The sequence below is a fragment of the Nocardia sp. NPDC003269 genome, assembly GCF_042888005.1.
Lineage (GTDB): Bacteria > Actinomycetota > Actinomycetes > Mycobacteriales > Mycobacteriaceae > Nocardia.
Map to the genome: position 1 here is coordinate 57,672 of NZ_JBIAPA010000007.1, position 56,620 is coordinate 114,291.

The 56,620-nt window shown below is 69.3% G+C and carries 55 protein-coding genes and 2 tRNA genes; 30 read left to right on the top strand and 27 right to left on the bottom strand.

Annotated elements, in window-relative coordinates; all coding sequences use genetic code 11:
• Positions 1-37: 37 nt before the first annotated feature.
• From ACFYWJ_RS33950 to pdhA, 6 genes are all read right to left on the bottom strand, one after another.
• On the bottom strand, positions 38-841 hold the full coding sequence (locus tag ACFYWJ_RS33950; protein ID WP_355283452.1) for an SDR family oxidoreductase: 804 nt from the start codon (positions 839-841) through the stop codon (positions 38-40).
• 23 nt (positions 842-864) lie between these two features.
• The gene (locus ACFYWJ_RS33955) at positions 865-1,431 is read right to left on the bottom strand and encodes an antibiotic biosynthesis monooxygenase (protein ID WP_355283455.1); all 567 of its coding nucleotides are present in this window, start codon (positions 1,429-1,431) and stop codon (positions 865-867) included.
• Between the two features lie 84 nt (positions 1,432-1,515).
• Complete coding sequence (locus ACFYWJ_RS33960) at positions 1,516-2,880, bottom strand: nucleobase:cation symporter-2 family protein (protein WP_355283457.1); 1,365 nt, start codon at positions 2,878-2,880, stop codon at positions 1,516-1,518.
• A 76-nt stretch (positions 2,881-2,956) separates the two neighbouring features.
• Complete coding sequence (locus tag ACFYWJ_RS33965; protein ID WP_355283460.1) at positions 2,957-4,288, bottom strand: dihydrolipoamide acetyltransferase family protein; 1,332 nt, start codon at positions 4,286-4,288, stop codon at positions 2,957-2,959.
• Between the two features lie 15 nt (positions 4,289-4,303).
• Positions 4,304-5,278 carry an alpha-ketoacid dehydrogenase subunit beta gene (locus ACFYWJ_RS33970; RefSeq protein WP_355283463.1) on the bottom strand — a complete coding sequence of 325 codons (975 nt, stop codon included), beginning with the start codon at positions 5,276-5,278 and terminating at the stop codon, positions 4,304-4,306.
• Positions 5,275-6,357 carry a pyruvate dehydrogenase (acetyl-transferring) E1 component subunit alpha gene (gene pdhA / locus ACFYWJ_RS33975; RefSeq protein WP_355283466.1) on the bottom strand — a complete coding sequence of 361 codons (1,083 nt, stop codon included), beginning with the start codon at positions 6,355-6,357 and terminating at the stop codon, positions 5,275-5,277. Before pdhA ends, ACFYWJ_RS33970 begins: the two co-directional genes overlap by 4 nt.
• Before the next feature lie 170 nt (positions 6,358-6,527).
• Between pdhA and ACFYWJ_RS33980 the strand changes: the two genes are divergently transcribed.
• Entirely contained in the window at positions 6,528-7,022 is a 495-nt protein-coding gene (locus ACFYWJ_RS33980; protein ID WP_355283469.1) for an Lrp/AsnC family transcriptional regulator, read from the top strand.
• A 35-nt stretch (positions 7,023-7,057) separates the two neighbouring features.
• Here ACFYWJ_RS33980 and ACFYWJ_RS33985 read toward each other — a convergent pair whose 3' ends face one another.
• The 3 genes from ACFYWJ_RS33985 to ACFYWJ_RS33995 form a co-directional block, all read right to left on the bottom strand.
• Positions 7,058-7,369 (bottom strand): helix-turn-helix transcriptional regulator, encoded by a 312-nt coding sequence (locus tag ACFYWJ_RS33985; protein ID WP_355283472.1) that lies wholly within the window; start codon positions 7,367-7,369, stop codon positions 7,058-7,060.
• The gene (locus ACFYWJ_RS33990; protein WP_355283475.1) at positions 7,369-7,710 is read right to left on the bottom strand and encodes a type II toxin-antitoxin system RelE/ParE family toxin; all 342 of its coding nucleotides are present in this window, start codon (positions 7,708-7,710) and stop codon (positions 7,369-7,371) included. The genes ACFYWJ_RS33985 and ACFYWJ_RS33990 overlap by 1 nt, the downstream gene beginning before the upstream one ends.
• Before the next feature lie 68 nt (positions 7,711-7,778).
• Entirely contained in the window at positions 7,779-8,984 is a 1,206-nt protein-coding gene (locus ACFYWJ_RS33995; protein ID WP_355283478.1) for a benzoate/H(+) symporter BenE family transporter, read from the bottom strand.
• 330 nt (positions 8,985-9,314) lie between these two features.
• On the opposite strand from ACFYWJ_RS33995, the gene ACFYWJ_RS34000 reads away from it, so the two are divergent.
• Positions 9,315-10,133 carry a sulfurtransferase gene (locus tag ACFYWJ_RS34000; RefSeq protein WP_387160362.1) on the top strand — a complete coding sequence of 273 codons (819 nt, stop codon included), beginning with the start codon at positions 9,315-9,317 and terminating at the stop codon, positions 10,131-10,133.
• Positions 10,134-10,239: 106 nt separating this feature from the next.
• Here ACFYWJ_RS34000 and ACFYWJ_RS34005 read toward each other — a convergent pair whose 3' ends face one another.
• The 5 genes from ACFYWJ_RS34005 to ACFYWJ_RS34025 all read right to left on the bottom strand — a co-directional run bounded on the left by ACFYWJ_RS34005 (position 10,240) and on the right by ACFYWJ_RS34025 (position 12,582).
• On the bottom strand, positions 10,240-10,926 hold the full coding sequence (locus tag ACFYWJ_RS34005) for an HNH endonuclease family protein (protein ID WP_355283481.1): 687 nt from the start codon (positions 10,924-10,926) through the stop codon (positions 10,240-10,242).
• A gap of 287 nt (positions 10,927-11,213) precedes the next feature.
• Complete coding sequence (locus ACFYWJ_RS34010) at positions 11,214-11,384, bottom strand: hypothetical protein (protein WP_355283484.1); 171 nt, start codon at positions 11,382-11,384, stop codon at positions 11,214-11,216.
• A 12-nt stretch (positions 11,385-11,396) separates the two neighbouring features.
• Complete coding sequence (locus ACFYWJ_RS34015) at positions 11,397-11,579, bottom strand: hypothetical protein (RefSeq protein WP_355283485.1); 183 nt, start codon at positions 11,577-11,579, stop codon at positions 11,397-11,399.
• Positions 11,580-11,587: 8 nt separating this feature from the next.
• Complete coding sequence (locus ACFYWJ_RS34020; RefSeq protein WP_355283488.1) at positions 11,588-11,923, bottom strand: hypothetical protein; 336 nt, start codon at positions 11,921-11,923, stop codon at positions 11,588-11,590.
• A 296-nt stretch (positions 11,924-12,219) separates the two neighbouring features.
• A complete protein-coding gene (locus ACFYWJ_RS34025) occupies positions 12,220-12,582 on the bottom strand; it encodes a hypothetical protein (RefSeq protein WP_355283490.1) in 363 nt (120 codons plus the stop codon).
• Positions 12,583-12,783: 201 nt separating this feature from the next.
• Between ACFYWJ_RS34025 and ACFYWJ_RS34030 the strand changes: the two genes are divergently transcribed.
• A complete protein-coding gene (locus ACFYWJ_RS34030; RefSeq protein ID WP_355283492.1) occupies positions 12,784-15,597 on the top strand; it encodes a DEAD/DEAH box helicase in 2,814 nt (937 codons plus the stop codon).
• Positions 15,597-16,346, top strand: coding sequence for an SWIM zinc finger family protein (locus tag ACFYWJ_RS34035; protein ID WP_355283495.1), 750 nt, complete (start codon positions 15,597-15,599; stop codon positions 16,344-16,346). Before ACFYWJ_RS34030 ends, ACFYWJ_RS34035 begins: the two co-directional genes overlap by 1 nt.
• 1 nt (position 16,347) lies before the next feature.
• Here the strand turns inward: ACFYWJ_RS34035 and ACFYWJ_RS34040 are convergent, their stop codons facing one another.
• The 3 genes from ACFYWJ_RS34040 to icmF all read right to left on the bottom strand — a co-directional run bounded on the left by ACFYWJ_RS34040 (position 16,348) and on the right by icmF (position 21,179).
• A complete protein-coding gene (locus ACFYWJ_RS34040) occupies positions 16,348-16,755 on the bottom strand; it encodes a DUF3224 domain-containing protein (protein ID WP_355283498.1) in 408 nt (135 codons plus the stop codon).
• Positions 16,756-16,789: 34 nt separating this feature from the next.
• A complete protein-coding gene (locus tag ACFYWJ_RS34045) occupies positions 16,790-17,878 on the bottom strand; it encodes an amidohydrolase family protein (protein WP_355283501.1) in 1,089 nt (362 codons plus the stop codon).
• Between the two features lie 79 nt (positions 17,879-17,957).
• Positions 17,958-21,179: a fused isobutyryl-CoA mutase/GTPase IcmF gene (gene icmF / locus ACFYWJ_RS34050; protein WP_355283504.1), complete on the bottom strand. Its 3,222-nt coding sequence runs from the start codon at positions 21,177-21,179 to the stop codon at positions 17,958-17,960.
• Between the two features lie 135 nt (positions 21,180-21,314).
• Between icmF and ACFYWJ_RS34055 the strand changes: the two genes are divergently transcribed.
• Positions 21,315-22,271, top strand: coding sequence for a DUF2157 domain-containing protein (locus tag ACFYWJ_RS34055; RefSeq protein ID WP_355283507.1), 957 nt, complete (start codon positions 21,315-21,317; stop codon positions 22,269-22,271).
• Here ACFYWJ_RS34055 and ACFYWJ_RS34060 read toward each other — a convergent pair whose 3' ends face one another.
• Positions 22,272-22,823: a hypothetical protein gene (locus ACFYWJ_RS34060; protein WP_355283509.1), complete on the bottom strand. Its 552-nt coding sequence runs from the start codon at positions 22,821-22,823 to the stop codon at positions 22,272-22,274.
• A gap of 140 nt (positions 22,824-22,963) precedes the next feature.
• On the opposite strand from ACFYWJ_RS34060, the gene ACFYWJ_RS34065 reads away from it, so the two are divergent.
• The gene (locus ACFYWJ_RS34065; RefSeq protein WP_355283512.1) at positions 22,964-23,758 is read left to right on the top strand and encodes an enoyl-CoA hydratase; all 795 of its coding nucleotides are present in this window, start codon (positions 22,964-22,966) and stop codon (positions 23,756-23,758) included.
• Here ACFYWJ_RS34065 and ACFYWJ_RS34070 read toward each other — a convergent pair.
• Together ACFYWJ_RS34070 and ACFYWJ_RS34075 are read right to left on the bottom strand one after the other, a co-directional pair.
• Positions 23,755-24,819, bottom strand: coding sequence for a hypothetical protein (locus tag ACFYWJ_RS34070; protein WP_365011093.1), 1,065 nt, complete (start codon positions 24,817-24,819; stop codon positions 23,755-23,757). The two genes, ACFYWJ_RS34065 and ACFYWJ_RS34070, sit on opposite strands and share 4 nt — an antisense overlap.
• A 25-nt stretch (positions 24,820-24,844) precedes the next feature.
• Positions 24,845-25,432 (bottom strand): MarR family transcriptional regulator, encoded by a 588-nt coding sequence (locus tag ACFYWJ_RS34075; RefSeq protein WP_355284606.1) that lies wholly within the window; start codon positions 25,430-25,432, stop codon positions 24,845-24,847.
• A 117-nt stretch (positions 25,433-25,549) separates the two neighbouring features.
• Here ACFYWJ_RS34075 and ACFYWJ_RS34080 point away from each other — a divergent pair.
• Positions 25,550-25,621: transfer RNA gene (locus ACFYWJ_RS34080), tRNA-Cys, on the top strand.
• 39 nt (positions 25,622-25,660) lie between these two features.
• Here ACFYWJ_RS34080 and ACFYWJ_RS34085 read toward each other — a convergent pair.
• From ACFYWJ_RS34085 to ACFYWJ_RS34115, 7 genes are all read right to left on the bottom strand, one after another.
• Positions 25,661-26,719, bottom strand: coding sequence for an ABC transporter ATP-binding protein (locus ACFYWJ_RS34085; RefSeq protein WP_355284609.1), 1,059 nt, complete (start codon positions 26,717-26,719; stop codon positions 25,661-25,663).
• A 58-nt stretch (positions 26,720-26,777) separates the two neighbouring features.
• Positions 26,778-28,334 (bottom strand): ABC transporter permease, encoded by a 1,557-nt coding sequence (locus ACFYWJ_RS34090; protein ID WP_387160353.1) that lies wholly within the window; start codon positions 28,332-28,334, stop codon positions 26,778-26,780.
• On the bottom strand, positions 28,335-29,357 hold the full coding sequence (locus ACFYWJ_RS34095) for an iron ABC transporter substrate-binding protein (protein WP_355284612.1): 1,023 nt from the start codon (positions 29,355-29,357) through the stop codon (positions 28,335-28,337).
• Between the two features lie 92 nt (positions 29,358-29,449).
• Positions 29,450-30,064, bottom strand: a complete 615-nt coding sequence (locus tag ACFYWJ_RS34100) for a hypothetical protein (protein ID WP_355284615.1) — start codon at positions 30,062-30,064, stop codon at positions 29,450-29,452.
• Positions 30,065-30,174: 110 nt separating this feature from the next.
• Positions 30,175-30,247: transfer RNA gene (locus tag ACFYWJ_RS34105), tRNA-Arg, on the bottom strand.
• A 112-nt stretch (positions 30,248-30,359) separates the two neighbouring features.
• Positions 30,360-31,097 carry a DUF305 domain-containing protein gene (locus ACFYWJ_RS34110; RefSeq protein WP_355284618.1) on the bottom strand — a complete coding sequence of 246 codons (738 nt, stop codon included), beginning with the start codon at positions 31,095-31,097 and terminating at the stop codon, positions 30,360-30,362.
• Entirely contained in the window at positions 31,097-31,996 is a 900-nt protein-coding gene (locus tag ACFYWJ_RS34115) for a DUF3105 domain-containing protein (protein WP_355284621.1), read from the bottom strand. Before ACFYWJ_RS34115 ends, ACFYWJ_RS34110 begins: the two co-directional genes overlap by 1 nt.
• Positions 31,997-32,085: 89 nt before the next feature.
• Here ACFYWJ_RS34115 and argS point away from each other — a divergent pair, with 89 nt between their 5' ends.
• The 23 genes from argS (at position 32,086) to murA (ending at position 56,231) form a co-directional block, all read left to right on the top strand.
• Complete coding sequence (gene argS / locus ACFYWJ_RS34120) at positions 32,086-33,747, top strand: arginine--tRNA ligase (RefSeq protein ID WP_355284624.1); 1,662 nt, start codon at positions 32,086-32,088, stop codon at positions 33,745-33,747.
• Between the two features lie 115 nt (positions 33,748-33,862).
• Positions 33,863-35,284 carry a diaminopimelate decarboxylase gene (gene lysA / locus ACFYWJ_RS34125; RefSeq protein ID WP_355284627.1) on the top strand — a complete coding sequence of 474 codons (1,422 nt, stop codon included), beginning with the start codon at positions 33,863-33,865 and terminating at the stop codon, positions 35,282-35,284.
• Positions 35,281-36,636 carry a homoserine dehydrogenase gene (locus ACFYWJ_RS34130; protein WP_355284630.1) on the top strand — a complete coding sequence of 452 codons (1,356 nt, stop codon included), beginning with the start codon at positions 35,281-35,283 and terminating at the stop codon, positions 36,634-36,636. Before lysA ends, ACFYWJ_RS34130 begins: the two co-directional genes overlap by 4 nt.
• Positions 36,633-37,727, top strand: coding sequence for a threonine synthase (gene thrC / locus ACFYWJ_RS34135; RefSeq protein ID WP_355284633.1), 1,095 nt, complete (start codon positions 36,633-36,635; stop codon positions 37,725-37,727). Before ACFYWJ_RS34130 ends, thrC begins: the two co-directional genes overlap by 4 nt.
• A gap of 25 nt (positions 37,728-37,752) precedes the next feature.
• A complete protein-coding gene (thrB, locus tag ACFYWJ_RS34140; RefSeq protein ID WP_355284680.1) occupies positions 37,753-38,679 on the top strand; it encodes a homoserine kinase in 927 nt (308 codons plus the stop codon).
• 340 nt (positions 38,680-39,019) lie between these two features.
• Entirely contained in the window at positions 39,020-41,071 is a 2,052-nt protein-coding gene (gene rho / locus ACFYWJ_RS34145; RefSeq protein WP_355284636.1) for a transcription termination factor Rho, read from the top strand.
• A gap of 215 nt (positions 41,072-41,286) precedes the next feature.
• Positions 41,287-41,517 carry a 50S ribosomal protein L31 gene (rpmE, locus tag ACFYWJ_RS34150; protein WP_022567395.1) on the top strand — a complete coding sequence of 77 codons (231 nt, stop codon included), beginning with the start codon at positions 41,287-41,289 and terminating at the stop codon, positions 41,515-41,517.
• 97 nt (positions 41,518-41,614) lie between these two features.
• A complete protein-coding gene (gene prfA / locus ACFYWJ_RS34155) occupies positions 41,615-42,685 on the top strand; it encodes a peptide chain release factor 1 (protein ID WP_355284640.1) in 1,071 nt (356 codons plus the stop codon).
• 61 nt (positions 42,686-42,746) lie between these two features.
• Positions 42,747-43,643: a peptide chain release factor N(5)-glutamine methyltransferase gene (prmC, locus tag ACFYWJ_RS34160; protein ID WP_355284643.1), complete on the top strand. Its 897-nt coding sequence runs from the start codon at positions 42,747-42,749 to the stop codon at positions 43,641-43,643.
• 303 nt (positions 43,644-43,946) lie between these two features.
• Positions 43,947-44,612 carry an L-threonylcarbamoyladenylate synthase gene (locus tag ACFYWJ_RS34165; protein ID WP_355284646.1) on the top strand — a complete coding sequence of 222 codons (666 nt, stop codon included), beginning with the start codon at positions 43,947-43,949 and terminating at the stop codon, positions 44,610-44,612.
• Positions 44,613-44,625: 13 nt separating this feature from the next.
• The gene (locus ACFYWJ_RS34170) at positions 44,626-45,756 is read left to right on the top strand and encodes an MraY family glycosyltransferase (RefSeq protein WP_355284649.1); all 1,131 of its coding nucleotides are present in this window, start codon (positions 44,626-44,628) and stop codon (positions 45,754-45,756) included.
• Between the two features lie 27 nt (positions 45,757-45,783).
• Positions 45,784-46,242 (top strand): hypothetical protein, encoded by a 459-nt coding sequence (locus tag ACFYWJ_RS34175; protein ID WP_355284651.1) that lies wholly within the window; start codon positions 45,784-45,786, stop codon positions 46,240-46,242.
• A gap of 287 nt (positions 46,243-46,529) precedes the next feature.
• Positions 46,530-47,384 carry a F0F1 ATP synthase subunit A gene (gene atpB, locus ACFYWJ_RS34180; RefSeq protein WP_255588549.1) on the top strand — a complete coding sequence of 285 codons (855 nt, stop codon included), beginning with the start codon at positions 46,530-46,532 and terminating at the stop codon, positions 47,382-47,384.
• Between the two features lie 78 nt (positions 47,385-47,462).
• Positions 47,463-47,711: an ATP synthase F0 subunit C gene (locus tag ACFYWJ_RS34185; protein WP_019045404.1), complete on the top strand. Its 249-nt coding sequence runs from the start codon at positions 47,463-47,465 to the stop codon at positions 47,709-47,711.
• A 5-nt stretch (positions 47,712-47,716) separates the two neighbouring features.
• Complete coding sequence (locus tag ACFYWJ_RS34190; protein ID WP_355284656.1) at positions 47,717-48,274, top strand: F0F1 ATP synthase subunit B; 558 nt, start codon at positions 47,717-47,719, stop codon at positions 48,272-48,274.
• Positions 48,275-48,293: 19 nt separating this feature from the next.
• Positions 48,294-49,106 (top strand): F0F1 ATP synthase subunit delta, encoded by an 813-nt coding sequence (locus tag ACFYWJ_RS34195; protein WP_355284659.1) that lies wholly within the window; start codon positions 48,294-48,296, stop codon positions 49,104-49,106.
• A gap of 56 nt (positions 49,107-49,162) precedes the next feature.
• Entirely contained in the window at positions 49,163-50,803 is a 1,641-nt protein-coding gene (gene atpA / locus ACFYWJ_RS34200) for a F0F1 ATP synthase subunit alpha (RefSeq protein ID WP_110041744.1), read from the top strand.
• Positions 50,804-50,864: 61 nt separating this feature from the next.
• Positions 50,865-51,836 carry a F0F1 ATP synthase subunit gamma gene (locus ACFYWJ_RS34205; RefSeq protein ID WP_355284662.1) on the top strand — a complete coding sequence of 324 codons (972 nt, stop codon included), beginning with the start codon at positions 50,865-50,867 and terminating at the stop codon, positions 51,834-51,836.
• A 24-nt stretch (positions 51,837-51,860) separates the two neighbouring features.
• Positions 51,861-53,309: a F0F1 ATP synthase subunit beta gene (gene atpD / locus ACFYWJ_RS34210; RefSeq protein ID WP_355284665.1), complete on the top strand. Its 1,449-nt coding sequence runs from the start codon at positions 51,861-51,863 to the stop codon at positions 53,307-53,309.
• Positions 53,310-53,315: 6 nt separating this feature from the next.
• The gene (locus ACFYWJ_RS34215) at positions 53,316-53,693 is read left to right on the top strand and encodes a F0F1 ATP synthase subunit epsilon (RefSeq protein ID WP_218721182.1); all 378 of its coding nucleotides are present in this window, start codon (positions 53,316-53,318) and stop codon (positions 53,691-53,693) included.
• 174 nt (positions 53,694-53,867) lie between these two features.
• The gene (locus ACFYWJ_RS34220; protein ID WP_355284668.1) at positions 53,868-54,296 is read left to right on the top strand and encodes a DUF2550 domain-containing protein; all 429 of its coding nucleotides are present in this window, start codon (positions 53,868-53,870) and stop codon (positions 54,294-54,296) included.
• Positions 54,293-54,871, top strand: a complete 579-nt coding sequence (locus tag ACFYWJ_RS34225; RefSeq protein WP_355284671.1) for a cob(I)yrinic acid a,c-diamide adenosyltransferase — start codon at positions 54,293-54,295, stop codon at positions 54,869-54,871. Before ACFYWJ_RS34220 ends, ACFYWJ_RS34225 begins: the two co-directional genes overlap by 4 nt.
• 79 nt (positions 54,872-54,950) lie before the next feature.
• A complete protein-coding gene (gene murA / locus ACFYWJ_RS34230) occupies positions 54,951-56,231 on the top strand; it encodes a UDP-N-acetylglucosamine 1-carboxyvinyltransferase (RefSeq protein ID WP_355284674.1) in 1,281 nt (426 codons plus the stop codon).
• Positions 56,232-56,620: the final 389 nt, after the last annotated feature.

The following is a 56,620-nucleotide window of genomic DNA, read 5'->3' on the forward strand; positions in this document are numbered from 1 at the left end:
GCTACCTCGGGTGAATTGTTCCGACCGATCTCCGAACTCACCCGCGCAGCATCGCCTGGAACCGGCGCATGCCGGAAATCCATCGGTCGTAGTCGGAGCCCTTGTTGCGGTACATCTGCAGGACCTCCTGGTGCGGCAGGATCAGGAAGTGCTCGGCGGCCATCGCCTCGACGACGGTCTCGGCGACCTCCTCGGTCGAGAGCACCGCGCCCGCCGTCGTCACGGCCTTGATCGCCAGCGCGGCCGCCTCCGGCGCGTCGGGGATCAGGTCGCCGCTGAGCAGCCGGGTGTCCACGCCCATCGGGCACAGGCAGCTCACCCGGACACCCTGGTCGCCGTAGGTGACCGAGAGCCATTCCGCGAAGCCGACGGCCGCGTGCTTGGTCACCGAGTAGGGCGCCGAGCCGATCTGGGTGAGCAGCCCGGCCGCCGACGCCGTGGTGACGAAGTACCCGCCGCCGCGTTCGACCCAGCCGGGGACCAGCAGCCGCGCGGCGCGCACATGCGCCAGCACGTTCACCTCCAGCGCTGCGGCCCACTGCTCCTCGGTGCTCTCCAGGCCGGGTCCGCCGCCGATGCCCGCGTTCGCGAAGTAGAGATCGACCGGGCCGAATTCGCGTTCCGCGGTCGCGATGAGCTCGGCGATCACCTGCTCGTCGGCCACGTCACCGCCGACCGCGACCGCGTTCGCGCCCAGCTCACCCGCGACCTTCGCCGCGGCATCCGCGTCGATGTCGGCGACGACGACCCGCGCGCCACCCGCGACGAGCCGATGCGCGAGCGCGGCGCCGATGCCACCGCCCGCGCCGGTGACGATGCCGACCTTGCCTGTGATCTCCATGTCCGCACCCTAACGGGCGCTCGTCACCGTCCGGCGGGAAATTCCGCCACCACGGTGTACAGCGCGGGATGGGCGACGGCGTAGCCGGGCGCGGTCGACAACCGCTGCTGGAACTCGGGGTTCGCGCCCGCGGCGTGCCAGGCCTGCTCGCCGTCCCAGTGCGCGATATTGATCAGCGGGAAGCGGACATCGGGGTCGATGGCCCGGTGCAGGCGGTTGTCCCGGAATCCGGGCGCGCGCGACATCAGCCCGGCGCGGGTGTGCCAGTGCCCGATGAACTCGTCGATCCGGGCCACGGGCAGGTCGAAGGCGTTGACGAAGACGATGCCCGGATCGGTCGCCCGCGTCTCGGCGGTGTACTGGGCGGCCACCCCGTAGCTGCCGGTCGCGGCCGTGACCGGCGCCGTGAACAGGGGCGTGGTGTTGTCCACGCCGACGACGCCGACCGAGACGAGCTGATACGCGGTCCCCTTCGCGATCGCCCGCAGCAGCACGGCCGTGGCGACGCCCGGCACCAGATCGGGCCGCCACGCGGGGCGCAGGGCATCGGCTCGCGCGGCCGAGGTCTCGACGATGCTGATCTCGATCATGGTGCCCACCTGACGAATTCGGCCCGGTCCCGACGCGGTGCCGCTGCGTCGAGAATAGGCCGAGTCGTGGTGTCGCGCCCGGTGTCAGCCGGTGACCGCGGCAGGCTGCGGCGGCACCGGTGCGGCCGGGGCGATCGCGGCGCGGGCCATGGTGCCGAGGCGGGTGTGATTGAAGATCAGGTTCAGCAGGAACGCGGCACCCGCGCCCAGCGTGACCCCGCTGTCGAGCAGGATCTGCGCCGAGGTCGGGAACTTGGTGAACATGCCGCTGGTCAGCTCGGGCAGCAGGCCGATGCCGATCGCGGTGGCCGCGATGGTCGCGTTCACCCGGTCGAGCAGGTCGGCCTGGCGCAGCGTATTGACCCCGACCACCGCGACCGTCGCGAACAGCACCAGCCCGACCCCACCGACCACCGGCTTCGGGATCGCCGCGACGACCTCGCCGATCCGTGGCACCAGCCCGAGCACCACCAGGATCGCGCCACTCACCGCGGTCACGTAGCGGCTGTAGATCCGCGTCGCCGCCACCGCGCCGACGTTCTGGTTGAAGATCGTGTCGACGAACGCGGTGAAGACGCCGCCGAGCACGCCGGAGAGGCCGTCGCCGACCAGGCCGCGGGCCAGATCGCCCTTGCCGATCGGCTTGCCGGTGATCTCGCTGATCGCGAGCATGCTGGCGGTGGACTCGGCGAACACCACGGCCATCACGATGCTCATCGCCACCACGGCGGTCACCGGGAACTGTGGCGCGCCGAAGTGGAACGGCTGCGGGATGCCGATCCAGTCGGCGGTGCCGATGCCCTTCGTCGTCACCAGGCCCATCGGGATGGCGATCGCGATCCCGGCGACCAGCGCGATCAGCACGCCGAGCTGCGACCACACCCCGCGCCCGAGGCAGACGAAGCCGACCGCGATCAGCACGACGACCGCGGCCAGCCCGATGTTCGACGGCGCGGCGAAACTCGGCGACTTCGGGTCGGTGCCGATGATCAGGCCCCCGGCGACCCCGATCAGCGACACCCCGACCACCGTCAGCACGGTCCCGGTGACCAGCGGCGGGAAGAACCGAACCACCCGGGCGAACGGCCAGGCCAGCGCGATGCCGACGACACCGCCGATCAGCATCGACCCGTACACGGCGTCGAGTCCGTACTCCTTGGCGATGAGGATCATCGGGTTCAGGCCGACGAAGGTCGCGCCGCACACGATCGGCAGGCGCGCGCCTGCCAGCTTGCCGACACCGAGGCTCTGCACCAGCGTGATGATCCCGGCGACCAGCAGGTCGGCGCTGATCAGCAGTCCGATGGTCGACCGGTCGAGGCCCGCCGCCGCGCCGAACACCAGCGGCACGGTGATACATCCCGTGTACATGATCAAGACGTGCTGGATGCCGAACACCAGCTGCCGCGCGAACGGCAGCCGGGTGTCGACGGGATGTAACTCGCTCATGCCCCCGTTTGTAGCCCGCCATTTTTACCGCCGATCGGCGTCGTGTTTCGGCGGTGTGACGGGTCGGGTATATCGCTCAGACGCGGCTGAGCAGCGTCAACGGGTCCTCGAGGAAGCCCGCGGTGGTCGCGAGGAAGCGGGCGCCGAGCTCGCCGTCGACCATCCGGTGATCGAAGCTCAGGCCAAGCGTGGTGACCCAGCGCACGGCCAGTTCGTCGCGGAACACCCACGGCCGCTTGCGGATCGAACCGAGGCACAGGATCGCGGCCTCGCCCGGATTCACCAGCGGCACGCCGCTGTCGACACCGAACACCCCGACATTGGTGATGGTGAAGGTGCCGCCGCGCAGATCGGCGGGCGTGGCGTTGCCCGACCTGGCGGTCTCGGCCGACCAGCCGATCTCCCGGCACAGCTCGCGCAGGCTCAGCGACTGCGCCTCCTTGAGATTGGGCACCAGCAGGCCGCGCTCGGCCGCCACCGCGATGCCCAGGTTCACGTAGTGCTTGGTGACGATCTCCTGGTTCTGCTCGTCCCAGGCGGCATTGATCCCCGGGTACTCCGCGATCGCCGCCAGCACCGCCTTGGCCACCAGGGCCAGCGGGGTGAGGGTGAGGCCCTCGAAGGATTTGGTCGTGCGCAGGTGGTCGAGCAGTTCCATCGAGGCGGTGCAGTCGACGGTGACGAAGGTGCTGGCCTGCGGGATGGTGCGGGAACTGGCCTGCATCGCGGCGGCGGTGCGCTTGCGGACGCCGGTGATCGGGGTGCGCTCCTCGCGCGCGGTCGGCGCGATCAGCCCGCCGTCGGCGTCACCGGCGTGCCCGTCGAGCGGTGCGGGCGTTGCCGCGCCGACGCGCGCGGGGGTGCGCGGCGCCGTCACCGGAACGGCCGAGCGCACGTCCTCCACGGTGACCGCGCCCTCCGGCCCCGAGCCGGCGACGAACCACAGATCGATGCCGAGTTCCTTGGCCAGCTTGCGGGCCGCCGGCGTGGCCGCCGCGCGATGGGTACTCGGCGTGCTCGCCGCCATCGCCGCCGCCGGGGTGGCGGCGCGTCTGCGCGAGGTGGCTTCGGCCTCGGGGCCGTAGCCGACCAGGACGTCGTTGCGGGTGACCTGCTCCGCCGTCGGCGGCGCGGCGACCTCGAGGTCGTTGCGCACCCGGATCAGCGGCGCGCCGACCGGCACGGTGTCGCCCGGCTGCGCCAGCAGCTCCACCACCACCCCGGAGAACGGCGACGGCAGCGCGACGACCGCCTTGGCCGTCTCCACCTCCGCGATGGTCTGGTTCAGTTCCACCGTGTCGCCGACGGCGACGGCCCACGACACCAGGTCACCGTCGGCGAGACCCTCGCCCAGGTCGGGGAGGCGGAATTCGAGAACATGACCGTCGTCGGCGGCTTGTTCGGGCACTCCAGGCACCTTTCATCACGCGGCTAGACAGCGATCGACCGCCGCCAGAATGCGGTCGGGGTCGGGCAGGTGGTGCTTTTCGAGCTTAGCCGGGGGGTAGGGGATGTCGTAGCCTCCGACGCGCAGCACCGGCGCCTCGAGGTGATAGAAGCAGCGCTCGGTGATCCTGGCCGCGATCTCGGCGCCGAGCCCGGCGAAGACCGGCGCCTCGTGCACGATGACGAGCCTGCCGGTCTTGTCGACCGATTCGGCGATCGTGTCGACGTCGATCGGGGAGAGGCTGCGCAGATCGATCACCTCCAGTGAATGTCCTTCCTCGGCCGCGATCCTGGCCGCCGTCAGCGCGGTGGCGACGGTGCCGCCGTAGGCGACGACGGTCGCGTCCGCGCCCCGCGTGCACACCCTGGCCCGGTGCAGCGGCAGATCCGGTTCGCCGTCGAAATCTACGTCGGATTTGTCCCAATAGCGACGCTTCGGTTCGAAGAACACCACCGGATCGTCCAGCGCGATGGCCTGGCGGATCATCGAATACGCGTCGGCCGGGGTGCTCGGCGAGACCACCCGCAGACCCGCCGTGTGCGCGAAATACACCTCCGGCGATTCCGAATGATGCTCCACCGCGCCGATGCCGCCGCCGAAGGGAATGCGAATCGTCAACGGCGCCTTCACCTTGCCGCCGGTGCGGTAGTGGATCTTGGCGACCTGGGAGACGATCTGGTCGAAGGCGGGATAGACGAAGCCGTCGAACTGGATCTCCACCACCGGCCGGTAGCCGCGCAGCGCCATGCCGAAAGCCGTTCCGACGATGCCGGATTCGGCCAGCGGGGTATCGATGACGCGGTTGTCGCCGAAGTCCTTCTGCAAGGTGTCGGTCACCCGGAACACGCCGCCGAGCCTGCCGATGTCCTCGCCGAGCAGCACCACCTTGGCGTCGTCCTCCATGGCGCGGCGCAGGCCGGTGTTCAGGGCGGCGGCGAAGGTGGTGATCATGACTGCGCTCCTTCGGCGAGGTAGGCCGAGAACTGCTGTGCCTCTTCGGTGATCAGGGGGTGCTCGGTCGCGTAGACGTTGTCGAACATGCCCGCCGGGTCGGGGTCGGGCATCGCCAGCGTCGCGGTGCGCACGCGGCGGGCGACGTCGTCGGCGGTGTCGGCGACCCGGCGCTCGAACTCCGGGTCGAGCAGGCCCTCGCGGTCGAGCAGCAGGCGGATGCGCTCGATCGGGTCGCGGTGTTCCCAGTACTCGGTGTCGGCGGCGGTGCGGTAGCGCGACGGGTCGTCGGCGGTGGTGTGCGGGCCCATCCGGTAGGTCATCGCCTCGATGAAGGTCGGGCCGCCACCGGTGCGGGCCCGCTCCACCGCCTGGCGGGTGACGGCCAGCACGGCCAGCACGTCGTTGCCGTCGACCTGCACGCCCGGGATGCCGTAGCCGTCGGCCCGGCGCACCAGCGGCACATGGCTCTGCACCGCGACCGGTTCGCTGATCGCCCACTGGTTGTTCTGGCAGAAGAAGACCACCGGCGCGCTCCAGGTGGCGGCGAAGCCGAGCGCCTCGGCGATGTCGCCCTGGCTGGTCGCGCCGTCGCCGAAATAGGTGATGGTGGCGATGTCGGCGCCGTCGAGATGGGCGGCGTAGGCGTAGCCGGTGGCGTGCAGGCCCTGCGAGCCGACGACGATGTTGGCGTTGGTCATGTTGACCGCGTCGGGGTCCCAGCAGTGGTGGGCGGTGCCGCGCCACAGGGTGGTCAGCTGCTCGGGCGGGACGCCGCGGACGTAGGCCACCGCGGTCTCGCGGTAGGAGCAGAACACGTAGTCGTCGGGGTGCAGGGCGTGTGCCGAGCCCACCTGGGCGGCCTCCTGGCCGAGCAGCGGCGGCCACAGGCCGAGCTGTCCCTGCCGTTGCAGGGCGGTGGCCTCGACGTCGATCCGGCGGGTCACGACCAGGTCCTGATAGAGCTGTCGCAACCGCTCGGCATCGATGTCGGCGACCAGTGCGGCGTGTTCGCGATCGAACACCCGTCTGCCGTCCGGCTGTACCAACTGGACCGGGTAGGTCTGTTTCTCCGACATCGAGATCGCCTCCTCACCATCGCGCCTTGTGGGCCGATGCAAGTACGACAATCGCTGAGTGCGATGTGTATCACTCAGCATCCACGATAAAGCCGACTGCGCAAGCGACCGACACGGCAGTGCGCAGAATGCACGGTCTGGACCCGTCGCGCGCTGTCATACTGCGTTGTATGACCAGTCGCGAACCCGACGCTGTGACTCTCGACGCCACCGACGCCCGGCTGCTGCGCGAGCTGGTCGCCAATCCCCGGGCCACCGGCGTCGAACTGGCCGCCCGCCTCGGCCTGTCGCGCAACACCGTCCAGGCGCGGCTGGCCCGCTGGGACAGCGGCGGCGTCCTCGGCAGCTTCGAACGCCGCGTCGAACCCCGTGCCCTCGGCTACCCGCTGGCGGCCTTCGTCGCGGTCGTCGTCGACCAGCACCAGCTCGACGCCGTCGTCGACGAATTGGCCGACGTCCCCGAGGTCACCGAGGTCTGCGGCATGACCGGCTCCACCGACCTCACCGTCCGCATCGTCGCCCGCGACGCCGACGACCTCTACCGCATCGCGGGCCAGATCCTCAAGATCCCCGGCGTCGAACGCACCAACATGGCCCTCGTCATGCGCGAACTCGTCGGCCCCCGCACCATCCCCCTCCTCGACCGCCTCGCCGGCCCGATCTGATCCTGAACGCCGTCGGTACGATCGCCCGACGGCGGTCAGGCGATCGTGTAGGCCTCGTCGCCGAATCGCGCGACGACCTGGATTTCGCCACCGAGGGCCTCGACATACTTGCGAATCGTCTCGATCCGCGACCGCTCGATCTCGCCGTGCTCGATCTTCGACACGGTGCGTTGCCCGATTCCGATCTTGTTGCCCAGCTCGGTCTGGTTGAGCTGCTGCGCTTCTCGAAGTTCGGCGAGCCGGTAGGCCCGCTCGACGGAACGCATCTTCTTCCGCGTGGCGGCGACGCGCGCCTGGTCGTATCCGCCGCGCGGATGGCGCGAGTCGCTGGTGTCGAATAGCTCCATCAGCCCAGTCTTCCTATGTGCTCGTCGAATATGCGGTCGGCGATCGGGATGTTGTCTCGATACCACTGCTGCCACTGGTTCGTCTTGTCACCGGCGATCAAGAGAATTGCCGATCGTTTCGGGTCGAACGCGAAAATGATCCTGGCGTTCGAGCCGGGGATGCGTAGCTCCTTCATATTCGAATGCCTCGATGTACGCAGGGAGTCCACCCATGGGCGTCCGAGTGCGGGTCCTCTTGCCTCCAGTTCCTGACGCGCTGCTTCGTAGTGGTCGAACATGACATCGTCCAAGCTGTCGACCCAGTTCAGGACCTGCTTGGTGAGGTAGATGCGCCAACCCACTGCGTCGAGAATACCCCCTCTGGGGTCTAGATGCTAGAGGTGGTATTGGCGCGGTTCGGTCGAGTCGGCTAGGCGTTTCGGGGGAGGAAGCGGCGGATGAGGAGGCCGGCGAGGAGGGCCCAGAAGGCGCCGCCGATGCCGAAGAGGGTGGTGCCGGAGGCGGCTACCAGGAAGGTGACCAGGCCGGGCATGCGGTGGTCGGGGTCGGACAGGGCGCCGGTGAGGGCGGCGGCGAGGGTGGCCAGCAGGGCCAGGCCCGCGACGGTTTCCAGGGTGCCCGCCGGGGCCGCGGCGATCAGGGTGACCAGGGCGGCCGAGGCGAGGCCGAGGATCAGGTAGGACCCGCCCGCGGTGGCGGCGGCGATCCAGCGGCGTTTCGGGTCGGGGCTCGCGCTGGGGGCGGCCGACAGGGCGGCGCTGATGGCGGCGAGGTTGATCGCGTGGCCGCCCGCCGCGGCGCCGGCGATGGTGCCGATCCCGGTGACGAGCATCGACGCGCGCCACGGCACCTGGTAGTCGAACGAGCGCATCACCGCGACACCGGGAATGTTCTGCGAGGCCATCGTGACGATGTAGAGCGGCACCGCGATGCCGACGATCGCCTGCCAATGCCAGTGCGGCGCCGTCCATTCCAGCGTCGGCACCATGGCGGCGAGGTCGAGGTGACGGTCGCGGACCGCGATGTCGATCCCGGTCCCGACCGCCGCGGTGACGAAGGCGACCAGCACCGCCCACTTCGGCGCGTACCGCTGCAGCACCAGCCACACCAGGATGACCGGGACCACCACCGCGGGGGAGGTGCGCAACGCCTGCACCGGCGCCAGGCACAGCGGGACGAGCACGCCGGCGAGCATGGCCTGCGCGATCGGCACCGGGATCGCCGCCACCAGCGACCCGAGCCGCTGCCACAACCCGGTGATGACGACGAGCACGCCGGTCACCGCGAACGCCGCCACCGCGCCGGGCCAGCCGCCCGCCACCAGCCCGGTGCTCGCCAGCAGCGCCGCACCCGGTGTCGACCAGGCCAGCGTGACCGGGATCCGGTACCGGAAACTGAGCAGCAGGATGCCGATGCCCTGCGTGAAACACAGGATCATCAGCCCGGATGCCGCCTGCGCCGGACTCGCCCCGACCGCCCGCAAGCCACTGAGCACCACCGCGAACGAACTGGTGAACCCGACCAGCGCGGTGATCGCGCCCGCGCCGAGCGGCTGCGCGATCCCCGCCCTCGGTTCGCTGAGCTCGTCCGGCGTGGTGGTGGTGACCTGCGACATTGTGCCGATATTGCCTGTCCGCGCCGCGGCTGTCGCCTGCCAGTACCGGGAAAGTGGCCTGATCGGCAGGTCGGCCCCGTCGGTCCAGTTCGCGATCCCGTGGTCGGCAGATGTGGCCGACGGACCTGGCCGTCGCCGCCGGTGGCTCGCCGAACCGGCTGGGCGCGCCGACGGCCTCGTCGACCGACTGGCGAGAAGACAGGCGCCGACGCGAGACCGAATCGGCGCCGAGCCGAGGTCGCGGGCAGGTTCGGCAACGGTGCACCGCCCGCACTGCGTAGGGTGGCGACTGCGGGGGCTTCAGCGGGTACGACGTGGTGAGGAGTGGCAGTGGGCGCGGTATTGATCTCCCCGGAAGAACTCCGGGAAGAACTGGCGGACAAGAAGATTCACCTGCTCGATGTGCGGTGGGCGCTCGGTGATCCGAACGGCCCGCAGCACTATCTCGACGGGCACATCCCGGGCGCGGTCTTCGTCGACCTGGAGACCGAGCTCGCCGCCGCGCCCGCACCCGCGCGCGGCCGCCATCCGCTCCCCGATCCGGGCACCTTCGAGAAGTGCGCGCGCAGTTGGGGACTGGGCGAGGGCGAACCGGTGGTGGTCTACGACGCGACCGGCGGGATGGCCGCGGCCAGGGCCTGGTGGCTGTTGCGCTGGGCCGGCGTCGCGGACGTCCGCATCCTGGACGGCGGCCTGCCCGCCTGGACCGCCGCGGACGGCGCGCTCGCCACCGGCGCGGAGCCGGACCCCGAGACCGGTGACCTGGTGGTCCGCCCCGGTGGCCTGCCGGTGATCGACGCCGACGCCGCGGCGGGCTGGTCCGGCGTGCTCCTGGACGCCCGCGCGGGCGAACGCTATCGCGGCGAGGTGGAGCCGGTCGACCCGCAGGCCGGGCACATCCCCGGCGCGGTGAGTGCCCCGACCGTCGAGAACCTGGACGCCACCGGACGTTTCCATACCGTCGACGCCCTGCGCGCCCGCTTCGCCGCCTTCGGCGAGGGCCCGGTCGCGGTGTACTGCGGCTCCGGCGTCACCGCTGCCCACCAGATCGCGGCCCTCGCCGTCGCGGGCATCCCGGCCACGCTGTACCCGGGCTCCTGGTCGCAGTGGTCCAACGACCCGAAGCGGCCGGTCGCCACGGGCGCGTGAGCTGGCGCTGACCCGGCGCGGCGATCGAACCGGGCGTCGCGGTCGGGTTCGGTGACGGCGTGCCGACACAGCGGACGCCGACTCGTCCGGCGCCGACCACTCGGTCCTAAGGGCACCCACGGGCGATGCCGTGGAGGGCGGCGTTGTCGGCGGCGGTGATCGGGAGGTCGTAGTCGACGGCGACGGTGAGGTACTTGGCGGCGTAGAAGCAGTGGTTGGCGCGGGCCGGGGGCAGCCAGTCGGCGGGGGTGTCGTCACCCTTGGACTGGTTGGTGGCGGCGCCGGTGGCCAGCAGGTTCACCGACAGATCGTTGGCGAAGCGCAGACGCAGGGCGGGCGGCCAGGCGGCGGCGCCCATGTCCCAGGCGGCGGCCAAGGGGTAGACGTGGTCGATCTGGACCCGCCCGCCGTCGGACTTGCGGAAGGTGATGTCGGTGCCGGTATAGGGATCGCTGAGGACGCCCTCGACGACGACACAGCGACCACGCAGCACCACCTCGCGCAACTGAGCGGCGAGGACGTTGTTACGCGTATCGCAGCCGTCGTGGCCGCCGGGAGCCTCGGTGTCGTCGGACCAGGCCGCGCCGAAAACACACGCCTGACCCGCCTTGCAGCCACGTTCGTAGCCACCGGGCCGCGGGCGGGCCGCGATCACCCGCACCTGATCGAGCAGCGCCGTCACCTCGGCACGCGTAGGACTGCCGGGTGCCGGGGTGACCGGTTCATCCGGGGTGAGAACACCACAGCCCGCGACCGCGAGCACCATCACCAGCAGCCACGCCCGAGTCCGCATACCTGCAGGTTGTAGTCGGAGGTACCGACAACAAACCCGCGCGGGGTCTGGTCCGGGCGGTGCCGCCCATCGGCTCGTACTGTAACGGCGTTCTCCTGAGGCGATGTCGTAGTTGTAGTGTGGTGTTGAAATATATTGTGGCCGAGTCGGATTCGTCGGTTACCGGGATTGGTTCTGCCGATCCAGAAGCTGCAAACCACACTGTCCGGCGACCATCAGAAGGACACCAGCGCCCTCAGCACGGGTCTGGGGACCGCGGCCACTCCGACCCGGCTACTCCGGTCAGGTCAGTCGGGCGCGAATCCGTTGATCTCGAAAGAGATCACGACAGCGGCGACCGCGGCAGCGCCGAGGACGAACGTCACCGTGGATGCCAGTGCGAAGACCCGGGCGCGCCGCCACCAGGACAATGCCAGTCCGGCGGGAATCGCAACGAGTACCGGTGCCAGCCACGTCACCCGATACCACGGCTAAATCGGTTCCGTGTCGCCTCGGTATTTCTTGGGAGTCGCCGTGAGCTCGGGGACGTCGAAGACGTTCTGCAGCAGCGCGACCAGGGGGAAATAGGAGATCACCGCCAGCATGCCGCCGGCGATGACGCCGAAGGTTGCCGGGACCAGCGCATCATTCGTCCCGCTGTTCTTGTCAGTCATATCCCCACCTATTTCGAACCCGACCAGGAATGCACCGCGCCGGAACCGTAGACCAGGAACGACTTGGCAAGGCCGAGTTCCTCGCTCGGCGCCATGGTGTTCACGGCGGCCTGGGCCATGTTGCCGTAGTCGGCGTCGGTAGGGAAATTGTAGATATCGCAGATAGGGGACTGCTGCTTCAGCTCGATCTGGTGTGATCCGGCCGCACCTGGCTGGGCGACCACCACGGTGGTCGAGGCGAGGCTGTACCGGCCGAGCGATTGGACATGATCGTTCGAGATTCCGGCGACGATGACCCAGTCGGTGGACAGGATGACCTTGACGGGATTCTGGGTCTTGTCCACTTCGGTGATCGCCCGGCTCGACTACCGGGAAATTTGGATGAATAGAAGTGTCGTGACTCTTGATCGGCGGCGCTTGTCCATTCTCGCCTCCTTGAATTTCCCCGTACATTACATTCCCCCACTCGCAGGTATTCGATATTCCTGCGCGGTCCGATGTTGGTCGGGCAACTCGGACTCTTGCGGGCCGTCACCCCGGCACGCGTCGGACTGCCGGGTGCCGGGGTGACCGGTTCATCCGGGGTGAGAACGCCACAGCCCGCGACCGCGAGCACCAGCAGCCAGGCCCCGCGCGGGGTCTAGAGCCAGGCGCGGGCGAGGATGTCGTCGGCGGCCACTTCGCTGGAATTCGGTGGGAACCGCGTCGCCGCGATCGAGGACACGTGCGTGCCGTCGTGGCCGACCAGCCAGGACCCGCCACGGTCCTCGCATTCGGCGATCTTTGCGAACACGGTCAACAGGAAGGTGATCGACTCGCGCGGATCGACCGTGTGCGCCAGACGCTGGGATTCGCCGGGTCTGGACAGGTCGAGCCACACACCGGATTGGCCGTCCAGGCGCATGCCGACGATCTTTCCGGTGTCGATGAAAGTGAATTTGCGCCGTTCCCACGGGGTTGTCGGGGTATAGCTCTGCTCGAGAACCTGGAGCAGAATCGTCATCACTGCCCTCCACACGCATTACAGGGGGTTCATCGGCCGAGCCGGAGCGAGCCCGGTTCGCCTGGGTCGTTATGCAGTTGTCGCCGGTGGATGGTCCGGCCCGTGACCAGGGGATATCCAAGTATGTTCCGGGATCGGCGAGAAATCCAGGGGGAGGAGGCGCCGCGCCGGTTGTCGGTGCCGACTGCTTGGATGGAGCCCATGCTGCACGGTCTGTGGTCCCCCGGGTCGGGCCTGCTGCTGTGGCACGACGGGGAGCCGGTGGCGGTCGGTTCGGTGCTGGGCGACATCCTCGAACGCGCCAGGTTCCGGCATCGCGCCGAGGTGCTCGTCGTCGATGCCGCGGGGCAGTCCGGAACCGCCGAGGTGCGCGCGCACGCGCTCGCGCCGCCGACGGCGGCCGTCGTGCTGCGCAGCAGGCTCGGGCGCGAGCACATCGCCGGCGATCTGCGCTTCCTCGGGCATGTCGCCCGCGGTGTCGAGCGGTGGGTGCGGGCGGGCCGGGTGGTGCCGCAGGTCGAGCGGGCCGACGGCCAGTGGTGGGTGCGCTGGCGGCTGGTCGGCGGGCAGCGGCAGCGGGCGTGGCTGGCCGAGCTGGCCGCCGCGATGCCCGCCGCGTTGCGCGTGGCCGGGTCGCCGTCGGCGGTGCTGGAGGACCTGGTCACCGAGCTCACCGACCCGATCGCGCGCGAATACCTCGCGCACCGCACGCTCACGCACCCGCTACTGCAGGCCCTGGTCGGCGACACCCCGCTCGAGACGGGCTCGTACCGGCTGGCGGAGACGCTGGACCAGTGGCGGGCGGGCTACGCCGCCGACGAACCGGAACTGGTGCTGCGCCTGTGCGAACCCGACGGCGAGTTCGGCGCCGTCGACGAATCGGTGGCGCTGTGGCGGTTGCAGGTCTGCCTGCGCCCGGTCGACGACGCGCCCAAACCCGTTGTCCTCGATGATGATCCGGTTCTCGTCCGGACCGCGGCGGAGAAACTCGGCCACGCCCGCAAGGCGTATCCACGCCTGCGCGACCTACCCACCGACCCGCGCGGGCTCGACCTGCTGCTGCCCACCGCCGTCGTCGCAGACCTGGTCGCGCACGGCGCGCACGCCCTGCAGGAGGCCGGTATCCGGCTGCTGCTGCCGCGCGCCTGGAATATCGCCGAACCGAGCATGCGGCTGCGGGTGAGCAGTCCGGCCGCCGCCGAGACCACGGTCGGCCTGAGTGGATTGCTGTCCTACCGTTGGGAACTGGCGCTCGGTGACCTGGTGCTGACCAAGGCCGAGATGGAACGGCTGATCCGCAGCAAGTCCGATCTCGTGCAGCTGCGCGGGGAATGGGTGCAGGCCGACCACCGGGTGCTCGCCGCGGCCGCCCGCTACGTCGCGCTGCACGCCGACGACACGCCGATCACGCTGGCCGACATGATCGGCGAACTCGCCGCCGAACGCGTCGACGATGTGCCGGTCACCGAGGTCACCGCCGTCGGCTGGGCGGCCGAATTGTTCGCCAGGGAGGGCGAACCCGAGCCGGTGCCGGTGCCGGTGGGCCTGAAAGCCGAGCTGCGGCCCTATCAGGAACGCGGCCTGAGCTGGCTGGCCACGATGAGCAGGCTCAGCTGCGGTGCGATCCTGGCCGACGACATGGGCCTGGGCAAGACGGTGCAGGTCCTGGCGTTGCTCGCCCACGAACGCGAGACGAACACGGTCGACGCCGGTCCCGCTGCAGTCGGCCCCACCCTGCTGGTCTGCCCGATGTCGGTGGTCGGCAACTGGCAGCGCGAGGCCCAGCGATTCACCCCCGACCTGCGGGTGCTCGTCCACCACGGACCGGGCAGGCGCACCGGCACGGCCTTCGCCGCGGCGGTGGCCGACGCGGACCTGGTGGTGACGACCTACGCCCTGCTGGCCCGCGACGCGACCCTGCTCAGCGAGCAGCGGTGGGAGCGGATCGTGCTCGACGAGGCCCAGCACATCAAGAACGCCGCCACCCGCCAGTCGCGCGCGGCGCGCGCACTGCCGGCGCGACACCGGCTGGCGCTCACCGGAACGCCCGTGGAGAACCGCCTCGAGGAACTGCGCGCGCTGTTCGACTTCGCCATGCCGAAACTGCTCGGCAGCCCGCAGTCGTTCCGGGCCAAGTTCGCCGTGCCGATCGAACGCGAACGCGATCAGCAGGCCGTCGACCGGTTGCGCCTGATCACCGACCCGTTCGTGCTGCGCAGGCTCAAGACCGATCCGGCTGTCATCAGCGATCTGCCGGAAAAGCTGGAGATGACGGTGCGGGCCAACCTCACCGTCGAGCAGGCCGCGCTCTACCAGGCCGTCGTCGACGACATGCTGGCCAAACTGAAGGACGCGAAGGGCATGGCGCGCAAAGGCGCGGTGCTCGGCGCGCTGACCCGGCTCAAGCAGGTCTGCAATCACCCAGCGCACTTCCTCGGTGACGGCTCGCCGATCCTGCGCCGTGGCAGCCACCGCTCCGGCAAGCTCGCCCTGGTCGAGGACGTGCTCGACGCCGTCGTCGCCGACGGCGAGAAGGCCCTGCTGTTCACCCAGTTCCGCGAGTTCGGCGACCTGGTGCTGCCGTTCCTCACCGAGCGCTTCGGCACCCCCATCCCGTTCCTGCACGGCGGGGTGTCCAAGAAGGGCCGCGACGAGATGGTGACCGGGTTCCAGACCGAGCACGGCCCGCCGCTGATGCTGCTCTCGCTCAAGGCGGGCGGCACCGGGCTCAACCTCACCGCCGCCAATCACGTGATCCACCTGGACCGCTGGTGGAATCCGGCGGTGGAGAACCAGGCCACCGACCGGGCGTTCCGGATCGGCCAGCAGCGCGCGGTGCAGGTCCGCAAACTGGTCTGCGTCGACACCATCGAGGAGCGGATCGACGAGATGATCAGCGGGAAGAAGCAATTGGCCGAGCTCGCCGTCGGCGCCGGCGAGAACTGGATCACCGAACTGAGCACCGACGAACTGCGCGAACTGTTCACCCTCGGCGCCGAGGCGGTGGGCGACTAGTGGCCGATTTCAGTCAGTTCGGGCCGCGCAGGCCGGTCACCGGTGGTGCCGCGGCGCGCGGCGGGTTCGGCCGGACCTGGTGGGGCCGCTCCCTGCTGGACGCGGTGGAGCAGGTGGCCGACGCGGGCAGGCTCTCGCGCGGGCGCACCTACGCCAGGGTCGGCCAGGTGGTGAACTACCGGATCGAACGCGGTGCCGTCACCGCCGAGGTGCAGGGCAGCCAGCCGAGCCCGTTCACCTCGGTCCTGGCGATGCGGCCGCTGCGCGCGGAGGAGATCGACCTGCTGCTCGCCGAGATCAGGGCGGCGCCCGGCATGCTCGCCGAGATCGCCTCCGGCGCACTGCCGCCCGCGCTCGGCCCGCACCTGCTGCCCACCACGGCGTCCGAGCTCGACTTCTCCTGTAGCTGCCCGGACATGGGCTGGCCGTGCAAGCACGTCGCCGCGGTCTGCTACCTGCTCGCCGAGCGCCTCGACGAGCAACCCGGCGAAATCCTCACCCTGCGCGGCCTCGACCTCGACACCCTCATCGGCGGCGTCGAGAAGTCCGCCCGCACCGACGAATCCGACGACCCCTACGGCGACGACCTGCACCTCCCCGAACTACCCCGCATCGAATTCCACGCCGTCATCGAGGATCTCGACCCGATCCCGCTGCGCCGCGCCCTGCGCATGTCCACCGAGGACGAACAGACCGCGGCGACCGGCCTGCGCGAACTGCGTTCGCTGTACCAGGAATTCGACAGCTGAGTCAGGGCAGCTCGTAGTCGAACCAGATGTGGTGGCCGCCGGTGGCGTCGACGTAGAGGTCGCCGGTGCCGGTGATGCCGGTGAGGTCGCCGGAGCCGCTGGCGGGGACGATGTGGAAGAACTCGTCGGTGCGATCGGTGCCGCCGGTGGTGGCGGAGTGGACGAAGTTGAACGCGCCGGACCTGCCTGCCAGAGCACCCTCGAAGGACTCCATGGCGATGTAGGTGCCCGCGCCGGTGGACATGTCGAACGCCGCGGTGAACAGCGTCGCCGAGGTGCCGGTGATCTCGCCTGCGTAGACCTTCGTCATCAGGGTGACGCCGACCGGCAGCCCGGTGTCGATGGGCGGCTGCGGCCGCAGGTCGGTGGGGTCGAACGCGGTGACTTCGAACGTGCCGGTTGCCTTCATGCGGCGATGCTAAACCGGGCCACCGACACGGCCGTCACTCCGTTGCCGCCGTGTCGATGCGGTAGATCCGGACCGCATTGCCGCCGAACACCTTCCGCAGGTCCTCGGCGCCCACCCCGGCCTCGGTGAGTACGCCCGCGACGGTCTCGACCGCGCCGGTGAGGCTGGTGATCGGCTTGTCGACGGGGAAGTTCGAGCCCCAGATCAGCCGGTTGGCGCCGAACACCGTCAGCGCGTGGGTGAGCATCGGGCGAATCCGGTCGATCAGGGTGGGCACCGGCGTCGGGACGCCGCGCGGGGGCACCGGGTGACCGAGGACGGGCATCATCAGGCCACTGATCTTGGTCACCACATTGGGCTGGGCGGCCAGGTCGGTGAGGTCGTCGTGCCAGCGGTCGAACAGCGCGGCGCGCTGGGCGGCGGTGTGCCCGGTGTCCTTGCCGACCGGGCCGAAGATGCCCGCGGGCGTCCCCAGGTGATCGAGCACGATCGTGACCTCGGGGAATCGCTCGGCCAGCGCGGTCACCTCGGCCAGCTGCCCCGAGTACACCCAGGCATCGAAGGACAGGCCGCGCTCGGCGAGCAGACCGAAGCCGTTCAGGAAGCCGGGGGAGGTCAGGTGACCGTCGGTCGGCGCGAACGACTTCACGCCGGGATCGGGGTGGTGGGCGACCATGGACCTGATCCCGCGCAGCAGCGGCGAGGCCGACTGGTGCGCGTCGAGCACCGCGCCGAAGTCCGCGGCGGCGGGATCGGCCGCCCCGATGATCGCGGTCAGGGCCGGGGTGTCGACGCCGAACGGCAGGCTCGCCACCCAGCGGGTCTCGTCGGGCTTCCAGCCGGTCCATTCCACTTCGCAGTGCCCGATGCCGCGGACCGCTGTTTTCCCCAGGTCGTCGCGATAGTCGGCGGGCAGATACGGGCCGGTATAGGCGGTGGGATCGCCGACGAATTCGCGGTCGCGCCGCGGCGCCAGCTTCGCCGCGATATCGATCGGCAGCGGCAGGTAGCGCAGCAGGGTGGCGAGCTTGCTGAATTCGCGCGGCGTCGCTCTCGGGTCCCATTGATGGATGTGCGCATCGATGATGTCGAGGTCGGTCAGGTCCATTGCTGTACGTCCCATCGCCGCCGCTGGCTGTGCTGGCGGCAATTGTCACACGCGCGCGCCGGGTGTGTACGGATTCGTGCTCGCGGCGATCGCTTCAGACGGTCCGTCGATACTGACCACCGACAGCGAAGAAAGCATCGGTGACTTGCTGTAGGGTGCACACCCGCGCGGCGTCCATCAGTACCTCGAAGATATTGCCGTCGGTATGGGCGACCTCGGCCAACCTGGCCAGCGCGCGATGGGATCGTTCGGCGTTCTCGTCGACGAATGTATGCAGCCGGTCCAGCTGGGAACGGCGCTCCTGCTCGGTGCCGCGGGCCAGTTCCAGCGGCCCGTGCGCGGCCTCGTCGTCGTGCCCACGGAAGGTGTTCACCCCCACGATCGGCAGGGACCCGTCGTGTTTGCGCTGTTCGTAGCGCATCGACTCGTCCTGGATGCGACCGCGCTGGTACCCGGTCTCCATCGCGCCGAGCACCCCGCCGCGTTCGCTGATCCGCTCGAATTCCAGCAGCACCGCCTCCTCGACCAGATCGGTGAGCTCGTCGACGACGAAACTGCCCTGGAGCGGATTCTCGTTGACCGCCAGCCCCCATTCCTTGGCGATGATGAGCTGGATGGCCAGCGCGCGCCGCACCGAATCCTCGGTGGGGGTGGTCACCGCCTCGTCGAAGGCATTGGTGTGCAGGCTGTTGCAATTGTCGTAGACCGCGATCAGCGCCTGCAGCGTGGTCCGGATGTCGTTGAACTGCATTTCCTGCGCGTGCAGCGAACGCCCCGAGGTCTGCACGTGATACTTCAGTTTCTGCGCGCGTTCGCCCGCGCCGTACCGGTCGCGCATCGCGACCGCCCAGATCCGCCGGGCGACCCGGCCGATCACGGTGTATTCGGGGTCCATGCCGTTGGAGAAGAAGAACGACAGATTCGGCGCGAAGTCGTCGATCGCCAGCCCGCGCGCGAGGTAGGTCTCCACATAGGTGAAGCCGTTGGCCAGCGTGAAGGCGAGCTGGCTGATCGGGTTCGCTCCGGCCTCGGCGATGTGATATCCGGAGATCGACACCGAATAGAAATTGCGCACATCGTTGCGCACGAACCATTCCTGCACGTCGGTCATCATCCGCAGACTGAACTCGGTGGAGAACAGGCAGGTGTTCTGCCCCTGGTCCTCTTTGAGGATGTCGGCCTGCACGGTGCCGCGCACGGTCGCGAGCGTGCGCGCCCTGACCTCGGCCGCCTCGTCCGGGGTCGGCGCGCGCCCCTCGGCCTCGGTGAACCGGTCCAGTGCCTGGTCGATCGCGGTGTTGAGGAAGAACGCGAGGATGGTCGGGGCCGGTCCGTTGATGGTCATCGACACCGAGGTGGTCGGTGCGCACAGGTCGAAACCGTCGAACAGTGTGCGCATGTCCTCGATGGTGGCCACGGAGACACCCGAGGTGCCGACCTTGCCGTAGATGTCGGGACGCTCGGCCGGATCGTGGCCGTAGAGGGTGACCGAGTCGAACGCGGTGGACAGCCTGGTCGCCTCGGCGTGCGCGCTGAGCACCTTGAACCGGCGGTTGGTCCGCGCCGGATCGCCCTCCCCGGCGAACATCCTGGCCGGGTCCTCGTTGTCCCGCTTGAACGGGAAGACCCCGGCGGTGAACGGGAATCGGCCCGGCAGGTTCTCCGCGCGCAGGAAGCGCAGCAGTTCGCCGTCGTCGGTGTAGCGCGGCAGGGCGACGCGGGGAATGCTGGAGCCGGACAGGGATTCCCGCCGCAGCGGGGTGCGGATCTCGCGATCGCGGACCCGCACGATCTGCTCCGCACCCGCGTAACTCGCGGTGACGGTGGGCCATTCGGCGAGCAGCGCGGTCGACGCGGGGGAGAGTGCATCGCGCGCGGCGGTCAGCAGGTCGGCGACGGCGGCGTCGCCGGGCAGTTCCTCGTGCACCAGCCGCAGCCGCTGAACACGCTGGGCCGCCGCGACTTCCGCGGCGGTGTCGGCGTGGTAGGAGCGCACGGTCTCGGCGATCTCGGCCAGGTAGCGGACCCGGGACGGGGGCACCAGCTGGGCGAACCGGGTCGAGGCCTTGGTGTCTACGCGGGGGAGCGCGCCCTGTTCGAGCGGTAGCCCGCGCGCGCCGAGGAGTCCGGTCAGGTGCTGGTAGAGGGCGGTGACGCCGTCGTCGTCGAAGGTGGCCGCGCTGGTGCCGTAGACCGGCATGTCGGCCGGCTGCGCGCCGAATTCGCCACGGTTGCGGATCAATTGGCGCGCGACATCGCGGACCGCGTCCGCCGCGCCACGGCGCTCGTACTTGTTGACCGCGACCACGTCGGCGTAGTCGAGCATGTCGATCTTCTCGAGCTGGGAGGCCGCGCCGAACTCCGGCGTCATCACGTACAGCGCCACGTCGACGTGGTCGACGATGCCCGCGTCGCCCTGGCCGATGCCGGGGGTCTCCAGGATCACCAGGTCGTGGCCCGCGGCGCGGCAGGCCGCGATCATGGTGTCGATGTCGTCGGGCAGTTCGTGATTGCCCCGGGTGGCCAGCGAACGGAAGTACAAGTGGTCGCCGTCGAGCGCGTTCATCCGGATGCGGTCGCCGAGCAGCGCGCCGCCCGCCCGGCGCCGGGTCGGGTCCACCGCGAGGACCGCGATGCGCAGCTTGTCCTGCTGGTCGGTGCGCAGCCTGCGCACCAATTCGTCGGTGAGCGAGGACTTTCCGGAGCCGCCGGTGCCGGTGATGCCGAGCACCGGCACCCGGCGCTTGTCGGCCGCGGCCAGGATCGCGGTCCGGTCCGCGGCGGGCAGCGCGCCCTGCTGGAGGCAGGTGATGGTGCGCGCCAGGGCGTTCCGGTCGCCGGTGTAGAGGGCGTCGAGGTCGGGCGGGGTGGCGGCCAGGTCGACGTCGCACTCCCGGACGAGTTCGTTGATCATGCCGGGCAGGCCGAGGCGCTGGCCGTCCTCGGGAGAGAAGATCCGCACCCCGGCGCGCGCCAGCCGCTCGATCTCCTCGGCGACGATCACGCCGCCGCCACCGCCGAAGATCCGCACGCCGCCAGCGCCCGCTTCGCGCAGCGCCGTGGCCAGGTACTCGAAGAATTCGATGTGCCCGCCCTGATACGAGCTGACCGCGACGCCCTGCACGTCCTCCTCGAGCACCGCGTCGACGATCTCGCGCACCGACCGGTTGTGGCCGAGATGGATCACCTCGGCGCCCTGGGCCTGCAGGATGCGCCGCATGATGTTGATCGCGGCGTCGTGCCCGTCGAACAGGGCCGCCGAGGTCACGAATCGCACGGGATGGACCGGCACATGCAGGGCGCTGGACTCGCTCATGACTGCCTCCGCAGCAGATAGTACGACCAATACTAGGACGTCCAACTAATTGTAGTATGAACTGCGTCACTCCGGCGCGAAACGCGGCGGGCGGGATTCGGCCGAATCGCCTACCCCGGTCGACATACTCGACGGATGGTTCGCGAACACAGGGTGGGTGTGGCGCTGGAGCGGCTGGTGGCGGCGGGCGTGATCAGCGGCGACCAGCGCGGTGCGGTGCTGCGGGCGGTCGACGCCGAGGACCGGGCGGGCCGGGCGAGCGCGGGCCGGATGATCGCCGAGATCGTCGCGTATCTGGGCGCAGGCCTGGTGGCGGCCGGGGTGGTGCTGTTCCTCGGGCGGGCGTGGTCGGACGTGGCGCAGACCGGACGGGTGGTGTTGCTGCTGGTCGTGGCCGGATGCGCGATCACCGGTGCGGTGCTGCTCGCGGGTGGGTGCGACGGGATCTTCCGGCGGGTGCCGATCGCGTCGGCGGGGCGCAGCCGACTCGCCGCGGTGCTGCTGGTGCTGGCCGCCGGCATGGTCTGCGGTGCGGTGGTCACGGCCCTCGGCGACGAGGCCGAGATCGCGGCCGCGGTCGCGGGGCTGCTCGTCGCGGTGCTCGGGTATCTGCTGGTGCCGACCGTGCTCGGGATGGTCGCGATGGGCGGGTTCGGCGTCGCGAGCGCGATGACCACCACCTCGGCGGTGTTCGACTACCGGTCCGCGTGGCCGGGCGTGCTGCTGATGCTGTTCGGCGCGCTGTGGATCGGGCTGGCCTGGACGCGGCTTTTCGTCGCCGACTGGGCCGGGTACCTGATCGGCGGACTGATCATGGTGGGCGGGGCGCAATCGGTGACACCCGGCGAATCGCTGTGGCGGCCCGCGCTGACCGCCCTGGTCGGGCTGGCTTTCCTGGTGCTGTACGCGGCGCGGCGAGAGCCGGTCCTGGTGCTCGGCGGGGCGGCGGCGGTGGCGATCGCGGTGGGACAGACGGTGGCCGAGCGGACCGACGGCGGTCCGGTCGTCGCGAGTGTGGTGCTGGCGATCGGCGCCGTCGTCCTCACCGTCGGCTTGATCGTGCTGCTCGCCGGGCCGGGACAGCCGGACTGATCAGCGGATCAGCGTGGTCTCCTGCGCGCGGATCGTGCGGAAGAACCGCGGGCCCACGTCGGCGCCGTTGTGGTTGTAGCTGTCGATGATCTCGGCCAGTTCGTCGGCGAGGCGGCGCAGATCCGCGGTCGCGGTGGTGCGGTCGAACTCGTCGGACTCCCAGCCCCACGCGGGCGGGATGTCGGCGATGGTGACGACGATCTGATCGGCGAACGGCGTGCTCACCGCCACCGTGAGCGCGGCGGGCGCGGCCGCGAGCGGGCTGTGCACCGTCAGCTCGCCCGGCCCGCCGACCACGGCGAAGGTCCGGGCGAAGGCGATATCGTCGCGGACCGACTCGACGATCGAGGCGGTGCTCGCGTGCCTGCCCGGCCGGTGGTGCCTGGCGCCGTACACGCGATCCGGCGCCGCGGCGGCGACGGTGTCGCCGTGGGATTTCCGCAGAATCCGGTCGAGCATGCGCTGGGCCGTCGCCCGCTCGTCCGCGCCGGTGTTCTCGTGCTCGATCAGCGCGCGCAGCCGTGTGATCCGCGCGAATTGGTCGGTGGCCATGCCCCGATTGTGCCTCAGCGGCTCGGGCACACCGGGCATTCCGCCACGCCTACTAGCCGGTTTGCCCGCGTGGCCGAGGGGCGGCCTGGCTCGGTATCGTCTGCACCATCCGTGACCACTGAAGAACAAGAGGGTGCCTGGTGACCGATTTCGAGACGATTCTGCTGGAGCGCAAGGGCGGCGGCGAGGGCAAGGGCGCGGTCGGCTGGATCACGCTGAACCGGCCCAAGGCGCTCAACGCTCTCAACGCGCAGGTCCTCGAGGACGTCATCGCCGCGCTCGACGAGCTGGAGAACGACGACTCCATCGGCGCGGTCGTCATCACCGGTTCGGAGAAGGCCTTCGCGGCGGGCGCCGACATCAAGGAGATGGCCGACAAGTCCTACATGGACATGTTCTCGGCCAACGCCTTCGCGGGCTGGGATCGACTGGCCAACTTCCGCAAGCCGACCATCGCGGCGGTCGCGGGCTTCGCCCTCGGCGGTGGCTGTGAGCTGGCGATGCTGTGCGACATCCTGATCGCCGCCGACACCGCCAAGTTCGGTCAGCCCGAGATCAAGCTCGGCGTGATCCCCGGCATCGGCGGCTCGCAGCGGCTGACCCGCGCGGTCGGCAAGGCCAAGGCCATGGATCTCATCCTGACCGGCCGCACCCTCGGCGTCGAGGAAGCCGAGCGCGCCGGGCTGGTGTCCCGGATCGTGCCCGCCGACCAGCTGCTCGACGCCGCGCTCGAGACCGCCCAGACCATCGCCTCGATGTCGCTGCCGGTCGCGATGATCGCCAAGGAAGCCGTCAACCGGGCCTTCGAGACCACGCTGACCGAGGGCGTGCTGTTCGAGCGCCGGGTGTTCCACTCGCTGTTCGCCACCGATGATCAGAAGGAAGGCATGGCCGCCTTCGTCGAGAAGCGCGCGCCGAACTTCACCAACAGCTAGTTCTGTTTCAGCCGCAGCGAACCGTCGGTGAGCTGGGCAGTCGTCGGCGCGGTTCCCGGTTCGGGGGACCGCGCCGACGGGTCGTCGGTGCCGAGCAGGCCGGCGACCGTGCCGCCGAGCGTGGCCGTCACCGCCATCGCGGCGATGAGTTTTCGCCTGCCCGGCCGGGGCCGGGTCTCGCGCGCGACCACCGCGCTGCCCGCCCGCAGGCGCGGCATGCGCAGCCGGGCCGGTGGGCGCTGCGCGGCCAGCAGGACCGCACCGCGCGCGGAGACGTAGTCCGGCTCGGGGTCGTAGACGATCGGCAGCCCGATGCGCTGGGCCAGATCGGCGCGCAGCGAGGGATTGCGGGTGCACCCGCCGAGCAGCACCAGCGCGCCCGGCCGCACGCCCGTCTCCTCGACCAGCTGACGCACGAACGACGCCGAATGATGCAGCCCCGCCTCGCATAGCTCGGCCAGATCGCTGCGGGTCACCACGGCGCGACCGCCGGTGTCCGCGTCGGTCGCCGTCACCACCCTGGCTCGGCTCAGCGACTCGCGATGCGCCCTGGTGGTGCGCGCGTCGGCCAGCACGCCGCCGCGGGCGAGCTGCCAGCGCAGCAGCGCGTCGTAGCCGTCGCCGCTCAGGACCGTGCTGCGCCTGCTGGCCAGGATCGTGTCGGTGCGGCAATCGGCATGGGTGACAGTGAGACCCGAGCAGCCCAGGTCGTAGAGGATCACCGACTCGCAGTCGGGCAGCATCCCGGTGAAGCGCAGATAGCGCAGCTGCGCGAGCGGTTCGTCGACGATGCCGACCTCGGACCTACCGATCGCCGCCCGGATCGCGTCGGCGTGCGCCTCGCTGCGGCAGGTGACCGCCGTCGCGGTGACACACTCGCCGCGCGCCAGTGCCGCGACCCGCATCCTTCGGATCACCGACAACACCGCCTCGTCGACCGAGCCGCCCGCCCTGCGCGGTAGCCGGAGCCGGTCCACCGGGGGCAGATGCGGCTGATCGGAGTGGGTCAGCACGGCGCGGGCACCACCCGCACCCGCCGATACCCCCAGGACCAGCACCATGGGCTACATCGTGGACCAATTTCCGCTAGCTGCCAAGCGGGTCGGCCGGTGATTCGCCGGTCGGTTGCCAGGTCGCGTGGAATGCGAGGTTTTCCGTGTCGGGAACCTCGTAGTCGCCCGCCTCGTGCCGGAACTCGGCGAGCAGGGTCAGCAGGGCGCGGATCCGGTCCGGCGGCAGGCCGGGCTCGGCGAACACCTGGGCGTTGAGGGCCGCGGTCGCCTCGGCCACCGATGTCCTTCCCGCGTCGGTGATTTCGATCAGCGTCGCGCGCCGGTCGCTCGGATGCGGCACCCGGACCACCAGGCCGGCCGCCTCGAGCCGGTCCACGGTATTGGTCACGCTGGTCGGATGCACCTGCAGACGCGCGCTGGCCTTGGCCATGGGCAGCGCGCCGGTCTTGCTGAAACTGAGCAGTTGCAGCAGTTCGTAGCGGGAGAAGGTCAGGCCCGAGGGTTTCAGCGCCTCGTCGACCCTGGCCATGACGATCTGCTGCGCCCGCACCAGCGACGTCACCGCGGCCATTCCGTCGGCCACCGCGCCCCAGCCGTGCCCGGTCCATTGCCGGTGCGCTTCGGCGATCGGGTCATGCGGAAGCGGTCGTGGCCGAGACATGGCATTGATCATCGCATAGGGCCAGGTCGCTGCCGCCCAGTCGGCGCGACGGCATTTCGCTCACGGCGAGCGCAACTCTGGGCAACACCGGTCGAACCGGGCACTCTCTAGGACGAGGCGGGCGTGGCTGAGTGGTTGAGGCAACGGTCTGCAAAGCCGTTTACGCGGGTTCAATTCCCGCCGCTCGCTCTGATCGGAACAGGCGCTCCACCCACCCGGGTGGGGCGCCTATTTCGCGTAGGCCGTCCCGGTGCCCCGCACGGTCAGGCGGACGCGATCTCCGCGCGCCGGTGCCGCGATGCCGGTGCGGCGGACCGTGACGGTGCCCGCGCCCTCGACGAGGTCGATGGTCAGCAGGACATCGGGCCCGCGGAAGTCGACCTCGGACACCGTCCCGCTGTGCTCGGCGGTGACGACCTCGGCGGTGAGTTGCTCGGGCCGCAGCATCAGGGTGGTCTCGCCGGTGGGGGCGTCGCGCTGGACCGGAACCGGGCCGAGCGCGGATTTGGCGACATCGGCCTCGCAGAGCGCGTCGAGCAGAATGCAGTCGCCGAGGAAACGGGCGGTGAACAGGTCGGCCGGGTGGTGATAGACCTGCTCGGGCGGGCCCACCTGGGTGAACCGGCCCTCGCGCATGACCGCCACCTGCGCGGCGAAGCTGAGGGCTTCCTCCTGATCGTGGGTGACCAGGATGCTGGTCATGCCCGCGGCGCGCAGGGTGTCGGCCACCGCCTGCCGGGTGGTGGCGCGCAGGCCGGTGTCGAGGGCGCTGAAGGGCTCGTCGAGCAGCATCAGATCGGGCTTGCGGGCCAGCGCCCGCGCCAGCGCCACCCGCTGTTGCTGACCGCCGGAGAGCTGATGCGGTGTGCGATCGGCGTACCCGGGATCCAGCGACACCATCGCCAGCAGTTCGGCCACGCGGTCGCGGTCGCGGTGGCGGCGCAGCCGCTCGCCCAGGCCGCGCCAGCCGGTGTGCAGGCCGTAGGCGATGTTGTCGGCGACGCTCAGATGCGGGAACAGCGCACCGTCCTGCGCGACGTAGCCGATCCGCCTGCGCTGCGGCGGCAAGCAGACATCCTGGCGCACAACGGTTTCCGTGCCGAGCCGCACGGTGCCGGTATCGGGTGCCTCGAAGCCCGCGATCACCCGGAGCAGGGTCGTCTTGCCGCAGCCCGACGCACCGACGACCGCCGCGGCGGTGCCGTCGGGGACGTCGAGATCGATGTGGTCGAGCACCCGGGTCGGCCCGAACGTCTTCGAGACCGCTTGCACGAGAAGCCGACTCATGCTGTGTCCTTTCGGTCTGCGCGGACGCCCGCCGCGGTCACGCACGCTGCCGCCTCGCTCATACCCCGGCCGCCTTTCTGGACTGGGTGAACAGCACGTAGGTCACCGGGATCGCGGCGACGATCATGATCAGCGCGTACGGTGCGGCGGCGGCGTAGTCGAGTTCGCCCGACAGGCCCCAGAACTGCATGGCCAGCGTGCGAGTTCCGTTGGGCGCCAGCAAGAGTGTCGCGGTGAGCTCGGTGGACACGGCGACGAACACCAGTGCCGCGGCCGAGGCGGCGGCGGGCGCGGTCATCCGCAGGGTCACCCGGAAGAACGTGGCCGAGGCCGACTCGCCCAGCGAGCGCGACACCTCCTCCAGCCCGACCGGCACCTGCGCCAGCCCGGCCCGCACGCTCACCAGCGCGCGGGGCAGGAACATCAGCGCGTAGGCGATGACCACCAGCGTCACCGTCTGATAGAGCGGCGGGGCCCAGCGGATGGTGACCGTCACCAGCGCGAGCGCGATCACGATCCCGGGCAGCGAGCTGGTGATGTAGTTCGCGCCCTCGATCACCCGGGCGAACCGGCTGGTCGAGCGCACCGCGATCCACGCGACGGGAAACGCGCACAGCGTGGTGATCAGCGCGGCGGCCGCGGCCAGGCCGATGGTCTGGCCCAGTGCCCGCCCGATCACCTCGGTATCCCACACCGCCGCGCCGCCCAGCCACAGCCAGCGCCCGATCGTCCACAGCGGCACACCCAGCGCGCCGACGACCACCGCGACCAGCACACCGAACAGCGGAATCCGCCACCAGCCCAACATGATCGGGCGTGCCGCGCGCTGGGCGCCGCCGCCGAGCCTGGCGTAGCGCGCGTTGCCACGCAGCAGCGCCTCGCCGCCGAGCAGGGCCAGACAGCACAGGACGAGCACACCGGCCAGCATGCTGCCCGCCGGTCCGGCGAAACTGCTCTGGTACTGCTCGAAGATCGCGGTGGTGAACGTGTCGTAGCGCAGCATCACGAACGCGCCGTACTCGGCGAGCAGATGCAGGCCGATCAGGAGCGCGCCGCCCAGGATCGCCAACCGCAACTGCGGGACGACGATGCGCCAGAACACCTCCACCGGACCGGATCCGAGCGCGCGCGCCGATTCCTCGATCGCCGGATCGAGCCTGCGCAGCGTGGCCGCCACGGGCAGGTACACCAGCGGGAAGTACGACATCGTGGCCACGATGACCGCCGCCGACAGTCCGTACATCGACGGGAACACGCTCACCCAGCCGTAGCTGTTGACGAACGCGGGCACCGCCAGCGGCGCGACCAGCACCGGACCCCACCACGCCCGGCCCGGCACGTCGGTGCGCTCGACCAGCCAGGCCAGCCCGACCCCGAGCGCCACACACACCGGCACCGTCCACACCACCAAAGCGATGGTGTTGGTGAGCAATTCGCCGACCCGGGGCCGGAACACCAGCTCGGCGGCCGCGCGCAAGCCGGTGTCGAACAGCACCGAGACGATGTAGCCCAGCGGGATGAACGTCGCCGCCGTCAGCGCCAGCGCGACGAGCGTGACGAACACCCCGGGCCTGCCGACCCGGGGTGTTGTCGTCGATGCGGTCCGCAGGGCCACCTACAGCAGTCCCGCCTCGGTCATCAGCTGGGTGACCTTCTTCGAATCGAGCTTGCTCGGATCGATCGCGGGGGCCTGCAGGTCGGCCAGTGGCGGCAGCGCGGGGTTGGCGGCGACATCGCTCGCCACCGGGTACTCCATCGAGGTGCCGTCGCGCAGGATCTCCTGGCCCCGTTTACCGGTGATGTAGGCCAGGAACTTCTGCGCGGCCTCCTGCTTCTCGCTCGACTTCAGCACGCCGCCGCCGGACACGCTGACGAAGGCGCCGGGATCCTGGTTCTTGAAGTAGTGCAGCGCGGTGTTGGCGCTGCCCTCCTTGGTGTTGGCCTGGTCGCGGTACCAGTAGTAGTGGTAGATCACGCCGCCCTCGGGGTTGCCCGAGTTCACCGCCTTCATGGTCGCGACATTGTTCTGCAGCGAGGTCGCGTTGGCCTTCATGCCCTGCAGCCAGGAGCGGGTGACGTCCTCGCCCTTCAGCGCGAGCAGGCCCGCGACGATCGCCTGGAAGTCGGCGCCCGAGGTGCCCGCGCCCCAGCGGCCCTTCCACTGCGGCTGCGCCAGGTCGAGCAGCGAGGCGGGCAGGCCCGCGGTGGGCAGCTTGTCCTTGTTGTAGACGAACACGGTGGCGCGGGCCGCGACGCCGGTCCACTTGCCGGTCGACGGGCGGTATTGGGCGGGCACCTGGTCCAGCGTGGCCTTGTCGACGTCGGCGAACAGGCCCGCGTTCTCGACGAGGGCCATGGCCGGGGAGTTCTCGGTGAGGAAGGCGTCGGCGGGGGAGTTGGCGCCCTCGGCGACCAGCTGGTTGCCGAGGGCGGTGTCGCCACCCTGCCGCAGGACGACCTTGATCCCGGTCTCCGCGGTGAACGCCGCGGCCCACTCCTTGGTGAGGGACTCGTGCTGGGCGTTGTAGACGGTGATCTCGTCGGCGTCGCCCGAGGAGGACGAGCACGCGCTGACACCGAGCGCCGCCACCGCGATCGCCATCAGCCCGGCCAGGGGTTTCCAACTTCGCGACGTCATCGGCGTCCTTCCACACAGGGTCCCCATCCTGTGATGAGGCTTACCTAAGGAAGATACCCCGCCTGACGTGCGCGGATCGGGTTACCGTTCCGTCAGTGTTTGGTGGCGGGCGCCGAGCAGATCTTCCAGGTGCCGTCTTCCTTCTTCAGGTGCTCCTCGGTGCTGTCCTCGGTGTTGGGCTCCTCGCCCGCGACCGAGAGCGTCAGCTTGCCGACCACCGTCGCCTTGGCGGTGTCGCCGGTGATGACGATGTCCTCGACCTTGTCGATGGTCACCGAGACCGTCGCGGAATCGAACTGCTGGCGCTGCTCGGGGGACAGGTTGTCGATCTCGGACCGATCGGCCGCGCAGGCCAGCGCCGCGGCCGCGATGAAACCGTCCGAGTCGAGGGTGTCGTAGAAATCGCGGATCGCGACCTCGATCTTCTTCTCGTCCGAGGCCAGCGGTGTGCGCCCCTGCACCGTCAACACCACCCCGGTGATCAGCGCGCCGATCACGACCAGCGCGACCACGCCGAGCGCGATGAACAACCCGGTCCGGCTCTTCTTCGGCGGCTGCTGCTGCGGCGGGAACACATCCGGCGATCCCGGCGGCGGTGGTGTCTGTCCCGGCCCGAACCCGGCGTGCGGGTATCCGGGCGGCCCGGAGGGCATTCCGGGCGGCTGCTGCCCGAACGGCGGCTGCTGACCTTCTGGCGGATTCGTCAAGCCTCGCTCCTGATGTCATCGGGGCGAGGCCCCGAAACCTGTGGAACCGTGCGTGAACAACCTGATTCAAACGAACGAGGCCCCGACCGAACGGACGGGGCCTCGAAAGGTGCCCTCGGCAGGATTCGAACCTGCGGCCTTCTGCTCCGGAGGCAGACGCTCTATCCCCTGAGCTACGAGGGCGGGATAGATGCCGGTCGCGGTGAGGCGATCGGGCAGCGACAGCGTATCGCATCGAGTGCGGTGCGCCAAAAACGGTGCCGGACCGGGCGGTTGACCCGGTCCGGCACCCGGGTCAGCTCAGCGGGAGCGGGCTGGCGCCGCGGGCGGCCAGCATGCTCTCCATCAGCTGGGACTCACCCGCCTGGGTCTTCGACATCTGGGCCGCCAGGGTGCGCACCTCGGTGGTGTCGGCGTGCTCGGCGGCGTAGTCGAGCATCGGCACACCGCCCTGGTGGTGGCGCAGCATGAGCTGCAGGAACAGGGTGTCCATGGCGGCACCGGTGGACTGCCGCAGCGTGGTCATCTCCTCCTGGCTGGCCATGCCGGGCATCGACGTCATCGGGCCCGACATCGCGTGCTCGGTGGCGGTCGCGCCGCCGTGGCCGTGCGCGCCCGCGCCGTGCCCGGTCATCCAGCCCATGTAGCCGTCCACGTTCTGGTTCGGCTGGCCCCACAGCTGCAACCAGCCCTGCATGCGGCCGATCTGGTTCTGCTGGGTGGTGAGGATGTCGTAGGCGAGCCTGCGCACGTCGTTGTCGGTCGAGCCGATCAGCGCCGCGCCCGCCATGTCGACGGCCTGCGCGTGATGGGCCGACATGTCCTGGCTGAACCCCACGTCGACAGGGCCCGGCGCCGGAGTATCGGCCTCGTTCAGCGGCATCCGCAACAGCACGCCCGCCACGGCGCCCAGCAGCAGCAGGCCGATCGCGCCGAGCACGAGGATCGCCCCGGCCGGGCGGCGCGCGCCCGTCGCGGTGTCGCCCGGCTCGGCGGCGGTGTCGTCGGGGTCGACCGCGCTGTCGGTACCCACTACTGGCCCGCGGGCTGGGTGCCCGGCATCGGGAAGCCCTCGGGCAGACCCGGCAGACCGGCGCCGCCGGGCAGGCCCGCGCCCGCGCCCAGCTCGGACTGGTCCTGGGTCAGGCCCTTGCCGTCCATCGGCACGGCCTCGGGGCCGTACGGCGCCGGATCGAACGGCGGCGGGTTGTTGGCGTCGAAGATCGGGTTCGAGCAGCTCGCGCCGACCTCGGGGTAGGCGTACGGGTTCTCGCGCAGCGCGGAGATGAACTGCTTGATCCGCGCGTCGTCGGCGGAGTCGAGCTTGAGCTGGTGACCCCACGACTGCAGCGAGATCGGCGCGTCGAGGCCGGGGTACGGCGACATCAGCGAGTACTGGCGGCCCTTGACGAAGTTCGACAGCTTCTCCACGCCCGCCGCGTCGACCTTGTCCGGGTTGTAGGCGATCCAGACCGCGCCGTGCTCGAGCGAGTGGACCGCGTTCTCCATCCGGATCGGCTTGGCGTAGACGGTGCCGGTGCAGTTGGCCCACGCGCCGTCGTGCGGGCCGCCGTAGGCGGGCGCCTTGTCATAGGCGACGCGCTGGGCGGCGGTCACGTGCAGACCGGCCGGGTACTCCTGCTTGACGACGCCGGCGATCTTCGCCGACGGGTCCTGGTTCTCCTTGGTGGGCACCCATTCCTTGAGATCGGTCTGGGCTTCCCGGATCGCGGCCTGGTCGAGGTACTTGGGCACCAGGCTGTAGGCCAGCAGACCGATCAGCGCGACGATCGCGACACCGGCGCCCAGCAGGGCCCATGGCACGTCGCGCTTCTTGTGCGGAAGGTTGCCCTTGCCGGGTTTGCGGGACGGAGACGACTTCCCCGCGGCCCGGACGGCCTTGGCTGATGTGGCGCTGGTCCTGCTCGGCATCGCTCGTTGTGCTCTTTCGACGTGTGGATCGGGACGTTCGTACCGGGCGGTCGTGGTTGCGAGGCGCCCAGCCAATAGGATAGAGACTCGTGACTCCAGCTGACCTTGCAGATCTCCTTCGCACCACCGCCGCGAAGGTGCTTGTCGAACGCGGACTGGACTCGTCGGTCCTGCCCGAGCAGGTCACAGTGGAGCGTCCGCGCAACCCCGAACACGGCGACTATGCCACGAATGTGGCCATGCAGGTGGCCAAGCGGGTGGGAACCAATCCGCGCGAACTCGCGGGCTGGCTGGCCGAGGCGCTCTCGGCGACCGACGGCATCGATGTGGCCGACGTCGCAGGTCCCGGCTTCCTGAACATCCGCCTCGCCGCCTCGGCGCAGGGCGCGATCGTCGCGCAGATCCTGGCCGCCGGCGCGAAGTTCGGTACCGGCTCCGCGCTGTCCGGCACCAAGATCAACCTCGAGTTCGTCTCCGCCAACCCCACCGGTCCCGTGCACCTCGGTGGCACCCGCTGGGCCTCGGTCGGTGACGCGCTGGGCCGCATCCTGGCCGCCGAGGGCGCCGACGTGACCAGGGAGTACTACTTCAACGACCACGGCGCGCAGATCGACCGCTTCGCGAAGTCGCTGGTCGCGGCCGCGCTCGGCGAGCCGACCCCCGAGGACGGGTACGCGGGCGAGTACATCTCCGAGATCAGCGCGAGCATCGTCGCCGCGCACCCCGAGGCGCTCACCCTGCCCGCCGACGAGCGGCACGAGCTGTTCCGGCGCGAGGGTGTGCAGCAGATGTTCGCCCAGATCAAGCAGGATCTGCACGACTTCGGCACCGACTTCGACGTGTACTTCAACGAGAGCGAGCTGTTCGCCTCCGGTGCCGTCGAGTCCGCCGTCGAGCAGCTCAAGAACTCGGGCAACCTGTACGAGAAGGACGGCGCCTGGTGGATCGCCTCCACCGAGTACGGCGACGACAAGGACCGCGTCGTCCTCAAGAGCGACGGCAACGCCGCCTACATCGCCGGTGACATCGCCTACTTCCAGAACAAGCGCGCGCGTGGCTTCGACCTGGCCATCTACATGCTCGGCGCCGACCACCACGGCTACATCGGCCGGTTGAAGGCCGCCGCGGCCGCCTTCGGCGACAACCCCGACACCGTCGAGGTGCTGATCGGGCAGATGGTGAACCTGGTCAGGGACGGCCAGGCCGTGAAGATGAGCAAGCGGGCGGGCACCGTGGTGACGCTCAACGACCTGGTCGAGCAGATCGGCGTCGACGCCGCCCGCTACTCGCTGGTGCGCTCCTCGGTGAACTCGAGCATCGACATCGACCTCGACCTGTGGACCAAGGCCAGCAGCGAGAACCCGGTCTACTACGTGCAGTACGCGCACTCGCGGACCAACAGCATTCTCGGCAACGCCGCGAAGTACCCCGAGTTCGCCACCATCGCACCGGATTTCGCGCTGATGACCTCGGCGCGCGAGGGCGATCTGATCCGCACCCTCGGTGATTTCCCGCGCGTGGTCGCCACCGCGGCGGAGACCCGCGAACCGCACCGCGTCGCCCGCTACCTCGAGGAACTGGCCGGGGTCTACCACCCGTTCCAGTCCGACGACGACATGCGCGTGCTGCCCAAGGGCGACGACGCCGTCACCCCCCTCAATGCCGCCCGGCTCGAACTGGTCAAGGCCACCCGTCAGGTGCTGGCCAACGGCCTGGCCCTGCTCGGCGTCAGCGCACCGGAGCGCATGTGACCACCGGCAAGCTTTTCAGGAAGGACGCACCCCGCGTGAGAGAGCGCAGCGAACGAACCAACAGCCCTGCGCACTGTGCGCTCGTGACGGAGCCGAGCGCCAGCGAGGTGCAGTCATGAGTGCACACCCGGCCGGTCCCCGGCACGCAGAGATCCCGCACGCCCCGAGCCTGGCCGAGCGCCCGACCGATCCCAGCGAGATGATCGACCTCCCCGCCAACGTGTGGCCGCGCAACGCCACCAGGGGCGAGGACGGCGTCGTCCGCGTCGCGGGAGTGCCGGTCACCGAGCTGGCGCAGCAGTACGGCACGCCGCTGTTCGTCGTCGACGAGGACGACTTCCGCTCCCGCTGCCGCGACATGGTGCGCGCGTTCGGGCCCAACGCCCGCGTGCACTACGCCTCCAAGGCGTTCCTGTGCGGTGAGATCGCGCGCTGGATCCGCGACGAGGGCCTGTCGCTGGACGTCTGCTCCGGCGGTGAGCTGGCCATCGCGCTGCACGCCGGTTTCCCGGCCGAGCGCATCGCGCTGCACGGCAACAACAAGTCGGTGCCCGAGCTGGAGACCGCGGTCGCGGCGGGCGTCGGCCACGTGGTCGTCGACTCGCTCTACGAGATCGAGCGGCTCGAGGCGGTCGCCGGTGCGGCGGGCGTGGTCCAGGACGTGCTGGTCCGGGTCACCGTCGGCGTCGAGGCGCACACCCACGAGTACATCTCCACCGCGCACGAGGACCAGAAGTTCGGCTTCTCGATCGCCGGTGGCGACGCCATGGAGGCGCTGGCCCGGGTCTTCGAGGCCGACAACCTGCGCCTGGTCGGCCTGCACAGCCACATCGGCTCGCAGATCTTCGAGCTCGACGGCTTCGAGATCGCCGCGCGCCGGATGCTCGGCCTGCTCCGTGAGGCCATCGACAAGTTCGGTATCGAGCGCACCGCGCAGATCTCCACCCTGGATCTGGGCGGCGGCCTCGGTATCTCGTACCTGCCGAGCGACAACCCGCCGCCGCTGGACGAGTTCGCCGCCAACCTGCGCGGCCTGGTCGCCGCCGAGGCCGCCCGCGCCGGGCTGCCCGAGCCGACCATCGCCGTCGAGCCGGGTCGCGCCATCGCGGGCCCGGGTACCGTCACGCTGTACGAGGTCGGCACCATCAAGGACGTCGAGCTCGACGGCGGCGCGCGCCGCCGCTACGTCAGCGTCGACGGCGGCATGAGCGACAATATCCGTCCCGCGCTGTACCAGGCCGACTACGATTGCCGTCTGGTCTCGCGCTCGTCGGACGCGCACGCCGTCGTCGCGCGCGTGGTCGGAAAGCATTGCGAGAGTGGCGATATCGTCATTCGTGACACCTGGATGCCCGCCGACGCGGGCCCCGGTGACCTGGTTGCCGTCGCGGCGACCGGCGCGTACTGCTATTCGATGTCGAGCCGCTACAACCAGCTCACCCGGCCCGCCGTGGTCGCGGTGCGTGACGGTGTGGCGCGACTGATTCTGCGCCGGGAAACGGTGGCGGACCTGCTCAGCCTGGAGGTGGAAGGATGACCGTGGTGAACAACGGGACCAAGGATGCGGGGCGCCCGCTGGGTGTCGCCGTGCTCGGCATGGGCACCGTGGGTACCGAGGTCGTCCGCGTGCTGCGCGACCACGCCGAGGACCTGCGCTCGCGGGTCGGGGCGCCGCTGGTGCTGCGCGGCGTCGCCGTGCGCGACCTGGGCAAGGACCGCGGTCTGCCCGCCGAACTGCTCACCACCGACGCCGAGGCGCTGGTCGCCCGTGACGACGTCGACCTGGTGGTCGAGGTCATGGGCGGGATCGATCCGGCCCGCGCGCTGATCGGCGCCGCCCTGAGCGGGGGCAAGTCCGTCGTCACCGCCAACAAGGCGCTGCTGGCCGACTACACCGGTGAGCTGGCCGCGGCCGCCGAGCGCAGCCGCGCCGACCTGTACTTCGAGGCCGCCGTCGCCGGCGCGATCCCGGTGGTCCGGCCGCTGATCCAGTCGCTGTCGGGTGACCGGGTGAACCGCGTGGTCGGCATCGTCAACGGCACCACCAACTTCATCCTCTCCGCGATGGACGAGACCGGCGCCGCCTACGACGACGTGCTCGCCGAGGCCACCGACCTGGGCTACGCCGAGGCCGACCCCACCGCCGACGTCGAGGGCTTCGACGCCGCCGCCAAGGCCGCCATCCTGGCCTCGCTGGCCTTCCACACCCGGGTGACCGCGGCCGATGTGTACCGCGAGGGCATCTCCAAGATCACCGCCGAGGACCTGGAGACCGCCTCGGCCGTCGGCTGCACCGTGAAGCTGCTCGCCATCTGCGAGCGGGTGGCGGCCGGTCCGGGCGAGCCCACCTCCGCCGAGGGCGGCAAGGACCGCGTCTCGGTGCGCGTGTACCCGGCGCTCATCCCGCGCAAGCACCCGCTGGCCTCGGTCAACGGTGCGTTCAACGCCGTCGTCGTCGAGGCCGACAACGCCGGTAGGCTGATGTTCTACGGTCAGGGCGCCGGTGGCGCGCCGACCGCCTCGGCCGTGCTCGGCGACCTGGTGATGGCCGCGCGTAACAAGTTCTACGGTGGCCGCGCTCCCGGCGAGTCGGTCTATGCTGAGCTGCCGATCGCGCCGATCGGGGACACCCCCACCCGCTACCACGTGAACCTGCAGGTGGCGGACCGGCCCGGCGTGCTCGCCGCGGTGGCCGACACCTTCGCCAAGCACGGGGTGAGCATCTCCACCGTGCGTCAGCAGGGTCACGGCGACGGCGCCCGGCTCGTGGTCGTCACCCACCATGCGGTGGAGTCCTCGCTGGCCGATACTGTCGCGGCATTGGCGGACATGGACTCCGTCACCTCCGTGACCAGCGTTCTCAGACTGGAAGGCACCGAAGAATCATGAGCACCACTGGCATCGCCCCCCAGCTCGGCGTGCATTCGCGCTGGCCGGGTCTGATCGCGGCCTACCGCGACCGGCTGGCCGGTGCGGCCGATTGGGAGCCGGTCACCCTGTTCGAGGGCGGGACCCCGCTGGTCCCCGCGACGCATCTGTCCGAGCTGACCGGGTGCGAGGTGTACCTCAAGGTCGAGGGTGCCAACCCGACCGGTTCGTTCAAGGACCGCGGTATGACGATGGCGATGACCGACGCGAAGTACCGCGGCCAGAAGGCCGTGCTGTGCGCGTCGACGGGCAACACCTCGGCCTCGGCCGCCGCCTACGCGACCCGCGCGGGCATGGAGTGCGCGGTGCTGATCCCGCAGGGCAAGATCGCGATGGGCAAGCTGGCCCAGGCCGTGATGCTCGGTGCGAAGATCATCCAGGTCGAGGGCAACTTCGACGACTGTCTCGAGCTGGCCCGCAAGGTCACCTCGGATTTCCCCGAGGTCGGCCTGGTGAACTCGGTGAACCCGGCGCGGATCGAGGGCCAGAAGACCGCGTCGTTCGAGATCTGCGATGTGCTGGGCAAGGCGCCCGATGTGCACGTGCTGCCGGTGGGCAACGCGGGCAACATCACCGCCTACTGGCGTGGATACCGCGAGTACCACGCCGACGGTGTCACCTCGGTGCTGCCGCGGATGCTCGGTGTGCAGGCCGCGGGTGCGGCGCCGCTGGTCAACGGCGCGCCGGTGAAGGACCCGGAGACCGTGGCCACCGCCATCCGGATCGGCGCTCCGGCGTCGTGGAACGGGGCGATGGAGGCCAAGGAGCAGTCCGGTGGCGCGTTCCGCGCGGCCACCGACGAGGAGATCCTGGCCGCGTACCGCCTGGTCGCCGCGACCGAGGGTGTGTTCGTCGAGCCGGCATCGGCCGCGAGTGTGGCAGGTCTGCTGGCCGCTCGCGCGGAGGGCTGGCTGGATTCGGGTCTGACGGTGGTCTGCACGGTGACCGGTAACGGTCTGAAGGACCCCGACAACGCGCTGGCCGGGATGCCCGAGGTCAAGCCGATCGCTGTCGACCCGGTGGCGATCGCCCACGAACTCGAGCTGGCCTGAGTTGAGCGCACGCGAGAGCAGGCTGATGACGGCCACCCTGCCCGCCGGTCTCGAGGTGACGGTGCGCGTTCCCGCGTCCACGGCCAACCTCGGTCCCGGATTCGATTGCCTGGGAATGGCATTGGGTCTCTACGACGAGATCGTGGTGCGAACCACCGAATCGGGTCTCGAGATCCGGGTCGAGGGTGAGGGCGCCGACGACGTGCCGTGGGGCCCAACGCATCTGGTGGTGCGGGCGATCGAGCGCGGGCTGGAATCGCTCGGCGTCTGGGCCGACGGTCTCGACGTGGTGTGCCGCAACGTGATTCCGCACTCGCGCGGCCTCGGCTCCAGCGCCTCGGCCGTGGTCGGTGGCCTGGCCGCCGGCGCCGGGCTGGCGGCCAAGTTCGATCCGGACCTGCGCCTCGGCGCCGATCAGCTGGTGCAGCTGGCCTCGGAGTTCGAGGGTCACCCCGACAACGCCGCCGCCAGCGTGCTCGGCGGAATCGTCGTGTCGTGGACCGAATCCGATGCCGAGCAGAATCGCGCCTACCGGGCCGTGCGGTTGACCCCGGCCGCGACGCTGCGCCCGGTGGTGCTGATCCCGCAGGAACGCTCGTCCACCGCGCACACCCGCGGGCTGCTGCCCGAGCAGGTGCCGCACGGCGACGCCGCGTTCAATGTGAGCCGGGCGGCGCTGGCCGTCGTCGCGCTCACCGAGCGCCCCGATCTGCTGATGCCCGCCACCGCGGACCGGCTGCATCAGACCCAGCGTGCTCCCGCGCTACCGCTGTCCACGGCCTGGATCGAGCGGCTGCGGGCCGCGGGTATTCCGGCCACCGTTTCCGGCGCAGGCCCGACGATCTTGGCGCTCGCGACCGGTGATTTCCCCGCTGACCTGCGCAAACAGGCGGAATCCGATGGGCTGCGGGTGGTCGAACCGGGCATTGCCGACGGCGTCGTGATCGACTGACGGCGTGCCTGCCTTGCCGTTGTTCGCAATTGGCAGCTATTCTGTGCAAGTCCGTACATCGTGCGCATCAGACGCCGGTGCTTCATCAGGGCAATCGCTCCAGCAGGCTCCAGGCTCGAGCCTCCACACCATGGAGGTGCTGCGACGCCGAGAAGCCGCTCAACTGGAATGATCTCTCCTCACCACTGTCTTCTGGTGGCGAAGCCTCCGGTCCGGCGGGGCGGGTAGTACGGCACAGGCGTCCGGTCGGACGCATAATCCGAGCTCGGCACAGGGTGCCGGGTCTACGGAACGAACCCTCGATTCAGCACACGGCATTCGAGGGAAGGAAAGGATTTCCGTGACAGATACGGACCTGCTCGCGACACCCGGGGTGGAATCCAACCCTACGAACTCGGGCGGCCGCGAAAGTGAATCCGGACAGATTTCGAAAATGAGCGAACACACCGACGTCGCACGATCGGGGCTGACTGGAATGCTGTTGCCGCAGTTGCGCGCATTGGCGGGGGAGCTCGGTATCCGAGGCACCTCCGGTATGCGCAAGGGCGATCTCATCGCCGCTATCAAGGAGAATCAGGCCGGAGCGCCTGCGAAGGCGGGTAAGCCCGCCGAGGCCGCCGCCGTGACGGCCGACGCGCCCGCCGCCAAGAGCGAGGTGCCCGCCAAGGCCGAAGCGCCCAAGACCGAGGCGCCCGCGAAGGCCGACAAGCCGGCCAAGGCCGACAAGGCCGAGCCCGCCGAGAAGCAGGCCGCCGCCGTCGTGACCGAGCAGGCCCCGGCCGAGCAGGGGACGGCCGAGTCCAAGACCGCCGAGTCGACCGAGGATTCCGGTCGCGAGGGCGGTCAGCGTGGCCGTGGCAGGCAGCGTCGTGGCCGTGACCAGGCCCGTTCCGGTGGTGGCGAGAACGCCCAGGCCGAGAACCGCGCCGAGGAGACCAAGCAGGCCGACAAGGCCGAGGGCGGCGAGCAGGGCGAGCGCAGGCGTGAGCGTGGCGAGCGCAACGGCGGCGACCGGGGCGAACGCGCCGGTGGCGACCGTGGTGAGCGCAACCAGAACGAGCGCAACCAGAACCAGAACGGCAACGCCGGTAATCGCGGTCCCCGCGACGACCGCGGTGGCGACGACGAGGAAGGCGGCCGCGGCCGCCGGGGTCGCCGGTTCCGTGAGCGTCGTCGTGGTCGTGACCGCGACGGTGGCACCGGTGGTGGCGGCGGCGAGGCCCGCGATTTCGAGATCCGCGAGGACGACGTCCTGCAGCCGGTCGCCGGCATCCTGGACGTCCTCGACAACTACGCGTTCGTGCGGACCTCCGGCTACCTGGCCGGCCCGAACGACGTGTACGTCTCGATGAACCTCGTGCGCAAGAACGGCCTGCGCCGCGGTGACGCGATCACCGGCGCGGTGCGCGCCCCGCGCGACGGCGAGCAGAGCAACCAGCGCCAGAAGTTCGACCCGCTGGTCCGCCTGGACACCGTCAACGGCGGTGAGGTGGAGGCGGCCAAGCGTCGTCCCGACTTCCAGAAGCTCACCCCGCTGTACCCGAATCAGCGGCTGCGCCTGGAGACCACCCAGAACAAGCTGACCACGCGTGTGATCGACCTGATCATGCCGATCGGCAAGGGCCAGCGCGCGCTGATCGTGTCCCCGCCCAAGGCGGGTAAGACCACGATCATGCAGGACATCGCCAACGCGATCTCGGTCAACAACCCCGAGTGCTACCTCATGGTCGTGCTGGTCGACGAGCGTCCCGAAGAGGTCACCGACATGCAGCGTTCGGTGAAGGGTGAGGTCATCGCCTCCACCTTCGACCGGCCGCCGGCCGACCACACCTCGGTCGCCGAGCTCGCCATCGAGCGGGCCAAGCGCCTGGTGGAGATGGGCAAAGACGTTGTGGTGCTGCTCGACTCGATCACCCGATTGGGCCGTGCGTACAACAACTCCTCGCCCGCCTCGGGCCGCATCCTCTCCGGTGGTGTCGACTCGACCGCGCTGTACCCGCCCAAGCGGTTCCTCGGCGCGGCGCGCAACATCGAGAACGGTGGCTCGCTCACCATCATCGCCACGGCGATGGTCGAGACCGGCTCCACCGGTGACACGGTGATCTTCGAGGAGTTCAAGGGCACCGGCAACGCCGAGCTCAAGCTCGATCGCAAGATCGCCGAGCGGCGCGTGTTCCCCGCGGTGGACATCAACCCGTCCAGCACCCGCCACGACGAGCTGCTGATGTCGCCCGACGAGATGGCCGTGGTGCACAAGCTGCGCCGGGTGCTCTCGGGCCTGGACTCGCACCAGGCGATCGATCTGCTGATGGATCGGCTGCGCAAGTCCAAGAACAACCTCGAGTTCCTGATGACGGTCTCCAAGACCGCACCGGGCGCGCTCGACGAGTGACGCGACGGGGGCCCCGCTTCGGCGGGGCCCCCGCTGCGTTTCCCGGCCAGGAACAAACCGGGGGCCGGGGGTGTTTTCGGAGGGTGCGGCCAGGTCTGGCATACTGGATCGCTGTGTGTCTGCGAGTTCGCAGACATCCCGCCTAGTCGGTTCCGGTTCACGTATCCCGCGCTCCAGCGGTGTACGACCCGGCGACCATTATCGAGAGGACGCCCATGAAGGCAGGAATCCACCCCACGTATGTCGACACCACCGTCGTGTGTGGTTGCGGCAACACCTTCCAGACTCGCTCCACCAAGGAGTCCGGCCAGATCACCGTCGAGGTCTGCTCGCAGTGCCACCCGTTCTACACCGGCAAGCAGAAGATCCTCGACACCGGCGGCCGCGTCGCTCGCTTCGAGGCTCGCTACGGCAAGCGCGCGGGCAAGAAGGCCGACGCCAGCTAGTTGCCTCACCCGACGCCCGGTTCTGCTTTCGCAGGCCGGGCGTCGGTGGTTTCTCGCCCGACCCGATCCCGCCCGCACCGCACATAAGGAAGCACACGTGACGCAGCCGTCCGCCATCGACGACATTCTGGCCGAGTACGCAGGCCTGGAGACGCAGCTGGCCGATCCGGCGTTGCACAACGACGCGGGCGCGGCCCGGCGGGTGGGTAAGCGGTTCGCCGAGCTGGCGCCGGTGATGTCGACCTACCGCAAGCTCGAGTCGGTGCGCGACGATCTCGAGGCTGCCCGTGAGCTGGCCGCCGACGACGCCGCGTTCGCCGCCGAGGTGCCCGGCCTGGAGACCCAGCTGGTGGAGCTCGAGCAGGCGCTGGCCGATCTGCTCGCCCCGCGTGACCCGCACGACGGCGACGACGTGGTGCTCGAGGTGAAGTCCGGCGAGGGCGGCGAGGAATCGGCGCTGTTCGCCGCCGACCTGGCCCGCATGTACATCCGCTACGCCGAGCGGCACGGCTGGAAGGTGGAGACGCTCGACGTCACCTATTCCGACCTGGGCGGCTACAAGGACGCGACGCTGTCGATCAAGAGCAAGGACGCGGCCCGCGACGGCGTGTGGTCGCGCTTCAAGTTCGAGGGCGGCGTGCACCGGGTGCAGCGGGTGCCGGTGACCGAATCGCAGGGCCGCATCCACACCTCGGCCGCCGGCGTGCTGATCTACCCCGAGCCCGACGAGGTCGAGCAGGTGCAGATCGACGAGACCGACCTGCGCATCGACGTCTACCGGTCCTCCGGCAAGGGCGGTCAGGGCGTCAACACCACCGACTCCGCGGTCCGCATCACCCACCTGCCCTCCGGCATCGTGGTGACCTGCCAGAACGAGCGCTCGCAGCTGCAGAACAAGGCGCGTGCGATGCAGGTGCTCGCCGCCCGCCTGCAGGCGCTGGCCGAGGAACAGGCCGAGCAGGAGGCCGCGGCCGGTCGCGCCAGCCAGATCCGCACGGTGGACCGCTCCGAGCGCATCCGCACCTACAACTTCCCGGAGAACCGGATCGCCGATCACCGCATCGGCTTCAAGGCGCACAACCTCGACGCCGTCCTCGACGGTGACATGGACGCGCTGCTCGACGCGCTCGGCAAGGCCGACCGCGACGCCCGCATGGCCGCCGAATAACCGGCATGAGCGCTCAGCGCCCGGCTCGGGCAACCCGCGTCACCACACAGGACGCTCGCGCATGCCGGACCACGCGGTGACCGAACGGGTCCGGCTGCGTCCGCTGATCGTCGAGGCCGCCGGGCGGCTGGCCGCGGCGGACGTGGCCTCGCCTCTGCCGGATGCGGAGAACCTGGCCGCGCACGTGCTCGGGGTCGACCGGATGCGGCTGGCGCTGCACCCGATGATCGAGCCCGCCGAAGCCGCCCGCTTCGCCGAGCTGGTAGACCGGCGGTCCGCGCGAATCCCGCTGCAGCACTTGACCGGAACGGCCGCGATGGGCGAGATCGACCTCGCCGTCGGGCCCGGCGTCTTCGTGCCGCGCCCGGAGACCGAGCTGCTGTTCGCCTGGGCGCTGGCCCGGCTGGAGACGCTGCCGCACGACCACGCGCCGATCGTCGTCGACCTGTGCACCGGGTCGGGCGCGCTGGCCCTGGCCCTCGCGCACGCCCGGCCCGACGCGCAGGTCCACGCCGTCGAACTCGATCCCGACGCGCTGACCTGGGCTCGCCGCAATGCCGACGATCGCATCGCCGACGGCGACACCCCGATCACCCTGTACGCCGACGACGTCACCGACCCGGCGCTGCTCACCGACCTGTCCGGCCGCGTCGACCTGGTGGTGTCGAACCCGCCCTACATTCCCGAGGCCGCGGTCCTCGACCCCGAGGTCGCCGACCACGATCCGCACCGCGCCCTCTTCGGTGGCCCGGACGGCCTCGACGTCATCCGCGCGATGGTCCCCACCATCGCCCGCCTGCTGCGTCCTGGCGGCGGTACCGCGATCGAACACGACGACACCAACGGCGGGGGCGTCGCGGCCGCGCTGACGGCGGCCGGTCTGGTCGACGTCGTCGAGCATCCGGACCTCGCGGGCAAGCCCCGCTTCGTCGTCGCGGCGGCGCCCAGCAAACCCTGACGTGCCGGCATACGGTCGCGCCCCCGCCTCGCGCTCCGCGACCCGGCGGTACCAGCACATTCTCAGCATTCCGCGAACGCGCTGGTCGCGCGGCCGTGCCGAGCCACCCGCCGGACCCTCGGAAAGTCCCCGCGCAGGTGAACGGTGACGCGGGAGCTAGACTCTTGCCGCACACCGAAGACCGGCGAGAATCGTGGGACCCCGACAGCTTGCCGCACCCCGATGACGGCGAGACCCGGGGCAGCGGCGGAAACATTGTCGCCCACCCGACGACCGGCAGAATCGCGGAGAGGCGAATGTAGCGTGAGTACCGTCTACGACTGTGCTGAATCGGCGTCTCGGGCCGCGGGCCTCACCGCCGCCACCAGCGCGCTGAAATCCGGTCGGCTGGTCGTGATGCCCACCGATACGCTGTACGGCCTCGCGGCCGACGCGTTCGATTCCGACGCGGTCGGCTCGCTGCTGGCGGCCAAGCGCCGCGGTCGCGACATGCCCGTCCCCGTGCTCGTCGGGTCGTGGCACACCATCGATGGACTGGTGTTCTCGGTGCGCCCGCAGGCGCGCGAGCTGATCCGGGCGTTCTGGCCGGGTGCGCTGAGCCTGGTCGTGCAGGCCGCGCCCTCGCTGGCCTGGGACCTGGGCGATACCCGCGGCACGGTGATGCTGCGGATGCCGCTGCATCCGGTGGCGCTGGAACTGCTGCGTGAGGTCGGCCCGCTGGCCGTGTCGAGCGCCAATGTGTCGGGGCAGCCCCCGGCCAGCACCGTCGAGCAGGCGCGCGAGCAGCTGGGTTCGCTGGCGAGTGTGTATCTCGACGGTGGCCCGGCCGAGCACGCGCTGGCCTCCACGATCGTCGATCTGACCGCGGATCAGCCGCGGGTGTTGCGGGAAGGTGCGGTGGCGGTGGCCGATATCGCGGAGGTCCTCGGCATGGCGCCGGATGCCCTGAGCAGCCCCGCGCAGCGGTGATCGCACGCATCCGATGAGCACGGTCGTTCCCCTGCGCGAGCTGGTGCTCGTGCTGCTCGTCTCCGCCACGGTGACCTTTCTGGCCACCGGCGGCATCCGGGTACTCGCCATCGCGTTCGGCGCGGTCGCGATTCCGCGTGAGCGCGATGTGCACGTGACGCCGATTCCGCGGATGGGCGGTGTCGGCATGTATGTCGGCGTGGTCGCCGCGGTCTTGTTCGCACACCAATTGCCCGCACTGCGGCGCGGTTTCGACTACGCGCCCGATATTCCGGCGGTGCTGGTCGCGGCGACCATCATCGTGCTGGTCGGCATCGTCGACGACCGCTGGGGCCTGGACGCGCTCACCAAATTCGCCGGGCAGGTGACCGCCGCGGGCGTGATGGCCGTGATGGGCCTGAGCTGGTATGTGATCTACGACCCGTTCAACGACACCACCGTCGTCCTCGACGCGCTGCAGGGCGGCCTGGTGACGGTGGGCATCACCGTCACGCTGGTGAACGCGATGAACTTCGTCGACGGCCTGGACGGCCTCGCCGCCGGCCTCGGCTTGATCTGCGCTGGCGCCGTTTTCGTGTTCTCCGTCGGTTTGCTCTACGACCAGGGCGGTTCGGTCGACACCTATCCGCCCGCGTTGCTGGCCGCCGCGCTGGCCGGCGCGTGCCTCGGATTTCTGCCGCACAATTTCTCGCCGGCCCGAATCTTCATGGGCGATTCCGGCTCGATGATGATCGGATTGATGCTGGCCGCGGTTTCCACCGGCGCCTCCGGCCGAATTCCGCTGCAGGGCTACGGCCCGCGCGACATTGTGGGTTTGCTCTCGCCGCTGCTGTTGGTGGGTGCGGTGATGTTCATTCCGGTGCTCGATCTGTTGCTGGCGATCGTGCGCCGCGTGCGCGCCGGGGTGAGTTTCTCCACACCGGACAAAATGCATCTTCATCACCGATTGCTACAGATCGGACATTCTCAGCGACGCGTTGTGCTGTTGATCTATTTGTGGGTCGGCGTGCTCGCCTTCGGCGCGGTCGGTACCTCGCTGATGGATCGGCGGCTGGTGGTGCTGCTGGTGGCGGGTGGATTGGTGTTCGCCCTGGTAGTGACCGCGATCCCATCGATGCGCCGGGTGGAGTCGGCCAACCACTGAGAAGTGGCCGAAGGTAAAGTACCGGCCGTGAGCTTTACTCCGAACCCCGTGCCAGGCCCCGACGCCCCCCTGCGCACCGCGCTGCGCTACGGCCTGATCGGGCTCGGTGTCCTCGTGGTCGTCTCGGTGGCGATCGGCACCGCGGTGGCCGGGATGCCGGGCCTGTGGGGCGCGCTGCTCGGCGCGGCCATCGGTGGCGGATTCATCCTCACCACCGTGGTGGCCGTGCTGCTCGGCGCCAAGCTGCCGCCGAGCACGGCGGGCCTGGTCATGCTGGTCAGCTGGGTCGGCAAGCTGCTGATCGCGCTGGTGATCGTCGGTGTGCTCAACCAGTTCGACTTCTACAGCAGGCCCACGCTGTTCTTCACCGTGGTCGGCGCCCTGCTGATCGTGCTCGGCGCCGAGACGTACGGCGTTGTGAGCGTGAAGGTTCCGTATGTCACGACACGCGCGGGAGACGACGAAACGGCTTCCGAGCAGGAATAATCCCACCCAGCTACACACTGTCGTAGATAGCTTGGTAAAGTGTTGGTAAGCAAGCACCCAAGCTGGAGGCGCTGCCCAGGATGACTCGGGGCAATGCCTCGGGTTACCAGGGGGGATCGCCAAGATCCTGCCCGGTGCCGCTATGCTTACTGCCGATCCGGGTGGAATGTGCCCGGTTGAAGCATGTCGACGATGTCGCCGACGCCCGAACAGAAGCCGATACGCGTTACACCGTACGAGCAACTGTCGAATTTCGAGCCGACCAGAGTCGACCCCATTGATCGTCAATGTCCGATCGAACCGCGGGAATGACCGTCGTACCCGCGGCCCGAACACGGGAGAGAACGCTGAGCGTCATCACTTTGGCGGCGGGCGAGTTCCACGCGCCATCGCTGTCCGACTTCTTCCCTCCAGCAGTGCTGTTCGAGGGTACGCCGTTCGAACTCGACCGCCTGATGCTGATCCGGCTGCTGATGACCGCCGTTGTGGTGCTCGTCTTCGTGCTGGCTTTCCGCTCGCCGAAGATCGTGCCCCGCGGCCTGCAGAACGTGATGGAAACCGCCGTGGTTTTCGTCAAGGAGCAGATCGCCGACGAGGTACTCGGCAAGGAAACCGGTAAGCGGTTCCTCCCGCTGATCGCGACGATCTTCTTCACGGTTCTGTTCCTGAACTTCTCCAGCATTGTTCCGTTCCTGAACATCTCGTCGAATGCACGAGTCGGCATGCCGCTGGTGCTGGCGGCGATCGCCTACATCGCGTTCAACTACGTGGGTATCCGCAAGTACGGCTTCTTCAAGTACATGCGGTCGAGCATCGTCGTTCCCGATGTGCCGCCCGCGCTGCACGTGCTGCTGATCCCGATCGAGTTCGTCTCGACCTTCATCCTGCGGCCGTTCACGCTGACCGTCCGACTCATGGCCAACATGCTGGCGGGCCACATCATGCTGGTGCTGTTCTTCAGCGCCACCTGGTTCTTCCTCTTCGATGCCACCGCGTGGATGAAGGTCTTCACGCCCTTCTCGCTGCTGGCAGGCATCGGCTTCACGCTGTTCGAGCTGCTGGTCATCTTCCTGCAGGCGTATGTCTTCGCCCTGCTGACCGCGGTGTACATCAGCCTCGCGCAGCACGCCGCCGACCACTGACCTGAATCCACACCAGTACTGCCAAACCTGCTACACACGCCGACCGGCGGGTGAGCAACAGAAAGGGAAAGAAGACTCATGAGCCTCGCTTACCTGGCCCAGGAAGCCGCGACCACCGAGAGCACCTTCAAGGGCTTCGGCGCCATCGGCTACGGTCTCGCCGCGATCGGCCCCGGCATCGGCGTGGGTATCGTCGTCGGTAAGGCCATCGAGGGCTTCGCCCGTCAGCCCGAGCTGGCCGGCCAGATCCGGACCAACATGTTCCTCGGTATCGCGTTCACCGAGGCCCTGGCGCTGATCGGCCTCGTCGCCGGCTTCATCTTCTGATTCCGATGCGCGAACTCATCACGCTCGCTGCCGAAGGGGGAGAGGATGTGAATCCTCTCATTCCCGAAACGTACGACATCGTCTGGTCGATCGTCTGCGTCGCCATCATCGGCGTGCTCTTCTGGAAATACGTGATCCCGCGTGTGACCAAGACACTCGATGAGCGTGCCGACAAGATCGAAGGCGGTATCGCCAGGGCCGCAGCCGCTCAGGAAGAGGCACAGCAGACGCTGCAGCAGTACCAGCAGCAGCTTGCCGACGCCCGGCTCGAGGCCGCACGTATCCGCGAGGATGCGCGCACCCAGGGTCAGCAGATCCTCGCGCAGATGCGCGCGGACGCCCAGGCCGAAAGCGACCGTATCGTCGCCGCCGGTCACTCCCAGCTGGAAGCCCAGCGCCAGCAGATCCTGACCGAGCTGCGCTCCGAGGTCGGCCGCACGGCTGTCGACCTGGCCGAGAAGATCATCGGCCAGTCTGTCTCGGACGAGGCCAAGCAGGCGGCGTCGATCGACAAGTTCCTCAGCGAACTCGACGACACCACCGCCATCGGGGCCGGAAGGTAACGACGCGAAAGTGAGAAGCATGTACGCAGCGAGCCGCGAGGCCAGCTCCCGGTCTCGGGAGGCGCTTCGGGCCGCTCTGACCGGAAGCGAAACTGTTGCGGCCACAACGGGGTCGGAACTGTTCGCCGTTGTCGCCGTGCTGGACGACCAGCGTTCGCTGCGTGTGGCGCTCGCGGACGTGTCGGTGCCGGGTTCGGCGCGCGCTGAACTCAGTGAGCGGATCTTCGGCGGCAAGGTCAGCGCTGCCACGCAGGCAGTGCTGACCACCGCGGTGGCCCAGAACTGGTCGCGCACCCGCGATCTGGTCGACACCCTGGTGCTGCTCGGGCAGGAGGCTCTGCTGGAGTCCGCTGCCGACGGCGGCCGGCTGGAAGCGGTGGAGGACGAGCTGTTCCGGCTCGGTCGCATCATCGCCGACAACCCGGAGCTGGAGCAGGCACTGTCCGATCAGGGCAAGCCCGCCGCGGCGCGGCGGGTGCTGATCGAGCGGCTGCTGACCGGCAAGGCCGAGCCGATCACCCTGACGCTGGCCGAGCAGGCGGTGACCCGACTGCGGACCAACAACATCGGCGTCGCCTTCGGCGCCCTGTCCGATCTGGCGGCGGCCCGTCGTGACCAGATCGTCGCCCACGCGCATGCCGCGGTCGAACTGTCGGATCAGCAGAAGGAGAAGCTCTCGGCTTCCCTGCAGCGGATCTACGGCAAGGCGGTCACCGTGCACGTGCAGGTCGACCCGACGCTGCTGAGCGGCGTCGTCGTGCGCGTCGGAGACGACGTCATCGACGGCAGCGCCACCGGCCGACTGGAGAAGCTGCGCCGGGCGCTGTCCTAGCCAGCAGCTCTACTCCAACCCCCGACATTCGAGACCACAGCGAGAGCAGGAACAACATGGCGGAGCTGACGATCTCCTCCGACGAGATCCGTAGCGCGATCGAGAGCTACACCCAGAGCTACACCCCGGAAACCTCCATCGAAGAAGTCGGCCTCGTGACCGACACCGGCGACGGCATCGCGCACGTCAGCGGTCTGCCTTCGGCGATGGCCAACGAGCTGCTCGAGTTCCCGGGCGGCGTCCTGGGCGTCGCGCTGAACCTCGAGGACACCGAGATCGGTGCCGTCATCCTCGGCGAGTACGCCTCGCTGGAAGAGGGCCAGCAGGTCCGCCGCACCGGCGACGTGCTGTCGGTTCCCGTCGGTGACAAGTTCCTCGGTCGCGTCGTCAACCCGCTCGGCCAGGCCATCGACGGCCTCGGCGAGATCGAGGCCGACGACCGCCGCGTGCTGGAGCTGCAGGCCGCGACCGTGCTGGAGCGTCAGCCGGTCGAGGAGCCGCTGGCCACCGGTATCACCGCGATCGACGCGCTGACCGCCATCGGCCGCGGCCAGCGTCAGCTGATCATCGGCGACCGCAAGACCGGCAAGACCGCCGTCGCCGTCGACGCGATCCTGAACCAGAAGGCGAACTGGGAGTCGGGCGACCCCAGCAAGCAGGTTCGTTGCATCTACGTCGCGATCGGCCAGAAGGGCTCCACCATCGCGGGCGTCAAGACCGCGCTCGAGGAGCACGGCGCGATGGAGTACACCACCATCGTCGCGGCCCCGGCCTCCGACTCCGCCGGCTTCAAGTGGCTGGCCCCCTACACCGGCTCGGCCATCGGCCAGCACTGGATGTACCAGGGCAAGCACGTCCTGATCGTGTTCGACGACCTGACCAAGCAGGCCGAGGCGTACCGCGCCATCTCGCTGCTGCTGCGTCGTCCGCCGGGCCGCGAGGCGTACCCCGGTGACGTCTTCTACCTGCACTCCCGTCTGCTGGAGCGTTGCGCGAAGCTGTCCGACGAGATGGGCGGCGGCTCGATGACCGGTCTGCCGATCATCGAGACCAAGGCCAACGACGTCTCGGCGTTCATCCCGACCAACGTCATCTCCATCACCGACGGCCAGGTCTTCCTCGAGTCCGACCTGTTCAACAAGGGTGTCCGCCCGGCGATCAACGTCGGTACCTCGGTCTCCCGTGTCGGTGGCGCCGCCCAGACCAAGGCCATGAAGAAGGTCGCCGGTTCGCTGCGTCTGGAAATGGCGCAGTACCGCGAGCTGGAGGCGTTCTCCGCCTTCGCCTCCGACCTGGATGCCGCCTCGCTGGCGCAGCTGGAGCGCGGTGCCCGCTGGGTGGAGCTGCTCAAGCAGAACCAGTACTCCCCGGTCGCCGTCGAGGATCAGGTCGTCTCGATCTACCTGGTCGACGCCGGCTACTACGACTCGGTGCCGGTCGGCGACGTGCGTCGCTTCACCGCCGAGCTGCTGGAGCACCTGCACAGCGCGACCCAGTCGTCCTTCGACGCGCTCGAGGGTGGCCGCAAGCCGCTCGACGGCGAGGCCGCCGACGCGATCAAGTCGGAGACCGACAAGTTCAAGGAGGGCTTCCTGGCCTCCGACGGCAGCCGTGTCGTGAACGAGGCCGCGGCCGGCGATCTGGACCACGAAGAGGTCGAGTCGCTGTCGGTCACCCGCAAGCACGTCGACAAGTAAGCCGGGCAGGACTGATGTCGGCAATTACCGATCTGGCGAATGAAGGGAGTGTGAACCGCTAGTGGCAAGTTTGCGCGAATTGCGCTCCCGCATTCGTGGTGTGAATTCGATCAAGAAGATCACCAAGGCTCAGGAACTGATCGCGACCTCGCGAATTTCCAAGGCCCAGGCCAGGGTCGCGGCGGCCAAGCCGTACGCCGAGGAGATCACCAAGGTCCTCGGCGAGCTCGCGAGCGCTTCGAAGAACCTGTCGCACCCGCTGCTGACCGAGCGTCCCAACGCTCGTCGGGCCGCTGTCCTGGTGATCACCAGCGACAGCGGTATGTGCGGTGGCTACAACTCGAACGTGCTCAAGCGCGCCGAGGAGCTCATGACCACCCTGCGTGGCGACGGCAAGGAGCCGGTGCTGTACGTGATGGGCAACAAGGGCCTCACGTACTACAAGTTCCGCAACCGTCCGTTCCAGGCGTCGTGGACCGGCTTCTCCCAGCAGCCGAAGTACACCGACGCGTCGGCCGCGTGCCAGCACCTGGTCGAGGCGTTCATGGCCGGCTCCGACAGCGAGGTGCCCTCGCTGGACGGCCAGGGCACCATCGCGGGCGTCGACGAACTGCACATCGTGTACACCAAGTTCGTCTCGATGCTGACCCAGAACCCGGAGGTGCGCCGCCTGGCGCCGATCCAGGTGAGCTTCGTGGACGAGAAGTTCGAGCTCGGCGAGGACATCGTCTCGGATTCGCCGAACGCGGTGGTCACGGCGCAGTACGAATTCGAGCCGGACGCCGATGTGCTGCTGGGCGCGCTGCTGCCCAAGTACGTCAACACGCGTATCTACGCATCGTTGCTCGAGGCAGCGGCATCCGAGTCCGCGGCTCGGCGCACCGCAATGAAGGCGGCGACCGATAACGCCAACGAGCTGGCCAGTGTGCTCCAGCGCGAGGCGAACTCGGTGCGTCAGGCCCAGATCACGCAGGAAATCAGCGAAATCGTCGGCGGCGTGAACGCGCTGGCGTCGAGCTCGGACCGCGACTAGAAGCGCAGGAAGAGAACCAATCTAATGACCGCAGCTGTCACTCAGGACAACGCGAGCAAGGCGGGCGCAACCGCCGGCCGCGTCGTCCGTGTCATCGGCCCCGTCGTGGACGTCGAGTTCCCGCGTGGCGCCATCCCCGAGCTGTTCAACGCTCTCAACGCCGACATCAAGCTCGCGTCGGTGGCCAAGACCCTGACCCTCGAGGTCGCCCAGCACCTCGGTGACAACATCGTGCGCACCATCTCGATGCAGCCCACCGACGGTCTGGTCCGTGGCGCCACCGTCACCGACTCGGGCAAGCCGATCTCGGTGCCCGTCGGCGACATCGTCAAGGGCCACGTGTTCAACGCCCTCGGCGACTGCCTCGACTCGCCCGGCCTCGGCCGCGACGGCGAGCAGTGGGGCATCCACCGCAAGCCCCCGAGCTTCGACCAGCTCGAGGGTAAGACCGAGATGCTGGAGACCGGCGTCAAGGTCATCGACCTGCTGACCCCGTACGTCAAGGGCGGCAAGATCGGTCTGTTCGGTGGTGCCGGTGTCGGCAAGACCGTTCTGATCCAGGAGATGATCACCCGTATCGCTCGCGAGTTCTCCGGCACCTCGGTGTTCGCGGGTGTCGGTGAGCGTACCCGTGAGGGCACCGACCTCCACCTGGAAATGGAAGAGATGGGCGTCCTCCAGGACACCGCCCTCGTCTTCGGCCAGATGGACGAGCCGCCGGGCACGCGTATGCGCGTGGCCCTGTCCGCGCTGACCATGGCGGAGTACTTCCGCGATGTCCAGCACCAGGACGTGCTGCTCTTCATCGACAACATCTTCCGTTTCACCCAGGCCGGTTCCGAGGTCTCGACCCTGCTGGGTCGTATGCCCTCCGCCGTGGGTTACCAGCCGACGCTGGCGGACGAGATGGGTGAGCTCCAGGAGCGCATCACCTCGACCCGTGGTCGCTCGATCACCTCGCTGCAGGCGATCTACGTCCCCGCCGACGACTACACCGACCCGGCGCCGGCGACCACCTTCGCCCACCTGGACGCGACGACCGAGCTCTCCCGCCCGATCTCGCAGAAGGGCATCTACCCGGCCGTCGACCCGCTGACCTCGACCTCTCGTATCCTCGAGGCCTCGATCGTCGGCGACCGTCACTTCCGGGTGGCCAACGAGGTCAAGCGGATCCTGCAGAAGTACAAGGAACTGCAGGACATCATCGCCATCCTCGGTATGGACGAGCTCTCCGAAGAGGACAAGGTCCTCGTCGGCCGCGCCCGTCGTCTGGAGAAGTTCCTCGGCCAGAACTTCATCGTGGCCGAGAAGTTCACCGGTCAGCCGGGCTCGGTCGTGCCGCTGGAGCAGACCATCGACGACTTCGATCGCGTCTGCAAGGGCGAGTTCGACCACTTCCCGGAGCAGGCGTTCAACTCCTGCGGTGGTCTCGACGACGTCGAGGCCGCTGCGAAGAAGATCGCCGGGAAGTAGTCCACCATGGCGGAAATGACAGTTGATCTCGTCGCCGTCGAACGCAAGCTCTGGTCCGGCCAGGCGACGTTCGTCAGCGCGCAGACCACCGAAGGTCAGATCGGCATCATGGCCGGCCACGAGCCGCTGCTGGGTCAGCTCGTCGAGGGCGGCACGGTGACCATCGTGTCGACCGACGGCGATCGGATCGTGGCCGCGGTGCACGGCGGCTTCTTCTCGGTCACCGCCGACACCGTGCGGGTGCTGGCCGAGTCCGCGGAACTCGCGGGTGAGGTCGACGTCGACGCGGCACGCAAGGTGCTGGCCGACGCGAGCGCCACCGAGGTGGAGCTGCGCGTGGCGCAGGGCCAGGTGCGCGCGGTCGAGGCGACCGTGACTGCCTGATCTGTTCCCCGAACACCACACTGTCGGCGACGAACTCCGGTTCGTCGCCGACAGTGCTGTTTTCGGCGGTAATTCCGATCCCGCCGAAGTGGCCCGCGACGGGCGTGATTGAATGGCGACGGGGGTGTCTTCGACACCAGCTGAGCGAAAGGGCGTACGGCATTGCAAACCGGGATGGTTCTGCTGATCATTCTGGTGCTGACGCTCGTGTTCGTAGCAGGTGCATCGACCTACCGGCTGGTGATGCTGCGCCGGGGCGGCACGGCCGCGCTGCTGCGGGTATTGCCCGCGCGCGGCGGCCAGGGCTGGCGGCACGGTCTCATCCGCTACGACGAGGATCGCCTCGTCTTCTTCAAATTGACCAGCCTCAAGTTCGGTCCGGACAGCACCGTGCACCGGCAGGGCCTCGAGATCGTCGAACGCCGCGCGCCCCAGGGCGACGAATTCGACATCATGAGCGAGGACATCGTGGTGGTAGCCGTCACCGATCCGCACAACAGCTTCGAGCTCGCGCTCGACCGCGGATCGATGGCGGCTTTTCTGTCCTGGATGGAGTCCCGCCCGTCCGATCGCGCGCGCCGCACCCGAGGAGGCCAGCCGTGAGCGTCCACCTCACCCGGATCTACACCCGCACCGGTGACGACGGCACCACCGGCCTGAGCGATTTCTCCCGGGTGCCCAAGACCGATCCCCGCCTGGTCGCCTACGCCGACTGCGACGAGGCCAACGCGGCGCTCGGCGTGGCCGTCGCGCTCGGCGCGCCGGAGCCCGAGGTGCTCGCGGTCCTGCGCCAGGTCCAGAACGATCTGTTCGACGCGGGCGCCGACCTGTCGACGCCGGTCGTCGCCGAGCCGAAGTACCCGCCGCTGCGCATCACCCAGCCCTACATCGATCGGCTGGAGAAGTGGTGTGACGAGTTCAACGAGGGTCTGGCACCGCTGAATTCGTTCATCCTGCCCGGCGGCACGCCGATTGCCGCACTGTTGCACACGGCACGCACCGTGGTGCGACGCGCCGAGCGGTCGGCGTGGGCCGCGGTCGAGGCACACCCCGACGACACCAGCGTGTTGCCTGCCAAATACCTCAATCGCCTGTCGGACCTGCTGTTCATCCTGAGCCGCGCGACCAATCCCGAGGGCGACGTGCTGTGGCAGCCGGGCGGCGGAGCCGAGCGCTGAAAGCGACTCGGTGGCGCCAGGATCGGTCGGTTTGGCGTCGGGGGGCGTGTCGCCGGGCAACGGTCGATAAGCTGGCGGGGTGAGCGAACGGTTTCTGGTCTCCGGCGGTAATCAGCTCGTCGGCGAGGTCGCGGTCGGCGGCGCGAAGAACAGCGTGCTGAAGCTGATGGCCGCCGCTTTGCTGGCCGAGGGTACGACCACCATCACCAACTGCCCGGACATCCTCGATGTCCCGCTGATGGCCGAGGTGCTGCGCGGCCTCGGCTGCGACGTGACGATCTCCGACGACGAGAGCGGGGACCGCTCGGTCTGCACGATCGTCACCCCGCCGGAGCCCAAGTACCACGCCGACTTCCCGGCGGTGACCCAGTTCCGCGCCTCGGTGTGTGTGCTCGGTCCGCTGATGGCGCGCTGTAAGCGCGCGGTCGTCGCGCTGCCCGGCGGTGACGCGATCGGTTCGCGTCCGCTGGACATGCACCAGCAGGGCCTGCGCCTGCTCGGCGCGACCAGCGAGATCGAGCACGGTTGCGTCGTCGCCCGCGCCGACGAGCTGCAGGGCGCGCGCATCCGCCTCGACTTCCCGTCCGTCGGCGCGACCGAGAACATCCTGATGGCCGCGGTGCTGGCCGAGGGGGAGACGGTCATCGACAACGCGGCGCGCGAGCCCGACATCGTCGACCTGTGCAACATGCTGGTGCAGATGGGCGCGCGGATCGAGGGCGCCGGTTCCTCGGTGCTCACCGTGCAGGGCGTGAAGAGCCTGTCGCCGACCACCCACCGCGTGATCGGTGACCGCATCGTCGCCGCCACCTGGGGTATCGCCGCGGCGATGACCACCGGCGATGTCCGGGTCACCGGGGTCAACCCGAAGCACCTGGCCCTGGTGCTGGACAAGCTGCGCTCGGCAGGCGCGCGGATCTCCTACGAGCCCAACGGTTTCCGCGTCGTGCAGCCGGAGCGCCCGCGCGCGGTGAACTTCGCGACGCTGCCGTTCCCCGGGTTCCCGACCGACCTGCAGCCGATGGCCATCGGCCTGGCCGCCATCGCCGACGGCACGTCGATGATCACCGAGAACGTCTTCGAGGCGCGGTTCCGCTTCGTCGAGGAGATGATCCGGCTCGGCGCCGATGCCCGCACCGATGGTCATCACGCGGTGGTCCGCGGTATCCCGCGGCTGTCCAGCGCGCCGGTCTGGTCCTCCGACATCCGCGCCGGCGCCGGTCTCGTACTGGCCGGTCTGGTCGCCGACGGTGTCACCGAAGTGCACGACGTCTTCCACATCGACCGCGGCTACCCGAAGTTCGTCGAGCAGATGCAGGCGCTCGGCGGCCGGGTCGAGCGCGTCGATACGCCGAAATAGCCTGTCTGACCAGGCGATTTGACTTCGCGTTCGTCGGTGCGTAACTTTATTCGAGTCAGAGCGACGCGGTGACGCAGAGCGCCTGATTGATCATCTAGCCAGACTCACTCCTTCCGAATTTGCTTCGGTTGGGTTGGCTGCGCTAGGTTGGAACAGTTGCCCTGCTGAAGCCCCTACGAAATGTTGTGGGTGGATGCTTGTGCGTGTGTTCTTTGAGAACTCAATAGTGTGTCGATGAATGTCAGTGCCAATATTATTATTGGTTCCGCTTCTCATACCCCCCGGTTGGGAAGTGGACATTTTGAATGTCAGCAAACTTTTGCTGGTGTTCGGCATTGCTAGGTTTTCGGACTCTAGTTAGATATTTCTGATTACGCCTTCGGGTGTGA

Bases quoted from the DNA above. Each gene is read 5' to 3' on its own strand.
- ACFYWJ_RS33960 (WP_355283457.1), bottom strand. From the start codon at position 2,880: ATGAGCGAGTTACATCCCGTCGACACCCGGCTGCCGTTCGCGCGGCAG.
- ACFYWJ_RS34025 (WP_355283490.1), bottom strand. From the start codon at position 12,582: ATGACGATTCTGCTCCAGGTTCTCGAGCAGAGCTATACCCCGACAACC.
- pdhA (WP_355283466.1), bottom strand. From the start codon at position 6,357: ATGTCGGAGAAACAGACCTACCCGGTCCAGTTGGTACAGCCGGACGGC.
- ACFYWJ_RS34075 (WP_355284606.1), bottom strand. From the start codon at position 25,432: ATGTCTCGGCCACGACCGCTTCCGCATGACCCGATCGCCGAAGCGCAC.
- ACFYWJ_RS34095 (WP_355284612.1), bottom strand. From the start codon at position 29,357: ATGACGTCGCGAAGTTGGAAACCCCTGGCCGGGCTGATGGCGATCGCG.
- ACFYWJ_RS34195 (WP_355284659.1), top strand. From the start codon at position 48,294: ATGTACGCAGCGAGCCGCGAGGCCAGCTCCCGGTCTCGGGAGGCGCTT.
- ACFYWJ_RS34170 (WP_355284649.1), top strand. From the start codon at position 44,626: ATGAGCACGGTCGTTCCCCTGCGCGAGCTGGTGCTCGTGCTGCTCGTC.
- ACFYWJ_RS34085 (WP_355284609.1), bottom strand. From the start codon at position 26,719: ATGAGTCGGCTTCTCGTGCAAGCGGTCTCGAAGACGTTCGGGCCGACC.
- ACFYWJ_RS34055 (WP_355283507.1), top strand. From the start codon at position 21,315: ATGGTTCGCGAACACAGGGTGGGTGTGGCGCTGGAGCGGCTGGTGGCG.
- ACFYWJ_RS33955 (WP_355283455.1), bottom strand. From the start codon at position 1,431: ATGATCGAGATCAGCATCGTCGAGACCTCGGCCGCGCGAGCCGATGCC.
- ACFYWJ_RS33985 (WP_355283472.1), bottom strand. From the start codon at position 7,369: ATGGAGCTATTCGACACCAGCGACTCGCGCCATCCGCGCGGCGGATAC.
- ACFYWJ_RS33970 (WP_355283463.1), bottom strand. From the start codon at position 5,278: ATGATCACCACCTTCGCCGCCGCCCTGAACACCGGCCTGCGCCGCGCC.
- atpA (WP_110041744.1), top strand. From the start codon at position 49,163: ATGGCGGAGCTGACGATCTCCTCCGACGAGATCCGTAGCGCGATCGAG.
- ACFYWJ_RS34045 (WP_355283501.1), bottom strand. From the start codon at position 17,878: ATGGGACGTACAGCAATGGACCTGACCGACCTCGACATCATCGATGCG.
- ACFYWJ_RS34015 (WP_355283485.1), bottom strand. From the start codon at position 11,579: ATGACTGACAAGAACAGCGGGACGAATGATGCGCTGGTCCCGGCAACC.
- ACFYWJ_RS34190 (WP_355284656.1), top strand. From the start codon at position 47,717: ATGCGCGAACTCATCACGCTCGCTGCCGAAGGGGGAGAGGATGTGAAT.
- ACFYWJ_RS33980 (WP_355283469.1), top strand. From the start codon at position 6,528: ATGACCAGTCGCGAACCCGACGCTGTGACTCTCGACGCCACCGACGCC.
- atpB (WP_255588549.1), top strand. From the start codon at position 46,530: ATGTCCGATCGAACCGCGGGAATGACCGTCGTACCCGCGGCCCGAACA.
- ACFYWJ_RS34115 (WP_355284621.1), bottom strand. From the start codon at position 31,996: ATGCCGAGCAGGACCAGCGCCACATCAGCCAAGGCCGTCCGGGCCGCG.
- ACFYWJ_RS34185 (WP_019045404.1), top strand. From the start codon at position 47,463: ATGAGCCTCGCTTACCTGGCCCAGGAAGCCGCGACCACCGAGAGCACC.
- ACFYWJ_RS34040 (WP_355283498.1), bottom strand. From the start codon at position 16,755: ATGAAGGCAACCGGCACGTTCGAAGTCACCGCGTTCGACCCCACCGAC.
- ACFYWJ_RS33950 (WP_355283452.1), bottom strand. From the start codon at position 841: ATGGAGATCACAGGCAAGGTCGGCATCGTCACCGGCGCGGGCGGTGGC.
- ACFYWJ_RS34220 (WP_355284668.1), top strand. From the start codon at position 53,868: ATGGTTCTGCTGATCATTCTGGTGCTGACGCTCGTGTTCGTAGCAGGT.
- thrC (WP_355284633.1), top strand. From the start codon at position 36,633: ATGAGCACCACTGGCATCGCCCCCCAGCTCGGCGTGCATTCGCGCTGG.
- atpD (WP_355284665.1), top strand. From the start codon at position 51,861: ATGACCGCAGCTGTCACTCAGGACAACGCGAGCAAGGCGGGCGCAACC.
- ACFYWJ_RS34005 (WP_355283481.1), bottom strand. From the start codon at position 10,926: ATGCGGACTCGGGCGTGGCTGCTGGTGATGGTGCTCGCGGTCGCGGGC.
- rpmE (WP_022567395.1), top strand. From the start codon at position 41,287: ATGAAGGCAGGAATCCACCCCACGTATGTCGACACCACCGTCGTGTGT.
- ACFYWJ_RS34070 (WP_365011093.1), bottom strand. From the start codon at position 24,819: ATGGTGCTGGTCCTGGGGGTATCGGCGGGTGCGGGTGGTGCCCGCGCC.
- ACFYWJ_RS34030 (WP_355283492.1), top strand. From the start codon at position 12,784: ATGCTGCACGGTCTGTGGTCCCCCGGGTCGGGCCTGCTGCTGTGGCAC.
- icmF (WP_355283504.1), bottom strand. From the start codon at position 21,179: ATGAGCGAGTCCAGCGCCCTGCATGTGCCGGTCCATCCCGTGCGATTC.
- ACFYWJ_RS33995 (WP_355283478.1), bottom strand. From the start codon at position 8,984: ATGTCGCAGGTCACCACCACCACGCCGGACGAGCTCAGCGAACCGAGG.
- prmC (WP_355284643.1), top strand. From the start codon at position 42,747: ATGCCGGACCACGCGGTGACCGAACGGGTCCGGCTGCGTCCGCTGATC.
- ACFYWJ_RS34130 (WP_355284630.1), top strand. From the start codon at position 35,281: ATGACCGTGGTGAACAACGGGACCAAGGATGCGGGGCGCCCGCTGGGT.
- ACFYWJ_RS34215 (WP_218721182.1), top strand. From the start codon at position 53,316: ATGGCGGAAATGACAGTTGATCTCGTCGCCGTCGAACGCAAGCTCTGG.
- thrB (WP_355284680.1), top strand. From the start codon at position 37,753: ATGACGGCCACCCTGCCCGCCGGTCTCGAGGTGACGGTGCGCGTTCCC.
- ACFYWJ_RS34060 (WP_355283509.1), bottom strand. From the start codon at position 22,823: ATGGCCACCGACCAATTCGCGCGGATCACACGGCTGCGCGCGCTGATC.
- lysA (WP_355284627.1), top strand. From the start codon at position 33,863: ATGAGTGCACACCCGGCCGGTCCCCGGCACGCAGAGATCCCGCACGCC.